We start from the raw sequence: 57,671 nt of genomic DNA, 5'->3' as shown, positions 1-57,671 counted from the left end.
GCGCTTGTTCGCGCTCGGCCATGCGGCCAAGCGGCGCCAGCAGCTTTGGTGCAATCAGCAGCATGAAGGCGGCAAACACGACGCCGCCGACGATGGCCATGATCGCAACACCTGCGCCCGCTCCGAAACTCGCTAGCACGATCGCCAGCACGCACCAGGCGGCCGCGTCATCGATCGCCCCGGCCGACAGCGACAACGTGCCCAGGGATGTGTGACTGAGTCCGCGCTCATGAATGATTCGAGCGAGCATCGGAAACGCCGTGATCGCAATGGCGGCACCCATGAACAACGTGGCATCGAAGCGTGTCGCGTTCTCGGCGAACAAGCCCGGCACGGTCAGCAGCCAGGGCGTGCCGATGATGGCGATCAGGAAGGGGGCTGCCATGCCGGAGATCGAGACCGCTGCGGCCTTGCGAAGATTGTGGCGGAAGTGATCGCTTCGGAAACCGAGCCCGACCAGGAACATGTAAAGGCCCACACCGAGCTGTGCGCCGACGTACAACACGCCCTTGGTCTCAGCGGGAAAGACCGCCTTCTGGATCTCGGGCAGGAACAGCCCGAACAGCGACGGGCCGAGGATGACGCCAGCGATCATCTCGCCGACCACCTGCGGTTGTTTCAGGTAGCGGCGGCCGATCCAGCCGACCACGCGACAGGTCGCCAGGATGACGAACATCTGTAAAAAGAAGGCAATCGACAGCTTTGCGACCGACATGAGAGTCCCGTCATCGTTTTGATGGGCGCCTGAGCCAGACGCGGCGTCCCTGTTCGGTCGGGGTTATATAGAGCGCTGCCGTGGCGCTCAATCGAGGGTCGATTAATTCTCGCTATGGCAGCGCAGGTCAACCGATCTGGCCGGCCAGGAACTGCTCGTGCGTCGGCAAATGCTCGACCATGCCGGCGATGGCGGCCTTCGCCGTGCGTAGGGTCGCTTCGATGTGTGCGTAGTCGATGTTGTCGACGCGGGGCGAGTAGGCGCGCGGGCGAATGCCCATGCCTTCGAACACGGACTGCCAGCTCGATGCACGAAACAGCTCATCCGTGCCGTCGCGCATGGCGCCCTGACTCTTGAACAGCTCGATGCGCTCGCGCAGGGAATCTGGCAAGGGCAGCTGCTGGCACGCCTGCCAGAACGATGAGTCCTCGCGGCTGGTTGCGCTGTAATGAAGCACGATGAAGTCGCGCACTTCCTCGTAGTCAGCCGTCATCCGACGGTTGTACTCGCGCGCCAGGGCTGGATCGCATGCCCGATTGGGGAAGTAGCGCAGGAAGAAATCGATGCCACGCGCCATCAGGTGAATGGCGGTGGCTTCCAGCGGCTCGATGAACCCACCGGCAAGACCAATCGACAGGCAGTTGTGCTTCCAGAACTCGCGACGATGGCCGGTCGTGAAAGGAATGACTCGCGGCTCATCCACGCAGGCGCTGTCCAGATGTCGCAAGAGCGTTGATCTTGCGTCCGCGTCGCTGCAGAACTGGCTGGAATACACATAGCCCTGACCGACGCGCGATTGCAGTGGAATGCGCCACATCCATCCCGACTTCTGCGCGGTGGCGCGGGTATACGGAACGAGCGAGCCGCTGTTTTCCGTTCTGACCGCGACGGCGCGATCGCACAACAAATACTGCGACCAGTCGATCGACTCGACGCCCAGCGCCTTGCCCATCAGCAGTGCGCGCGAGCCGGAGCAGTCGATGAAGAAATCACCGTGGATCGTCGTGCCATCGGCGAGCACGATGTGATCGATGAAGCCATCGTCTCGTCGGCGAACGTCAGTGACGAGGCCCTCGGTGCGCTTGACGCCGCGCTCTTCGCTGTAGCGGCGCAGATATTGGGCGGCCAGGTTCGCATCGACATGAAACGCGTAGTTCGCACCGCCAATCGGGGTATTGCGCGCTCGGGAAGGTGGAAAGAAACGGCCGCTTCCTGCCATGACGTTGCAGGGTGAGAAATCCTGCAGGGCGGAGCTGTCGCCCTGGGTTCGCGCCTTCAGCCAGCATTGGTAGAAGTCGTGCGTGCCGATCGGTTTGCCGATGACGCCGAAGGGATGGAAGTAGGTGTCGGTGCGCTGCTGCCAGCCGACGAATTGAATGCCGAGCTTGTAGGTGGCGTCGGTGGCGCGAATGAACGCCTGCTCATCGATGCCCAAGCGTTGAATCAAGCCGACGAACGGCGGCACGGTGGATTCGCCGACGCCGATCGTGCCGATGTCTTCGGATTCGATCAGCTGGATCTCGCACAGCTCGCGCTTGAGGTGATGACGAAGCATGGCCGCAGCCAGCCAGCCCGACGTGCCGCCTCCCACCACGACGATTTTGGACAACGGTTGCATCCGTCTACCAGTCCCGGTTTTCGATCATGACGCCGGGCGTCGCCGGCTCGCGGGCCGTATTGTAATTCCAATAAGCGGCGCTGCTGGCCTGAATTGCCCTTCGGAGCACGTCGATGGCCTTGTGCCGGGGGTAGCTCACCCGCCAGGCCAGCACCAGCGTGCGCTTGGGCGCCGGTTCTGTAAAAGGCTTCGTCACCAATATATCGGGCGAGTAGAGCGGGGCATGCGCGGCCGCCTGCGGCAGGATGGTCACGCCCAGGCCGGAAGCCACCATGTGGCGCAATGTTTCAAACGTGCTGCCCCTCATCGAACCGCGCAGGTTGGGCTCGGCATCCGTGGGGCGAAGCTGTGGAAATGCCGCCAGCACCTGTTCGCGGAAGCTGTGTCCTTCATCCAGGAGCAACACTTCGGCGGGATCCAGATCGCTTACGTCGATGCTTGCCTTGCTGGCCAGGCGATGCCGAGCCGGCAGCAGCACGTTGAGCGGCTCGTCGAACAGCGGTTGCGTGACGATGTCCGGTTCGCTGAATGGCCCGGTGATCAACAACACATCCAGATCGCCGTTGCGCAGCTTTACCGCCAATGTTTGCTGGGCGGCCTCTTCGACGAACAGCGGCATGCCGGCCGCCATTTCTCGCAGCAACGGAATGAACTGCGGCAGCAGATAGGGCCCGACGGTGGGGAGTGTTCCAAGGGCGAGGGCGCCTTGCAGCTGATTGGCATCGCCGGCCGCGACGTCCTTGATCTCCGCCGTCCGCTCCAGCACGGCACTTGCCATCGCGATGATCCGTGCACCCAGCGGAGTGACCAGGACGCCTTGCTTGGCGCGCTCAAACAAACTCACCCCGAGCTCGTCCTCGAGCTTTTTCACCGCGATGCTCAGGGTCGGCTGACTGACATTGCAGCGCTCGGCCGCGCGGCCAAAGTGCTGTTCCTGCCCCAGGGCGACGATGTAACGCAGTTCGGTGAGCGTCATGGTTGAGGCGAGTGTAGGCGAGCCGCGTGTCTACGGGAATCTCTCTATCCTGCTTCGACTTTGCAGGCGACAAGATCGTGTCCTGCGCGAGGACATTCATAACTCGGCAATGTCAGGACCGACAGCGACATCTTCTTGGACTTCAGGCTAAGGGGCTCTCGTCATGATCAAAGTTGTGTTTGCAGTGCTCATGCTGTGGGCGACAACTGCATCAGCGGATGTCGATGCGCATTTCTCTACCGGCGTGCTGGGAGCAAGATGGGGAACTACCCTGGACCAGGTGCAGGTAATGTACCCCGGAGGCGCCAGCTGGCCGAACGGCGGGGAACGCGGCGGTGAAATTGTGTATTCGGTGCCCGGCGACTTCAGAGTGCTGGCGCTGGATATCCCAGTACCGCTAGTGCATTTCATTTTCTCCAAGGAGAACGCACTCACTCGGGCCGTACTCCACTTCAGATACTCGGATCGTGAAGAGGTGCTTTATGGTACGGCCCTGGTATTGGGTCAGGACTATTCAATCCGCGACGAGGCGAGCGCCAGAGTATTTCAATGGAAGCCTGGGAAGGCTTCATATGTGGGCATTGAAATCGGAAGCGGGCCGCAGTTTCCTTGGGCTTTCCTCGGCGTACGCGCCATCGAGCAGAAGGCGGGTGTTCGAAGATAGAGGTGCCGTACCCTTGGTTTCTGGGGTACTGCCAGGTTGTGGCGTTTGGTGGACTTGCCTGGACCTCCTTGGATCAGGAGGTGGCTCCCCGGGCCTGATTCGAACAGGCGACCAACGGATTAACAGTCCGTCGCTCTACCACTGAGCTACCGGGGAACAGGTGGGTCAAATCGAAGGCCGCGAATTTTGCTAATGCGCCGCGGCCCTGTCAAGGAATCGAAGCGATTTGGGTCGCAACTTTTTGAGTTGACTTTCTTTTCGGTTGTGCCGCGGTGCGTTTGAGTGGGGTGGTCTTTGGCTGACAGAGCCTTACGGAGCCGCCGCACGGGCCGAGCGCCGCGGGGTTGGGCGTTCGCCCAGATCGAAGTCGCCGGGCCGGCGATCATCGGCCAGCCACTTCAGGTAGTAGGCCTGCTTGCGCTCGACGAAGCGCAGCGCGGCCTGAAGCTCGGCGATATGCGCCGCCGTGCGGGCATGGTGCGCTTCGAGCAGTTCCAGTCGTTGGCGAATGGTCTTCTTGCCCTGGGCCGCGAGGCTCGCGTAGCGACGCATATCGCGCACTGTCATCCCGGCGTAACGCAGGCGATCGAGGAACAGCAACCAGCCGATGTGCTGCGTGATGTAGACGCGCCGGCCGCCGGGATCGCGCGTCACGCCCGGCATCAAGCCCTGCTTCTCGTACCAGCGAATCGTGTGCACGCTGCGGCCGGTCTCGCGAGCGAGCCGGCCGATGTGAAAGCGCGCGCGGCTTGGGCTCATGCGCTTTGGGTCCGGACGGGCGGCTGAAGCGCAGAGGTCACCAGTTCGGTGTCGAGATACTCGGTCAGCTCCACCAGTTTGCCGTCACGCATGCGGATGACCATGCAGTAGGTATTGCAGTAGGGCTTGCCGGTCTTGGTCGTCACGTCGCCGCGACTTTCCACCATGACGAACTCGCCATCGGAGAGGATGCGCTTGGGCGTGTTCGTGTATCGGCTACCAAACTGGGTGAACAACGGCACGATCAGTCGCTGCCGCACCTCGGCTTTGCCAACGAAGGTGCCCGACCACGCGGTTGTACCGATCATGTGCCAGGTGAAGTCATCCGCCATGGCATCGGCGAAGGGCTGGCGCTCACCGCGCGATAGCGCCTCCATGATGCCGGTGACGATGGCTCGATTGCTCTCTGTAACGCTCGTCATGGGTCGCCTCCTTAGGTTGCGACCTCGTTCTAACGGCTAGAGCGCGCTCTAGATCAAGCGGCTTGCGCGGCCCGGAGCGTCTTCTCCATGCGCTTGAGCGACTCTTCGAGGTTCTTCATGCTGGTCGCGAACGACAGGCGCATGTGATTGGGCGCGCCGAAGCCGCTGCCTGGCACGACGGCCACGCCGCCATGGACGAGCAGGTGCTCGGCGAACGAGTTGTCGTCCTTCGCACCGACGATCTGCATCGCTTTTTCCACGTGAGCGAACGCGTAGAACGTGCCGGCGCCTTCGAGGCAAGTGACGCCGGGCAGTTTGTTCAAGCCGGCGACGACGAAGTCGTGGCGCTGCTTGAAGGACTTGTTCATCTCGCGCACGCAGTTCTGATCGCCGTTCAGTGCGGTGATCGCCGCCTTCTGCGCGATCGACGAAGGATTCGAGGTGCTCTGGCTCTGAATCGTCGACATGGCGGTGACCAATTCGATCGGACCGCCGCAATAGCCGATGCGCCAGCCCGTCATCGCGTACGCCTTCGACACGCCGTTGGTCGTCACGACGCGGTCGTACAGCTCGGGGCACACCTGCGCGAGGCTGACGAACGGCTCCTTGCCCCAGTAGATGTGCTCGTACATGTCATCGGTGCAGATGATGACCTGCGGATGTTTGACGAGCACATCGCCCAACGCGCGCAGCTCGGCCGCGGAGTACGCAGCGCCGGTCGGATTGCTCGGGCTGTTGAGGATGAATAGACGCGTCTTCGGCGTGATCGCAGCTTCGAGCTGCGCCGCGGTGAGCTTGTAGCCCTGCTCGGGCCCGGCATAGGGCATGACCGGAATGCCATCGGCGAGCAGCACCATGTCCGGATAAGACACCCAGTAGGGCGCCGGCACGACCACTTCATCACCCGGATCGACGACCGCGAGGATCAGATTGAAGATGGTCTGCTTCGCGCCGTTGGAAACCAGGATCTGATTGCGCTTGTACTCGAGCCCGTTCTCGCGCTTGAACTTCGCGATGATCGCGTCTTTCAGCTCGGCGACGCCTTCGACTGGCGTGTAGCGCGTGAAGCCCTTGCGGATGGCCTCGACGCCCGCGTCGGCGATGTGCAGCGGCGTGTCGAAATCCGGCTCGCCGACGCCCAGGCTGATGATGTCCTTGCCTTCGGCCTTCAGCTGCGCGACCCGCCCGGTGAGGGCCACGGTCGGGGAGGGCTTCACACGTTGGACGCGCTTGGAAACTGGTAGACTCACGGCGACACCGAGTGACCTGAAAAAACGGAAAATCCCTGACAACCGTCGGGACGTTTTCGTGCGATTGTAGAGTGATTCGCCCCCCGGCTCTATACGAAAGGCCCGTTCCCGTACTGGAAATGCGCCATTCGAGCCCTACGTCTGCTCATCTCTATGCCAGTTGCACCTCGCTCGCTGCAAACCATGACCGACAAGCCCGCTCAGACCCCGTTTCAGCTGAAGGGCGGCTTCAAGCCCTCGGGCGATCAGCCCACGGCGATCGCCAAGCTGATCGAAGGCATCGAGGCGGGTCTGGCGCACCAGACGCTGCTCGGCGTCACCGGCTCGGGCAAGACCTTCACGATCGCGAACGTGATCCAGCAGATCCAGCGGCCTACCTTGGTGCTGGCGCATAACAAGACGCTCGCGGCGCAGCTGTACGGGGAGTTCAAGGAATTCTTCCCCGACAATGCGGTGGAGTATTTCGTCTCGTATTACGACTACTTCCAGCCCGAAGCGTATGTGCCGTCCTCCGATACGTATATCGAGAAGGATTCGTCCATCAACGAGCACATCGAGCAGATGCGTCTGTCGGCGACCAAGGCAATTTTGGAGCGGCGCGATGCGATCATCGTCGCGACGGTCTCGGCGATCTACGGCCTGGGTGCCCCTGAGACCTATTTGTCGATGGTGTTGCACCTGTCTCGTGGCGAGCACATCGATCAGCGCGCGATCCTGCGTCGCTTGACCGACATGCAATACAAGCGCAACGAGCTCGATCTGACGCAAGGTACCTATCGTGTGCGCGGCGATGTGATCGACATCTTCCCGGCCGAATCCGAGCGCGAGGCGGTGCGCGTCGAATTGTTCGACGATGAGATCGACTCGCTGCAGGTGTTCGATCCGCTGACGGGCGAGATCAAGCGCCAGATCCCGCGCTACACCGTGTTCCCGGGCACGCACTACGTGACGCCGCGTGAGCGCCTGGTGCAGGCGGTGGATCACATTCGCGATGAGCTGCACGATCGACTCATCCACCTGAAGGACGCCGGCAAGCTGCTCGAAGCTCAGCGTTTGGAGCAGCGCACGCGCTTCGATATCGAGATGATCCGCGAGCTCGGCTACTGCAACGGCATCGAAAACTATTCGCGCTTCCTCTCCGGTCGCGAGCCCGGCGAGCCACCGCCATGCTTGTTCGACTATTTGCCGCAGGATGCGCTGCTGGTCGTCGACGAAAGTCACCAAACCATTCCTCAGCTCGGGGCGATGTTCAAGGGCGACCGCTCGCGCAAGGAAACGCTGGTGGAATACGGCTTTCGCTTGCCCTCGGCGCTCGACAATCGACCGCTGCGATTCGAGGAGTGGGAGGGGCTGTCGCCGCAGGCCATCTTCGTCTCGGCGACGCCGGGTCGATATGAGCTCGAGCATTCCGGCGGTGAGGTCGTCGAGCAGTTGGTGCGTCCGACCGGGCTCGTCGATCCAGAAGTCGAAATCCGCCCGGTGCGCACGCAGGTCGACGATGTGTTGTCGGAGATCAAGCTGCGCACCGCCAACGACGAGCGCACGTTGATCACGACGCTGACCAAGCGCATGGCCGAAGATCTCACCGAGTATCTCGATGAGCACGGTGTGAAGGTGCGCTATCTGCACTCGGACATCGACACGGTCGAGCGCATGGAGATCATCCGCGATCTGCGCTTAGGCAAGTTCGACGTGCTGGTCGGCATCAACCTGCTGCGCGAAGGTCTCGACATGCCCGAGGTGTCGCTCGTCGCCATTCTCGATGCGGACAAGGAAGGGTTCCTGCGCTCGGAGAACTCGCTCATTCAGACCATCGGTCGCGCGGCGCGCCATCTGAACGGCAAAGCGATCCTGTACGCCGACAGGATCACTGGCTCGATGAAGAAGGCGCTGGATGAGACCACCCGCCGCCGCAACAAGCAGCTGGAGTACAACGCTGCGCACGGCATTACGCCTCGTGGCATCAAGAAGGCCGTGGCCGACATTCTGGAAGGCGCGTATTCGGAGGCGAATCGCGGCCCGGTGCGCAAGATCGCGGAGACGACGCCCGATTACTCGAACCTCACGCCCGATCAGGTCATGCGCCGGATCAAGAAGCTGGAAGCGGAGATGCTCAAGCACGCGCGCAACTTGGAGTTCGAGGAGGCGGCGAAGCTGCGCGACCAGATCACGAATCTGCGCAAGTCGAGCTTGGGGCTGGCGACTTCGAAGGCGGGCTGAAAAAAATCGACGCGGTGTTGCTTGCCACCATCACAACTCGCCGCTATCCTTCCGGCCCCTTTCGATCCGCCCGGATGCGCGCGTAGCTCAGCGGTAGAGCACTACCTTGACATGGTAGGGGTCACAGGTTCGATCCCTGTCGCGCGCACCAACTTTCTCCCGCTTCTTCAATGACTTGCGACTTCACCCGCACTTCCAGTGCAAGGTCGCCAGCAACCTGCTGATCGCTGCTGCCTCCCCGGCGACTGTGCCGGGTAGAGAGGACCACGCGCGACACGCGCTCCGGGCGCGCGACGGTGCTTTGACGCAAGTCGCTCCGATCATCAGGCGCAGCTGGCCTCACTCCCGTGCCCTGCCGCCTCCCAGAACGTGGTTGAACTCCTCGCGAACCAAGATTTGTTCGTCGCGAAAGGCGGGCTTCGTTGCCGGCGACGTTGCGAATGGCGCTGCCCCCCATTCCAGCGCGTCACTCAACTGCCGCCCGATATAAGCGCTGTGGTTCTGCGGCGTCTGCACGCGGCGACGCTGCCAGCATCGGTCCCAATGACGACCGAACACGAGCGCCGGCACCGAATAGTGTCGCGCTTCTTGGGCGCCGAGGAAGTCGCGTCTGGCTTGCACATGATCCTCACCGAAGAAGATCTGTTGGCAATCGCGAGTCTCGCAGGCGGTGAAGTCTAGCCAATCCCCGGGGGCCAGCTCCGCGCGTCCAGTGAGATACAGCAGTGAGTGTCGATCGCGTACCGTCGCCGCCGCCAGCGTCAAGTGCGCAAAGACCTCAGGGCCAGTAATTTCCATTCTCGGCCAAGGTAAGTGCGCTGTACGAGGCTTCTGCTGTGAGTGGCACCCCATTTTGTTAGCGGCGTTTCGCAGCCAGGCTCGGATCTCCGGACCATCGAAGGTCGCTCCAGGATTGAGCAATGGGATCTCTCGGGCTTTGAGATTGGCGCCGACGAGTAAAAGACGCCAGGCAGGGCACTTCTCGATCAGAGCAGTATGGTTCCCGAAGAGGGACTCGGGCGCCTCGATCTGCAGAGCAAGATCCAGCATTGCACCCATCGTGAGCGGCACCCAATCGGGCAAAGCCCCGGAGAAGAGGTGCTCCTGGGAGTAGCGTCTGCCACTCACGTGATTGATGCAGTGGAGGCAGTAGACGAGCGCCGAGCGATAGGTGACTGGCATGCGCATCCGTGCGCTAAACGTCCATGCGGAGTCGTGTTCACGCATGCTCATCAGTTCACTGATCACGGCGACGCCTTCGAGCACACTTCGAGACGAGAGCAGCATCGGCGATTCGGATCCCGGAACATCGTGGACCTGAATTTTCGGAAGGATGGGCACCGAGCAGGAAGGCTCTTCCAATGCATTGCAGATCTGTGGCGCGATCAACGAGTAATGGTGCTCGCTCATGAAGCAAAACGTTTCCAGGGGGCGGTCCGGGCTGCCGATCTCACAGAACTGATGGCAGGCTGGTGTGGGCTCAGATGCGTGCGAGCCATTCGCAACGCTGATCAGGTCTCCGTATGCGCGCAGCAGGGCCTTCCACTCACAATCCGGCGCGTATCCCACCAGGAACTGATTGAGTGCATCCAGCTCGCGATAGCGCGCGGCCGCCACCCCCACCTTGAGCTTCGGATGCGGTGACAACGCATTAGGAAACATCCGGCCCCGCGAGTCCACGATGGGGACCGTCACCTTTTCGATGAGGCGCGATCGGTGGACTTCCCAAAGTATGCACTGCGCCAACTTCAGCTGAAGATCCAGGATGCTGCGATGAACTTTCGCCAGGTCCGAGCCCAGGAAAGACACCAAATGCGCGCGCTCGTGCGCGATCTGACGCAGGAGCCCGAATCTTTTGGAGTCTCGGCACGCGTGCTTACTATACAGATTGGCTTGCAAGAGCTCCTCGAGCGTGAGGTCGATCTGTAAAGCGAGCGAAACGAGATCCAAATGGACCATTACGACTGTCTGTCACGGTCCTCGGTTCGATTGTCCTGCAATCCCTTCACCAGAATGATGACGAGCGCCGCACCTGCGAGCGTCCGTGTTGGCGGAAGTTCGAGGTACTGCAGTAGATCGGACACGATTCGATCGATCGCCATCCCCGCCACGGTCGCCTCGGACCACGTCCAATGCTGGACATCCTTCAGCCGCCCGATGGCGCGCAGTATCTGTGGAGCGTATGCACGTACCCATGCGGGTGTGAATTCATCGAACCCAAGATGAGTGGTGCTTTCCGGAAACCGACCGTGGATTGCTCCGGTGAGCCCTGAGTCCTGCTGTATGAGGGACACGAGCGTCTGCCACGGCATCGACATCAGTTCGGCCGTCTGAAACATACTGGTTTGCAAACCTTGGGCGTTGAACGAGACGTCGGCTCGTTGGGTCGGCAGATCTCACATCGTATCGCTGTGAGCGCGGTTGAGTCCTGAGCGATCGATGTCACACATCGGGTGTCGAGTCGAATCTGGGTGTGGTGTTGTTAATGCATTTTTTGACATCTGTGGTGCACGCGGTCGAATGTCTGCGGAGAGCCATCCCTGGCCATGCACGTGATCCCTCAGCCCCTATGCCAGATTTCGCGAGCATTCGGGGACAAAAAAATTTCCGAAGACTACCTCAATGACGTGCTCTTGCCTTACCACTAGGCGATTCATCGTGGCGGCCCGGTCTATCGACGGAAGACAGCGCTAGTCGAGGGTATCAATGGTCGATGGATCCAACACGACGAGAACAAGATTTTCGCGCCCGGAGCTGGCCAGGCTCGCCCGAGAGCAATATTGGACGGCTCTTTACGCGCACATTTCTCATCGGGTCGAGAGTCGGCACGATGTGGAGGACCTCAGACAGTCCACCGTGGTGAGAGTTCTCGAAGGAAATAGCGAAATTGTGATCACTGACAATCCACGGCGTTTTCTGTTGAACGTGGCGAATGGCGAAATCGTGGACTTCTATAAACGGCGCGCCAAGGATCGAACCCACATCGTGTTGACCGACGACATCGAGCAGTTGATGGATGACACGGAGGTTGCCAACAGTGAACTATGGCCCGCCGAGGACATAGCAGAGCGCCATCAGCACTCGGACAGCTTGCGACGTACCGAAATCGCGATGAGCCGATTACCGCCACTATTCTCCGTTCCGCTGCTGCTGTTTGCGCACGAAGGACTGAGTTACGCAGCTATTGGCGCGGCGCTGAAGATATCCGAGGAAGGCGTCAAGAAGCGCATACAGCGCGCTCGAGCTCTATTGAGGAGTTACTTGTTCTCGGAGGAACGTTGATGACTACGGATGAGTCCAAGCTGTGTACCGGGTCGGCGGCCGAGCAGGCGGCTTACTGGTTCCGAGTCTTGGAGGACCAGCAGACCCCGCAGCGCCTTGCCGCGTTCACACGGTGGATTGAAGCGTCGCCTCGCAACATCAAGGAGTTTTGCCTCGCGCAAGAGGTCGACAATTGTCTTCAGGAGTTTCTCGGGACGTGCGCCATCGATATCGATCAGTTGATGGAGCAAGCCAGGCAGGACGAACGAGCGAAGCGCCGACGCATCTGGGGGGCGAGCTTTGCCGCGAGTATCGTGTTGCTGAGTGTTGCGTCACTCGCACTCATCGACCGGCAGCGCGTCGAGACAACCTATACGGCTACGTATGAGCCGAGATTCATCAAACTCGATGACAAATCTGAAGTCGATCTCAATGCTCAGTCTGTCATGCGGGTCGCATTCTCTCGGGGGAGTCGTGACGTCTACCTGGAGGAGGGCGAGGGCATCTTTGACGTCCGCCATGATCCGCGCCGGCCGTTTCGAGTGCATGCGCGGAAGATGATTTTCGAAGCGCTCGGCACACAGTTCGATGTGCGTATGGAGCAGGATCAGACCGTCATGAGCGTCATCAACGGCGTCGTGCAGGCAAAGCCACGCTTCGTCTTGGTAAAAGCGCTCAGCGATCCAGCGGGCTTCAAGTCGATACCCAAGGTCACCGCCGGTTTCTCGCTCGTACTGGACCAAAGCGGCCGGGCTGCGCCGCTGAAGCGCTTCGATGTAGCAGCCGCGACCGAGTGGCGTCCGCGCTTGGTGTTCAACTATCAGTCGCTTGCCGCGATCGCGGAGGAGTTCAATCGACACAACATGGCGATGAAATTGAGAATTGAAGGCCAGACACTGCGCGAGCGTCGCTTCTCGATCTCCTTCAGAGATAGCGACCCACAGTCATTGATCAACTATCTGGCCCGCGATGAAAGCCTGGAGTTCGTCTACGACGCCAATGAAATCATCATCCGCGAGCGCAATCAGTAAGCAAATCGCCAGATCATGGCTGGCCTTCGTTGCGCTGGGGGTGCTGTTGGCGGCGGCCTCGCCGGCGGCTTCGGATGCGTTACTGAAGAGATCATTCTACTTGCCGTCCCAGCCTCTCGCGGAGGCGATCGCTGCATGGGCGGTGCAGTCCGGATTGCAATACGTATGGGCGATCGAGCCCATGACACTGGGGCGAGCCCCCGAAGTGATCGGGGAATTCACACCCACGGAGGCGTTGGGGCGCGTGTTGGAGGGGTCGAGGTTGACGTACTCGTTCGTGGATGCGCGGACAGTGGCGATCGAATCGAAGAGCGAGCGGAAGCGTCCGAAGTCCTCGCGTGAAGGGCCTCTCAGAAGACCGCTGCTGGTTGGAAGGGGAAACGGCAAGAATGAGTTCGTGGAACGGATTACCGTGACGGGAACGCACATCCGGGGTGCGTCTCCAATAGGCCCGAGCCCGAGGACAATGGATGAGGTTGAAATCCGCCAAAGCGGATACACGACGACCGAGCAGATCCTGCAGGCACTTCCGCAGCTTGCGCGAGGCGCGGGCGGGGAGTCCGCGGATGTCAGAATGAGCGGGGCCGCCGGCGCGTCCAACAACATCACGTTTGGTACCGGCGCCAACGTGCGAGGATTAGGGGCTCGGGCGACGTTGACGCTGGTCAATGGCCATCGCGTGGCACCCTCTGGCAAAGGCGCCATCACCGATATGTCACTCATCCCCCTCGATACGATCGAGCGCGTCGAGGTGTTCGCCGATGGCGCCTCGGCACTATATGGGGCCGATGCGATCGCGGGCGTCGTGAATTTCATTTTGAAACAGGATTTCAAGGGGAGCGAGTCCCATCTGCGATACGGATTCACTGCACCCTCGGGACGAGCGGAGCTGAGTGGCTCGCATACGTTCGGCACAAAATGGGAGCGTGGTAGCCTCCTGGCCATCGCGAGCTATCTGAATCAATCCCGACTGAGTGCCGATGAGCGCTCGCGCACGAGTAACGTGACATCACCAGAGACGATTTATCCAAGCAATGAACATCTGGCGCTTCATCTTGCGGGCCGACACCAGGTTGAAGAGTCGGTGACGATCAAGGCCGACATCCAGCAGGCGCATGTAGAGCGGTTTGCGGTGGGTTCCTTGATGCCGGGACGCTTGGAGTTTCCGTTGCGGATCGACCGGACGGATGCTTCCGCGGGTGTTCACTACGAGGGCATTCAGGGGTGGGACATTGCGCTCAATGGGCATCTGAGCCGCGAGGACACCGACTTCAGCTTCTTCTACTTTCCGCCCGGGGCGTCAACAGAAGATATCGGCCGGTCTGAAGTGCAGCACTTGAGGCAAGCCCAGTGGAGCACGGGCGCCTCTGCGACCGGAACCGTGGGAAGCTTGCCTGCAGGCGCGATTCGGCTCGCGTTGGGAGCCGAGCATCGTTCGGAATCCTACATCCGTGCGTTACGGAAGCCGTTAGCTGCACGTCAAGATGTGGCGCGCTCTGTCGATTCCGCGTATCTGGACCTGCGTCTGCCGTTGATCGGCACGACCAACCGGATTGGCGGCGGCGACGTCAGTGTGTCATTGGCGGGCCGGTATGACGCGTATTCGGACGTTGGCTCCAACTTCAATCCCAAATTTGGGGTGTCATGGATGCCGACCTCGGGGCTTGAAGTCCGCGGGTCGTACAGTCATTCGTTTCGACCCCCGACAACCGGTTTCGAGCTCATGAGCACCGCTCGGGACACAGATGCATTGGTCTCGATCTACTCGTTCAAGAGCGTTGACGGACGAGAGAATGTCCCGGTCGCCTTCCTGACCGGCCCGAGGGCGCTTCGACCAGAGAGGGCGCGTCACTGGACCGCCGGCATGACGCTTCGTCCCGTAAGCATGCAAGGGTGGAGGTTCGATGCCACGTACTATGCAATCGCATATACCAAACGCATCGTGAGACCTCCCTTGGATGCGAATGCGCTGTCAAATCCAGACTTGCAGAGTTTCATCAAACGATACGCCAGCGCGGCCGAACTGCAGACGTCACTAACTCGCGAAACCGGTGGACGGCTGGTGTACGTCGATAAAACCGGACCCGGGCCCAAGTTCGAGGGCGGGGCATTCGGGCTGAATCCGCAGGATCTTGCCCAATACCTATTCGACGCCCGACTGGCGAATAGCGCGGTCGTTCACACCAGTGGCATCGATATTGGCGTGCACTATTTCAAAGAAGTGGGGGCGGGCGAGATCGACCTGATGCTGGAGGCCAACTACATCCACGCATTGAAAATGGTCCTCGCACCCGGCGCCCGATCGATGGACTTGGTCGGAACCACAGGAAATCCCGCAGGGCCGAAGCTGAGAGCCAGCGGCGCGTACAATGGCGAGCGCTGGAGTGCCGTGCTTGCGATGAACTTCATCGATGAGTACACCAACACCTACGCAGGGGTGGACTCACGCGTGGATCCATATGCCACGGTCGATGCACAAATAAGCTATACGTTTGCCAAGGCTGGGGGGCGAGCGGTCGATGACGTGACGGTGAGCCTGTCGATCACGAATCTTTTCAACGAGCCGCCGCCCTATCTTGCTGGCTCTACCGCGACGCGCGGTGCCAACTACGACACCGCGAATGCAGATGCACTTGGTCGGCTGATTGCCATCGACGTCGTCAAACGCTGGTAAGCGAAGGCTCATTCGCCGAGGGGGTTAAAGTCGGGCGCCTGCCCGGGCCCACCGTCGTAGCCAGATCTCCATATAGATCTGTCTGATCAACTCCGCCATGCCAACACGCGTCCGGCTCACTTCTTTCGATAGCAGGCTCTGGATCTTGCTTCGATCCAGAACGCCCTGTTGGACCAGCAAGCCTTCCAGGAGCAAGTCGCCAAGGACGGTCGCGTTGTGATCAAGCAAGCTTCGAGCCCACGCGGCTGGCGTGCCCTTGCCAGTTCCCCGGTTCAGTACCTGCGGGGACAGGTCAGCGCGGAAGGCAGCACGAGCCACCGCACCGTTTTCTGCCCCCGAAAAGTGTGTATGGCTTGGTATTCGCAGTGCCGCTTCGAGCAAGGGCTGGCTCGCGAGCGGAGTCATCATGGGTACTCCGTCCGTTTCGCAGAACGGGGAATGAGTCATCGATGAGGTGATCTTGATGATGCTGTAGATCAGCATTGCCTTGCCGAGCGGCATTCGCTCAGCTGCCTTGAACCATGGGTGCGTGTATCGAGGAATCATGGCTTCGTACGCGCGGAGGGCTTCTTGAGAGGCGAGCGAGTCCTCGTGGGATTGCCCCACGAGGTTTCGATGTCGATACACGCTCCAGACGCCGATGCGACGCGACCATTTCAGGGATCGATACGCCAGTTGCATGGCACGCCAGACGGAAATGCGGGTGAGCTCCGCATAATCCATTGCGGCTGAGAAGAATCGGAGCATTTGGGCGGAGTGCTGGAGAAGCTCCGAGAGCGCCTCCGGCGCGGGTGCGTGGCCAAACACGTCGTCACCAGTCTCTCCGGTAAGGATGGCCGTCGCGTTGTGCCTGCGGGCCATTCTCTGCATGGTCGGCTCCACATCGAAGGCGGTAAAGTTCAGCACCGGGCTCGGCGTTAACGAACAATGCAGGAAGTCTCGCAGGTCGATGCTGAGCTGACTCGGAATCTCCTGCAGTTCGGTGCTCGTTCTCTCCGCCATGCTGCGCGCAAACCGGCGTTCATCACCGGCCCCTTCGGAATAAAAATTAACGGCGATTACTCGCGTACGAGTCGACGCGGTACGCAGGCATGACAGGACAATGGAGGAGTCCAAGCCCCCGGACAACAAAAGCAAGACCGATTCGTGCAACGATGCCCAAGCGCTTACGCATCGTCGCGTCTCGCGGCGCAATAGGGCAGCGGCGTCAGCAAGATCGGGAACGGGATCGGTGCAGAGGGTGCAGGGATTCCAATAAGAATGATGAGTGACCTTCCCATCATGAATAGCCAAGCACTCTCCACTCAAGACGGCCGCGACTTCGCGCAGTCCCGTCTCGTGCGTCAAGTAGTCGCCGGCCGCGGCTTGCGCTCGTATGGAATCCCAGTTGATTGATAACGAATCCGGACACAGCCAGAGCAGATCGGCCGTATGAGAGACGAGGACGACACATCGGTGGTACGTGAGGTAATAGCAGGGGAGGGTTCCGGCGGGGCCCCGAAGTACCCGAATCGTGTGTTCCTCAGGGCACCGAAGAAACAGCAGGTAAGAACCCCAGTCCGTCTGGAGGAGGGAACGACCGTTGGTGCGAAGGATGTCCATCGTCTGCCGCGCTTCGATCATCCATCGACGTTCAGAGTCGGACACGTCTGTGGATCGCTTGAATAGGGTGCCGAGGATGACGCCCGCGTTTTGATAAAGAGCGATGGACTGCCGTGAGGAATCGCATGTCCGGTGAACATAGACGGTCAGGCCGCCATGATCGGTCAGGGCCTCCCAAGCGGCAGCATCCTTCATCCGTTGATGGAGGCTCGACGCCCATTGCATGCTTTGCTGGTAAAGATGGTTCGCTACGATGGCCAGGAACCGAACCATCGAAGCTCAGATCGCCAGGATCGGGGTAAGCGTCTGGGCGTGCTCGAGAGAGTCGTTCAGAACGCACGTGTCCATTTGCACCCACGCATGGGCCAGGAAGGGTTTCGTTCGCACACCGAAAACCAAGGTGACCGCATGACCCTGTTCGATGAGCAACTCGGCAAGGATCGCCGAGTCGAGCAGACAGGCATTCTTGGGGGTATAGCAGAGCACGGACAGTCGACGCACGACATGCACCAGTGCCACGACGTCTTGCGCCTCGGTGATGCCAGAGGTCGACAGTCGAGCCTTCAGCGCCCTCACATGGGCAGTCAACCTCGAGAGTTGACCCCGACGAATCATGATCGATGCACGCGTGAGTGCAATCACGAACCGCATCGCCTGCGCCATGCTGATGCGAGTCTCGCGTCGTCCCGTGCCGAAGGGGAGTGCGTGAGTCAAGCGTACGCACGGGCGAGAGAATGGTCGCCCCAGAGAGGCGGAGTCGGTGATCAGACCCCTGCGCACGAGCGCTGCCAGTGCAATCGGCAGATCAGCCGTCGAGCTCTTGGTAGATCTGTCAGCGCTCTCATCCAGTCCCACCAGGGACGTCCTCAGCGCGTCCCTGGTTGCAGCATCGATGCCCAGATAGGCATTGCCAGAAAGATCGAGAAAGATTGCACCATCGTCGACGAGGGACATGTGAACGCCGTCTCGGAGATACGTGCCCATGGCTCGTCCCGCTGACCTCGGGAAATGCGCGCGCCTCGCCGCTGCGCCCTACGCAAGATTCACGGCTGCTCGTCGAAGAAAAAATCAATGTGTCCGTAGAACTTTTTGGTTTCCTCAGTGGCCTTGCCCAGCTCGATGATCATGGGGGTCTCCTCGCTGTGTTGCGGTTCCTCGGGTGGCTGCGGATGCAGCGTGAGCCTGTGAGTTGTCGCTGTCAAAGCGGTGGAGAGAGCAATCGGAGGGGATGGCTGGAGATGATGCACGGCGGTTAGAGAATGTCTGTAGCTCAGACTTCTGGCGCCGAACGAGCAGCCGAGTCCGTCGCGGAGCTTATTTCAAACAGCGATTGCCCCGTCCTTACAGAACGAGATGAAAGGAGCATCGCCGGGGCACAAACTCAGCAAAGCAGGCAACCCGTAGTGACGGAGATGGATTATTGCGACGGGCCAAGGCGCTTCGCGCAATGCAGTCCGGCCCGGCTCCGCGACATCGACCAAAAAGTCCGTGACCCTCGAGTTTGCGCTTGGTCAGCAACGGTTCTCATCCAGTCTATTCACCAGGAAGGGGCGCCGCGATCACCACACGCGGATGTGACTTGGGTAACTTGGGGAAGCGGGACAGAAAATTAGCAATGAAATGCTTTCCTACACCTCGAGGTTGGAACCGTCTCCCCTGTCGATTTGGCTGGAGCAGGTCACGCCCTGTCCCGGAGGACTCGCGTGGTGTCATACCGCCGATGTATATACGCTCCACCAAATCATCCGCCGCGGCGAACTGTACTCGAGCGTCCCGTGTGCCGTCTTCGGTGAGCGCCTCTCCTATTTCTTTTACGGTCGACCGGTTTACAAGAAAGCATTGCAAGACGGCGATGAGGACGACGGCCCGAGCACCCGTGGTCATCCTCATGTCCTCGGAGATCTTCGAATGGCGTAAGCGAGTTTTTTCTCGACAGTGGCGCCTTCGTCCATGGCCGGTACAGCCCGTGGGTGCATGAATCGATGGAACTACACGAGTTTGATATCACGCGCTTGCCTGACTTCCCGTGACGATTTGTGCCGTCGTTCTAACAGCTCCATCACACACACCATCGAGAACCCATGCAACAGATACAGCGCATAGCTGTAGCGTCCGAAGAACTGGAGCGCTGAGCGGGCGATTGCCGTGCTGGACCACCCAATGAATCACGCCGGCGAAGGTGAGCGACAAGGCGCTGAAGCCGATCGTTTGCATCAACGGTGATCCAATAGGCGGTGACAGCGACGGCGCCGACATAGAGGAAATAGAGCGGAAAGATTCGCACGGCCCAGCGAGCCACGAACGTGCGCTAGTACGAGGGCGATCGCTTGGTATCCAGCAGGATGCCGGTGATCAAAAAGCCGGACGAGGCGAAGAATAGATCGACGCCCACCCAGCCCGGGCCCGCCGCCTTGGTCGCCAGGTAGTCGATGAGCGTCCAGGGCTCGTTTCGACGAGTTGAGATGCGCTGAAAGCGCGCGGGCGGTTGCCAATGCCACTGATCGAATACCGAACTCATCGTTTACTATCCTCGGGTTGGCCTCGCAGATCCCCTAGGAGTCCGCGCTAACCACTTGAATCTTCAGGCGCTCGCCCGGCTAATCGCCGCTACGGGTGCTACCAATGCTCAGCTTCCCGGCTCGCCGCCGGCGCGGTTGCCTGCCCCACCGCCTCCGGGCATACTGCGCGTCCTTTTTTCTGCCGCTAACGGCTTGAATTCTCTCGCCTCATGCCTGTAATCACCCTGCCGGATGGCAGCCAGCGCACTTACGCAGAACCGGTTTCGGTCGAGAAAGTCGCCGCCGATATCGGCGCCGGTCTCGCCAAAGCGGCGTTGGCGGGTAAGGTCGACGGCCGTCTCGTCGATACCTCCTACCTTATTGATAAGGACGCGCAGCTTGCGATCGTCACGAGCCGTGACGCCGAGGGCGTGGACGTCATTCGGCATTCGACCGCGCACTTGCTCGCGCAGGCCGTAAAGCAGCTGTTCCCCGAGGCGCAGGTCACGATCGGACCGGTGATCGAGGACGGCTTCTATTATGACTTCGCCTACAAGCGCCCCTTTACGACCGAAGACTTGAGCGCGATCGAAGCGCGCATGCACGAGCTCTCCGAGGCGGACCAGAAAGTCAGCCGCCGCGTGATGAGCCGCAATGACGCGGTGAAGTTCTTCCAGGATCAAGGCGAAATCTATAAAGCCGAGATCATCGCCAGCATTCCTGAGAAGGAAGACATCAGCCTGTACGGGCAGGGCGACTGGGTCGACCTGTGTCGCGGCCCGCACGTGCCGAGCACCGGCAAGCTGAAGGCGTTCAAGTTGATGAAGGTCGCCGGCGCCTATTGGCGGGGCGACTCGCGCAACGAGATGCTTCAACGCATCTACGGCACGGCCTGGGCCGATGAGAAGTCGCTGAAGGCGTATCTCACGCGCTTGGAAGAGGCCGAGAAGCGCGATCACCGCAAGATTGGCAAGGAACAGGACCTGTTCCATTTCCAGGAAGAGGCGCCGGGCGCCGTGTTCTGGCATCCGAAGGGCTGGACGCTGTTCCAGACGCTGATTGCCTACATGCGTCAGTACCAGGGTCGCGCCGGCTGGCAGGAAGTCAGCGGTCCTGAAGTCATGGATGTGAAGCTGTGGGATGCGTCGGGTCACCTCGCCACGTTCTCCGAGAACATGTTCTTCACGGAGCTGCCCGACAAGCGCAAGTTCTGCTTGAAGCCCATGAACTGCCCGGGCCACGTGCAGATCTTCAACCAGGGTTTGCGCAGCTACCGCGATCTGCCGCTGCGTTTTGCCGAATTCGGCAAGGTGCATCGCTATGAGCCCTCGGGCGCGTTGCACGGCCTGATGCGCGTTCGTGCGTTCACGCAGGACGACGGTCACAGCTTCGTCGCGCTCCATCAGTTGTTCGATGAGGCGGTCAACCTGACCAAGCTGATCCTCGGCATCTATGCCGACTTCGGCTTCACCGACGTGCGCATCAAGTTCTCCGATCGTCCGCCCAAGCGCGTGGGTGCCGATGAGGTGTGGGACAAGTCGGAAGCCGCGCTGAAACAGGCGGTTACCGCCGCTGGCCTGGAATACACGTTGAATCCGGGCGAGGGCGCCTTCTATGGGCCGAAGCTTGAATTCGTGCTCCGCGACGCCATTGGTCGGGACTGGCAGTGCGGCACCCTGCAGGTCGACTTGAACATGCCCGGGCGGCTGGGCGCGCACTACATCGGTGAAGACGGCCAAAAGCACACCCCGGTCATGCTGCATCGGGCGATGTTCGGCTCGCTGGAGCGCTTCACCGGCATTTTGATCGAGCATTTCGCGGGCAAGTTGCCGACTTGGCTTGCACCGGTGCAGGCCGTGGTGATGAACATCACGGACGGCCAGGCCGAGTACGTGCATAGCGTCACTGAAGTCCTGAAAAATCAGGGGCTTCGCGTGACTTCAGACTTGCGCAATGAAAAAGTCGGCTTTAAGATTCGCGAACACACCCTGCAGCGGGTGCCCTACCTATTGGTGGCCGGCGACCGCGAAGCAGGTTCAAATTCTCTGGCCGTGCGCACGCGTAGTGGCAAAGATCTCGGGACCATGCCTGTTGAGGTATTGGCCGCGAAGCTTGCCGAAGAAGTCGCGAGCCGCGGCCGGACTTGTTTGGAGGTATAACGCATCGCTGCTCCCATAGGAAAACGCATCCGTCGCAACGAAGAGATCAACTCGCCTCAGTTGCGGGTGATCGATGCGAACGGCGAACAGATGGGCGTCATGAGCCGCTTCGATGCGTTGAAGATGGCACAAGACGCCGAGCTCGACCTGGTTGAGGTATCGCCGACGGCGGAGCCGCCGGTATGCCGAATCATGGACTTTGGCAAATACTTGTTCGAACAGAACAAGAAGGCGCATGCAGCGAAGCGCAAGCAGAAGCAGATACAGATCAAGGAAGTGAAGTTTCGCCCCGGCACCGAGGAAGGCGATTACCAGGTCAAGCTGCGTAATCTGATCCGCTTCCTGGAAGAGGGCGACAAGGCCAAGGTAACCATGCGGTTCCGTGGCCGGGAAATGGCTCATCAGGAAGTCGGCCGTGAATTGCTTGGGCGAGTGCAGAACGATCTGGCGCCGTACGCCACGGTCGAGCAGAACCCGCTCATGGAAGGACGGCAGATGGTGATGATGTTCGGGCCCAAGAAGAAGTAGGCCGTCGAACAATCAAGTGCCCCCAGTTCGTTAGAACAGAGGGGCACAACAAGCGAACAGCAATGACTTACTAAAAGTCGGCGCTGTCCCGCCTGACAGGGCTAGGCCTCGCGGCCGAAGTTCCTCAAAGGCTAACAACGTTAGAGAAATGCAATGCCTAAGTTGAAGACCAACCGGGCAGCGGCGAAGCGTTTTCGCCAGACTGCCAAAGGGTTCAAGCGAGCCCAATCGCATCGTCGTCACATCCTCACCAAGAAGCCGAGCAAGCGTAAGCGTCAGCTGCGCGCACCTTCGATGGTTGCGAAGCAGGATCTGGTCCGTATGGAGCAGTTGCTCCCGAACGCGAAGTGAGGAATTAAGACATGGCACGCGTTAAAAGAGGCGTCATTGCGGGCGCCCGTCACAAGAAGATCCTCAAGAAGGCGAAGGGTTACTACAACGCCCGTCGCAAAGTTTTCCGCGCCGCTAAGCAGGCCGTCATCAAGGCCGGCCAGTATGCGTATCGCGATCGCAAGACCAACAAGCGCAACTTCCGCGCTCTGTGGATCACGCGCATCAACGCCGAAGCTCGCGTTCACGGCTTGTCTTACAGCAAGCTGATCGCTGGCTTGAACCTCGCGGGTCTGTCCATCGACCGCAAGGTGCTGGCCGACATCGCGATGAACGATCCGGCGGCGTTTGCAGTCATCGCGCAAAAAGCTCGGGACAGCCTGCTGAAGCAAGCAGCTTGATCCTCGGGCGCTACGCTCGATAAGTGTTGATTGAATCGGGCGTCCATAGTGACGCCCGATTCGTCTCAAGAGCCCGAAAATGTCTCCATTTGTAGTCGGGCCGGATACGAGCGAATCCGTTCAGAAGCCTGTATGGTTGGGTTGGCGCGCACGCGCCTCGATAGCGAACATCGTAAAGCCATGACTCTGACAGTTACCTACGAAAATCTGGACGCGGTCGTCGCGGCCTCGCTCGGCGAGATCGCGCAAAGTCCAACCGTTCAAGCGCTCGAGGAAACGCGAGTGGGCTTGCTCGGCAAAAAGGGCTCCGTCACCGAGTTGCTCAAGTCGCTCGGCGCGATGGATCCAGAGACTCGGCGCGTCGCTGGTGCCAAGATCAACCAGGCGAAACAAACGTTGATGACGGCGCTCGAGGAGCGTCGTGCGGCGTTGGAAGCTGAAAAGCTCGCCGCGCAGCTGGCAAGCGATGCGGTCGATGTGACCTTGCCGGGTCGCGGACAGGCGATCGGTGGATTGCATCCGGTCACGCGCACGCGTCGTCGCATCGAGCAGATCTTCCGTAACGCGGGCTTCACCATCGTCGATGGCCCCGAGATCGAAGATGACTGGCACAACTTCGGCGCGCTCAACATTCCGGAGAATCATCCGGCGCGTGCCATGCACGATACGTTCTATTTCCCGGATGGCCGGCTGCTGCGTACTCACACCTCGCCCGTGCAAGTGCGCTCGATGGAAAAACAGAAGCCGCCGATTCGCGTGATCGCGCCCGGGCGCGTGTATCGCAACGACTCGGATATGACGCATACCCCGATGTTCCATCAGGTTGAAGGCCTGGTGGTGGATGAGGGCATTACGTTCGCGAACATGAAGGCGGTGTTGCACAACTTCATGCGCGAGCTGTTCGAGAAGGACGTGAAGATGCGTCTGCGTCCGTCGTACTTTCCGTTCACGGAGCCCTCAGCCGAGGTCGATATTTCCTGTGTCTCCTGCGGCGGTTCGGGCTGCCGTGTGTGCAAACAAACCGGCTGGGTGGAAGTGTCCGGCTGCGGTGTCGTGCATCCCAATGTCTTGAAGGCCGTGAACATCGATCCTGAGCGTTACACCGGCTATGCGTTCGGCATGGGCATCGATCGCCTGACCATGCTGCGCTACAACGTGAACGACATCCGCCTGTACTTCGAGAACGACCTGCGGTTCTTGAAGCAGTTCGCGTGATTGCCGCCTCGACCCTAGTTCTTGAAGCACTGGAACGCCTTCGATGAAGATCAGCCTCAACTGGTTGCGTGATTGGGTAGACACGGGCGATGACGTCCCGGCGCTCGCGCACGCGTTGACGATGGCCGGCCTCGAGATCGAGGGCATAGCCGCTGCGGGTCCGCAGCTGCCGGGCGTGGTGGTCGGTGAAGTGACCTCGGTGACCAAACATCCCGATGCCGAGAAGTTGAACGTCTGCGTCGTCTCTACCGGCACCGAAGAGTTTCAGATCGTGTGTGGCGCGCCGAACGTTCGCGTCGGCATGAAGGCGCCGCTTGCGACCATTGGCGCGAAGCTGCCCAATGGCATAGAGATCAAGCGTGCGAAGCTGCGGGGCGTCGAATCCTCCGGCATGTTGTGCTCGGCGAAGGAGCTGGGCATCAATGAAGAGGCCTCAGGTCTCTACGATCTGCCGGCGGAGTTGCAGGCAGGGCAGGCGCTCGTCAGCGCACTTACGCTCGATGACACCATCTTCGAAGTGAACCTCACGCCGAATCGCGGTGATGCGATGAGCGTGCAGGGCGTGGCGCGTGAAGTCGCCGCTGCCCGTGGCAAGCCGTTGCATCCGCCGGTGGTCGAGCCGGTCGCGGCGACGATCACGGATACGTTCCCGGTGCACATCGAGACGGCGAAGACCGCAGATGCGCCCGTGGGTTGTTACAAATTCGTCGGTCGCGTGATTCGCGGCATCCGTGCGAACGCCGCGTCGCCGTTTTGGATGCAGGAGCGCCTGCGTCGCGCGGGTCTGCGTCCCATCAGCGCAGTCGTGGACATCACCAACTACGTGATGCTCGAACTCGGTGCGCCGATGCATGCGTACGATCTGGGCAAGTTGAGCGGCGGCATCAGCGTTCGATTCGCGAAGACCGGTGAGAAGCTGACGCTGCTGGACGGCCGCGAAATCGTTCTCACGCCCGATGTGCTCGTCATCGCGGATGAACGCTCCATCCTTGGACTTGCGGGCGTCATGGGCGGAGAAGACTCCGGCATCAACGACGGCACCGTCGATGTGTTCTTCGAGTGCGCGTTCTTCGATCCCAATGACGTTGCCGGTCGCGGCCGTCGCTATGGGTTGATTACTGATGCATCGCAGCGCTTCGAGCGCGGCGTCGATCCTGAGTTGCAGGAGCGTGCGATCGAACGCGCCACCCAACTGCTGCTCGACAGCGCCGGCGGCAGCGCCGGTCCGCTCGTGGTGACCCGCGCATCGCGCAACTATCCGGCGCCTGCGCCGATTCGCCTGCGACATCAGCGGGTCGAGCACGTGCTGGGCGCGAAGATCGACGCATCCACGGTGCAAGCGCTGCTCGAGCGCCTGGGCATGATGGTTCGCGGCAGCGCAGGGCAGTGGCAAGTGACGCCGCCGACCTGGCGCTTCGACATTCGCATCGAGGAAGACCTGATCGAAGAGGTCGCGCGTCTCTACGGCTTCGAGAACATTCCGGAAGCCGCGGAGATCGGCGTGCACGTGCCATCGCCTTGGACCGAGGCGCACATTCGTAACGAGCGCGCGAGCGATCTGCTGGTGGATCGTGGCTATCAAGAGGCCATCAACTACGCGTTTACGGATCAGGCGTATCAAGCGGCGCTGTGCCCGGAGCCTGCTGTCGCGCTGAGCAACGCCATTTCCGCGGAGCTTGCGGTGATGCGCGTGTCGTTGTGGCCAGGCTTGCTTCAGGCGCTCGGCAGCAATCAGCGTCGCCAACAGCCGCGCGTTCGCCTGTTCGAAGTCGGCCGTCGCTACGCTGCGGACCGCGAGACCGAAGTCATCGCAGGTGTCGCAACCGGCGCCGTGTTGCCGGAGCAGTGGGGCGCCGAGCCACGCAAAGTCGACTTCTTCGACGTGAAGTCCGATGTCGAAGCGCTGATCGCCCTCACTGGCGCGGCCGAAGAATTTCGCTTCGTGGCGGAGACCCATCCGGCGCTGCACCCGGGCCAGTCCGCCCGGATCTATCGGGGCGAGCGTCCCGTCGGTTGGTTAGGCGCAGTTCACCCGGAGCATTCGCGTCGCCTGGATTTGACATATCCGGTGTTCGTCTTCGAGCTCGAGACCGCCACAGGGCTTGCTGCAGTGGTGCCTGAGTTCGAGGAGATTTCCCGATACCCGGCCATCCGGCGCGATATTGCATCGATCGTCGACGAAGCACTTCCGGTGGAGGCGGTGCGGGCCGTGGTGCAGCAGAGTGCCGGCAGCCTGCTCAAGCGTCTGACCGTGCTCTCGGTCTACCAGGGGCAGCAGTTGCAGAAAGGCAAGAAAAGCATAGCCTTAGGCCTGCATTTGCAGGATACTTCCCGCACGCTGACGGACAACGAAGCCGATGCCCTCGTGGCGCAGGTCGTCGAACAACTGGGTCGTCAACTGAACGCCACCCTCCGGGACCAATGAGCGGGACACAGCAGCATGGCACTGACCAAAGCGGAGATCGCAGAAGCATTGTTCGACCAACTCGGTCTCAACAAGCGCGAGGCTCGCGAGCTGGTGGACCTGTTTTTCGAGGAGCTGCGCGCGTCGCTGTCGACGGGCGAGCAGGTGAAGCTCTCCGGATTCGGCAACTTCGATTTGCGTGATAAAAACCAGCGCCCCGGGCGCAACCCCAAGACCGGCGAGGAGATTCCCATCAGCGCCCGTCGCGTGGTCACGTTCCGTCCCGGCCAAAAACTGAAAGCTCGAGTCGAAGCGTATGCTGGAAGCAGGCAATAACAGCGAACTGCCGGCGATCCCCGGCAAACGCTACTTCACCATCGGCGAAGTCAGTGAGCTGTGCGGCGTGAAGCCGCACGTGCTGCGCTACTGGGAGCAGGAATTTCCCCAGTTGAAGCCCGTGAAGCGGCGGGGCAATCGTCGTTATTACCAGCGCCAGGACGTGCTCGTCATTCGACAGATCCGCTCTCTTCTATATGAGCAGGGCTTCACCATCGGTGGTGCCCGCAATCGACTGCAAGGCGATGAGGCGAGGGACGACCTCACTCAGGCCCAGCAGATCGTGCGGCAGCTCCGCACCGAGCTCGAAGAAGTCTTGAGAATTTTGCGACGCTAACTGTCTTTGGTTAGCTCGTCCGCTTGCGCCACTCGCTGCGGTGGCGCTTCGATGGGCCGGATCCCGGCCCGTCCACGACACTCATCCGTGTCCCATCTCCGCCGTCTGTAGTCTTCGCGCCAGCGCGCTAACGCTTGCGTTACCCCTCGTTGACTGCTCATTAGTCGCTATCTTCGAGCTCGCTTCCATGAGGCGCGCCGCCCGACCGTGCGGGCGTTGCAATTGGCCTCCTTTAATTTGACTATTATTCATTTTACGAGGTATATATCTGAACAAAGTTCATTTGGCGGCGATGCAGGAAAAGGGGGACAGCTGCAATGAAACTCAGCCTTGTGAGCGTCCGTGCGCCCGTCGCCGTCGCAGCAGCACCGCAGACGAAGCGGTCCTTCACTTCAACTTGGGAGGCCGCGGTGCGCCGCTGGCTATGGGGCCGTCCCTCGTCTCAAACCGTGGATCTCGAAGACGTGGCACAGGAGGTGTTCGTCCGTTTCTCGGGGTATAGCGATGCCACCTTGATGAAGTGTCCGCAGACGTTCGTGCTGAAGGTTGCGGCGAACGTGGTGGATGAGTGGTGTGGGGTGCCGCGGAATGAGTGGCTGGAGGAAGAGGAGGCGGAGGGGACTGCTGAGAAAGAAAAGAATCAGGGGGCGTTAGTTGTTGGCAAGACGTTGGCGAAGCAGATGCAGGCGGCGGTGGATCAGTTGCCGTTGAGGCAGCGGCAGGTGTTGTTGATGCATGTGAATGAGGGGCTGACGTACGAGGAGATTGCGAAGCGGGTAAGGATGACGCCGGGGATTGTGAGGAGGGAGTTGGTGAGGGCGTATGCTCAGGTAAGGTGTCGGTTGGATGGAATGGGGGTGGGTGGGATCTCGAAGAAATAATAGGGCGGGGTGGCACCTGTGTTTGGGTTATACAAAAGAATCGAACGCTTCTATGTGATGGGCCGCCGATGTCGGTCATCAGCCGTCCTGCGCTATCCTGCCCATAAGTCAAAAGGGCCTTCTCGGTCGGTGTGGGTAAGGTTGTTCTCGAGCATCTTCTGAAGATAACCAATTTGGCATGCGATTTTGTGTTTGCCGGTATCTTCCATGCCCGCGGAGTCATGACGAATGTACTTATCTTCGATAACAGGGAAGCGATCAAAAAACCTTTATCGCGCGAACGCCCATCGTGCGCTCAAGAAGAAGCCGCTAAGGTTTCGGCGACATTCAGGAATTCATCGGCTGCCACAACCCGAAAAATCGTCACAAGCGTAGCGGGGGCATGGGATGTAGGCGAGAGATCTGGTGGCCGATGGCGCAAGCTCAAGCACGAAGAATTGATCGCTCGCGGGCAGACGAGCCTCGATGCGCTCGCCGAGGAGATCATTGAGAATCTAGAAGGTGAGCTGAATAGCTTTCGCGAGATGATCTCAACTCTAGCGGGGACAATCGTCTGAAGAGCATAGGTCACCGCGGCCGACCGCTAGAGAGTAGATTGGATGAATGATCAAAGCCGAGGGCGGGTGATTCGATCGCGCTACGATGCTGCCTCATACCCAAATTCTGTAGTCCGCATTCCACAACGCAGCAAGCGATTCAGCGCATTCATGGGCCGCATTGAGCTCGGTCTCTGTATGCCGGGAATACGATTGACGCCGCCGCGCCGAACACTGATAGCCAGGGACATGCGATCGAGGTTGCGCTCCGGTTCCAAAGGAACTTTCGTGCCGTAAAGGGGGGGGGGCGTCATGCCGTAGCGCTTGATATCGCTGGGGAGCATCTACACGAGCAGTGCTCTGCTATGCCCAAGTTTCGAATGATGGAGTCACGGTGGATTCGTTCAAAACAAGACTACGCGCGTGTGATTGTATGCACGATCACGTGTCATTAAAAGTTGCGGCGCTTCTCGAAGAAGGAAAGTAGAACCACTCCCATTCAGGGATATGGCTGAGGTCGTCTCGTGCGTTCATGAGAAGTTAACATCGATTCATAATCATGTCATATCGTCAGTCGGGGCGTCACGTATGTTACTTGCTGCGGTCCACATGGCGGCATCAACGTCAGGTTGTCAACTCGCCATGCATCCGAGTGCCTAACCTCTCAGGTCGTTGTGATCTAATGCAGTGTACGGCTGGCTGTTACGGCGAGTGTCGAGGAAGGGAACTGAGATCATTCACTGATGCGAGCACAGCGGGAAGGAGATTGAGTACCGTATGGTACCCGCAGCAGTGTGAAACCAAGGATGCCGACATGAAGAAAAGACACATCGTTTTCATAAGTATGCCTTATACATCCCATCTGCCCGCGGCGCTTCCTATAATTTCCGTTCTGGTTCGTCGAGGGCATTTAGTTACTTGCGCGATATCTGAACAGTTCTCGCAGAAAGTCATTCATGCTGGCGCAAGATATCTGCCTATCCCGGCGCTCGATTCATCGGGAACGAAGGACAGGCTGCGCAATCTTGCTAGACGTACACTGACTGACACGGCCGCTCTTTTCGAGGAAGAGAGGCCTGATCTGATAATATATGATTTAGCAAATATGGCTGGACGCATTCTGGCTCATCGATGGGGAGTCCCGGCAATTCAGATAAGTCCAAATTTTGCATTTTCCAAGGAATTTCTCGCAGTACAGTTCGAGAATCCAGCTGCACAAGCGGGGGCTTTAAGGTTCAGTGAAGATGCGGATGATTTCTTAAGGGACTGTGGGGTTCCATCTTCGGGCTATCTGTTCAATCGAGAGAGGCTCAATATCTATCTATTCCCAACGGATCTTGATCCTGTCGGACGGGCAGCTGACGAGAGTTGTGTTTACGCGGGCCGCTGTGCCGGAGAGCAGCCGTACTTAGGAGACTGGCGGCCTCCGGCGAGAGATGGCTTGCCGACCGTGCTGATTATCACATCAACCACCTATATTCTTGGCTCAGACTACTTCAGAGTGTGCATTGAAGCGCTCTCGGGCATGCCTTTCAATGTGGTTCTGTTCCCGGGGGATGACTCGAAACTGGCCGAATTGCAGCCTCTGCCAAAGAACTTCCAGCATGTGAAGGGAACTTCGGCTGTCAAGGCTCTTGCATCAGCGACGCTGCTGATCTGCACGGGCGGAGCTACGACGGTCAGCGAGGCCATGTATCACGGCGTTCCGCTGGTGATGACTTCAAAGGATATAGAGCTAGAAGAGTTGTGTGAGAGATGGGCTCGTCTGGGTCTTGGCATACACCTGAAGCAAGAGGAAGTTAATGCTGAGAGCCTGAGAAAAGCAGTAACCGAAGTTACAACAAGTCAACAAATTCTCCGAAGAGTGCGTCTGATGCAGCGAACTGTTCAGCACGAGCCCGGCGGAGAGGAGGTGGCGAATCGTGTTGAAGAGTTTATGGAGCGTCACTGCGTGTAGCTTGATGGCCGAAAGGCCTCAATCATTGTCTGATGAGCTCAAATTACATGTGCATAAAACTTCGCGGCGAGATCGTCTCGAGAAGCTTTCGAGGTGAACCCTTCGCTGTTGAGGCGTGCGGCCGAGATGCGTGGGGAATTGTCGCCTCAGATTACGTGTGGGAATATCTGCTTCCTCAGGAGCCGGAGACATTCGGGCCGCTTTGAAGTTGGAATTGGCATTCGCATTCGCAATGACCGAGTGGCGATCTGCTCAGGTGACAATCTATCTGGAGAAACACTTGAGAATATTGATGTGACTGGACGAGCGAGCTCAAACGCTGGGCGGCGCGCCATAAGAGCGAGCTGGTTCTGGAAATAATTCGAGGCAAGACCACGGTCGCTGAAGCGAGTCGAGCCCTCGATCTTCCGCCTTCGGAGATCAAAAAGTGGATGGATCGACAGTGTGGCATGGAGAGCATTTTGCGAGCTTGTCCGCAGGATCTTCGCGGACAGTACAAGAAGCAATTGAAGGATCTGCAGGAGGCCTACGGCGAGGCGACGCAGGATCCGAGTGCCCGTGGAAATTGCAGTCCCTGCCGGGCGAGGGATCCATCGGGGATTCTGCTTTGCCATACCTGCTCCTTCCCCGTAGGGATAGTGTATGGCTCTACACACAAAAAATCAGACACTCCCCCCCTTTTTGATCGACCCCAGCTACACGGCGCTCGTGCGCAGCTATGGACTGCGCCAGGAGTGCGTATTTCACTCATGCCGGTCATCGATTTCGCGTGATGCCGGTCGCTGGGTTCACCGCATGCCGGTCGGTCGGCGAGGCGGGATGGTGGCGAACGTGGACAGTGTAGCGATGCTGGTCAGTCGGCCGCTACATTGGAGGCATTCATGCCCTTCCGCTTGCGCATGGATCCGCCTTTGAGAGTGATTCGATGGCTGTTGTGGACGAGCCCGGTCCAGGATGGCATCGGCAAGTGTGGGCTCGTCGATGTACGCGTGCCACTGATCGACCGGAAGCTGACTGGTGATGAGCGCGGATTTCTTGTACTAGCGATCCTCGAGGATCTCCAGCGGATCCCACTTTGATTGGTCAGCCAGTGGCGCGAGTCCGAAGTCATCGATTTAGAGCAGATCGACCTTCGCAAGTTGTTTCAGGAACGCCGAGCGATTGGCCTGAGCATGATGACGAGGCAGCTCTTCGATAAGTCGCGCCAAGCGATATGAACGCACCGAGTGGTCGGCGCGACAGGCGGCGTGCGCAAACGCGCTGGCGATGAAGCTCTTGCCGACGGCGCAAGGTCCAGTGATCAGCACGTTGAGCTTCTCTTTGATCCAGGTAAAGGCAGCGAGCATCGCGATCAGCTTCGGATCGACGCCGCGCGGAGTGCATGTGTCGAGGTCTTCGAGCGCCGCATTCTGCGGCAGCTTCGCCCAACGTAGCCGTTGCGCGAGTCGCTTCGAGTCGCGGTCCGTGATCTCGTGCTGGATCATCACGCTAAGGCGTTCCTCGAAGCTCAGCGCTTGAAGTTGGGCGCTACGTAGCAAGTGCTCAAGGCATCAGGATCTCCGTTGTCAATGGAAGTACTCGGGCCCGCGCACGTTGTCGTTGTGTCGTTGCACGAGCGATAACTGGCGAGCATCGCCAGGTTCGGAGGGCGGCGTGAGGATGAGCACACGTACGCTGCGGTAGTTGCAGGCTTTGAGCAGAAGTGCGCGCTCGCAAGCGGCAGCGAGCCGCGCCGGACTGAAGTCCTGAGCGAGCCGCTGGGTGCCTGGCCTTGTACTCCTGCCAGAGCAACATTCGCGTCACGCCGGGGCGTGATAACTCGCGCTGAACATCAGCGAAGTCGGGCAGCGCCACCGCATCCTCGCGGGGCTTGCGCGGATACAGCAGCGCCTCCATTCGCTCATCGTCGAGCTCATTCGGCAATGGCCAGCTCAGCTGGGCTTGCGCGGCACGACGCAGACACTCTTGGATCGTTGACAGCGCGGCGCCAGCGCTGGCGGCGATCTGCCGCGGATTCAGTCCGGTGAACCTGAGCCGCTAAATCTCCCGAATCTTCCGCATGGACAACTCTCTTGCGCCACCTTCGATCCTCTGTCATCGGCAAAAGGCATCGACGATAGCTGTGGTTGTCCCGCCTCACTCCATGATCGTCGGGTCAGCCCTCCAGGGCAACCGGCATCACGTGAAATGGCCGACCGGCCTGGCGCGAAATCGGTGACCGGCATGCTGTGAAACCGGCGACCGGCATGGCGTGAAATACGCAGCCAGGAGTTCGTCACGCCGCACTCACTGGAGGAGCGGCATGGTGGAACGCGTCATCCGCACGCTGAGCAGCCAATGCGTGTACCGTCATCGCTCTGAGATCTGGTGCCACGCCAGTCGAGGCACCGGCGATGAGATCAACTTCTACAGCAACGGCAGATCTCATCAGTCACTAGGGATAAGAACACTCGCTGAGGTATTCAAAGTAGCAGCATGACCTGAGTAGGCATTACGATCAAACGCTGGTACTGGGGTGATGACGGTCGCTCAAGCCAGCTGGGCTCACGACCTGCCACCCTCAGAGATTGAGACGTGGATCAAAGATGGCAAACCAAGCGTACAGTACAGGACTCTAGAACGAACTGCTACCCAAGGCACGTGGGTATCGTCAAGGTCCTCAGTGCAGTCTGCCAAAGTTAACTGAGTATGAATCCGATCCTGCAGAAAGCCATCCAAAGCCTGTTTAACGTTCGTTGCCTAGCTCAGCACGATTCTCAAGCACCAATACCAAGTCGCCGGAGACCGGGGGGCGGTCCGGTCGATACGCGCTCAGCAGGATATACTTACGCTTGCCGAAGTCATCCCAGCCGACCGGCCAGTCTTGAGGGACGTCTGGAATGCCCGGACCTGCGAGTTCGCCACGATAAATTCCGCGTGCATCGTAGATCTTTCTCTCGAGACGTTCGTCCTTTACAAGCGTTGGGCTCCTGCGTAACTCGAAGTTCGAGAAGCTCTGGGTCGTTGCCGGGGCTTCATGCATGAGACCGACAGCGCCACTGTCGATCATTGATACAGTTTCGATGGCTGTAGAGTATGTCTGGTCTCCATCGAAGACTGAAGCAGCGACTACCGTATCTCGTATCTCGGCCATGAGGCGCACGGTTGGCGCGGTTGTTTTAATCTGGGTTCGTGGACGGGGCGGGCCGTCTCGGCCGTTTTTGCGCTCGGCAATATAGATCGCTCTCTCGATGGGCGAATAGACCGCGGCTACGTAGTTATCGGGATTCTGATAACGTAGGAGTAGCGCCGCATCGGAGTCCGTGTGCACGTCCACGGAAGCCACTAAGTCGGTCTCATTAACATCCTTCAACAGGAAGGCTGAGCGTCCCTCGACGATCAATTGACCATCGAAACGAGCGGAAGACAATTCGGTTGCGAGCCATGCGTCACTGCTTGTTTTACTGAATTTGTCCTTTCGAATCAGGTGGCCTGGTCCAGGTTTTGCCACAGTGCCTAAGTCGAACTTAATTCCAAGGGAAGGCTCCCAATAGTAGGCATGATACGTGACGCCATCCTCTAATCCGAGGATGGTCGGCGGCCTCGTGCTCACGAAGTTTAGCAATCCATAGTATGGGATATAAGTGATGCGAAGTTTGCGAGGGATCCCTGCAGCATAAGGCAACAGAAAGTTCCCGCCTTTCCTCTTCCATTCCCCTTTCGGGTAGTCCCATTCGGCGATGGGTAGTGAAGTCTCCGCTGAGTCTCTGGCCAAAAATGGCTCGGGTGGACCTAGATCCATGTCATGCCTACCCTCATGGGGCTCGAGTAGCGTAGTCCCACGTGGGATAATCCATTCCGGATGCGGCTCAATCTGCCACCACGGATATTTCATAAGCAGCTTTGCGCCGATCCCTACTTGATACGAGCCAGGGAAGTTCATCGCCTCCTCCCAGGTATAGAACGAGTATCGTGTGCGATGGAGAGGCTTATCTAAGCTTGTGGCCATCGCAATCTCGCTCGTGCCGTAGCTGTAGCCCGCAGCGCCGTTGAGCATTGCGGTCCAGAAAGCAGTTCGCTGAAAATCCTGCAAGTGTGTGCCTCCCATGCCTTCATACCCAATTTCGCCCACGACGATTGGCTTTTTAAGCCGCGTGCTGGACGATCGCGTATTCAACTGGGCAATCTGAATCCCGATGGCTGACCAGCCAAAGTGACTGGGCTGAGTGAGATCAAAGCTAGTCAGCGATTCCTCTTGAAGCGCGACATCGTGCGGAATAACTCCCTCATGTGCTGTCAGCGGATGTTTGTATGGATCGATTTCGCGAACGTACCGAGCAACTTGAGTCCACCAGCCTGCAGAGGAGGGAAGGCTCTTTTCTTCACTGGAGCGGTTTATGGGGGGGTCGCTGATCTCCCCGCCGAGAATCCAGATCACGGGATACGCTCCGTAACGGGCGATGAGATACCTCCAATGCTTCTGCATCTTCGCCACGCCCATCACTTTGATCTCGGTACCCCAGGCGCCGATGATAGCTGGCACGATCTGGGAATCGACGAGAAATCTGATCCTGCGATCGGCGTAGTCAAAATATTGCGGGTTGATCCGCTTGAAGTCCGGATCCCATACTGGTCCACCCTCGTTGCGGAAGCCAGGATCGATCGGCGCACGCTCCTCGTTCGATACTGTCAATCCCGCGGCGACCTCGGCCACTGTGAATCCCTTGGCCCTCCGGTCCAGGGTCAATTTTTGAAAATCATCCCATCCAATTCGATCCGAAAGAGCGGTGTAGAGTCCCTCGCCTAACCAGTAGAATGGCGTCCCATCCGCGTGCTGAAGATACCGCTTGTTGGCGCTCACTTTCAGAGGGCCACGCTTCAGTAGCGTGTTTGTACCGCTGTACCCAGTGAGGACCATTTGCCCTTTATGCCCGTTGAGATCGGGGTTGCTTCTGTCCGTGCTTTCGAGACGAAAGCTGTAACTGCCTGCTAGTGGTGCCGAGAACCTTACTCCCCAGCTGTTCCCGCCCCGCCAGAAAGTTGGGACTCGCCAAGTCCTCCCGTTGCCGGAAAATATTACATCCACGTCGATGTCATTGAATGGATCGGCGTATTCCTTGTTAGACGAGAACGTTGCCTCAAAGACATCGGTGGACACATGTCGATCATTGCGTGAGGCTAGCGCGGGGGGGCTCAGAAGAGAATAGAAGAGTAAAACTACGAGAAATCGATTCACGCTGCACTCCGACAAAGGCGATCTCTACGACGTACTGCCAACCGAAGATCGGATACGCGCTGTTTCACATGGCCCGTTCCGGACGTTTCAGCTTCGTGGCGTGATCCGCGGTGTCGTGCCTACTGATGAAACAGGTGAGCACCACGCCACGTGCCGTGGACCGGTTGACGCCGTTTAGAGGCCCCGCCTAGGAGTCCTGGATAACCGTAGATCGATCGAGTTGCAGTTGTTGGAGTCTGGCGTTCTACTTTTGGAGGAAGTTCGAAGTATCGCGTCCTGCTGTACCTCCAAGTGGTGCGTGCGCGCGGCATCAGTGCGGTCGAAGCGAAGTGTCGAATTGGCGACGTCGGCGAAAGCCAGCGCGCAAGTGGTGCCAGACTGTGTGCGAGAAAAAAACAGCTCAAACGCTTTCGACACGCGACATCGTAGTCGTTGTGGGATGAGTACTCTGAACATTACGGTTCGGAAGTGCGATGGGCACAGGTGACTATGCGTATGCCAAAGCGATGCGCACGCAGTCGCTGCGGCACTGGCCTAGCCGCGCGCTTGGTGTGTCACTGGATCCTCGTGCGACGCCCCTTGGCGCTTATTCAATCTAGACGACTTGAATCAATCTATCCGGCCGCGGATCTCTAAGCCCAACGAGATATCGTTTCAATGTAATGACCCCAGGGGTGACGCTACGAGATCAAGCGCTGGTCGGCACGCTGCGAGTCCAGTCCGCAGGACTATCGCGAGCAGTACGAGAATCAGCTGCTGTCGAAAGCAGTGCCAAACCAGCGCCATTACAAAGGAGGTACAGGGCTATCCAGGGGCGCCCCTTGCTGCGTACCCGGTCTCACCTCGGGATAGTAGCTAGTGGCAGTGGAGAGGTTGATGCATGGCTATCTCGGGAATGAGCTCCTGCATGTGGGGCGGCCTCTTCCTAGTTGCGATTACGGCCAGTGCTGCGGCGCAACCTGAGCTGCAGGAGCTCGTCAGCATCAGGGTCTCAGACAGTAAGCAGCAATACTGGGTAGAACAAGTCGTAGGTGGCTTGAGCTATCCAACCTCCATCGCGTGGCTGCCCAATGGGGATGTGTTAATCGCTGAGAGACAGGGCGCATTGCGCATAGTTCGAGATGGACGCCTTGATCCGAAGGCCATTTCTGGCGTGCCAACGAGCTACCAAGGCCTCTTTGACGGTATGAGAGACATTGCTGTCGATTCGAAGTATCCGTCGACGCACAGGATTTATCTATACATATCCGAGGGGACGTTTGAACTGCGTTATGCAGCCGTGTACAGCGCTCGGCTATCGGGGGGGGCGCTCCAGGATGTCAGAAGAATTTTCCGCTCTAAAGAGGGAGTCGGCGGCGGGGCAATCGGCATCACTTCGCGGATGATCTTGATGTCAGATGGAACGCTGTTGTTGGCGGTGGCCGAGGGCAGAGAACTAAATCGGGCGCAGCAGCTTGATTCCCATTTTGGAAAGATCCTCAGAATCAACTCTGACGGGTCTGTTCCCCCTAACAACCCCTTCATCAACGTGGAAGGCGCGCTTCCGGAAATATATTCTCTAGGGCATAGAGTGCCTCTTGGGCTATTTGAGGACACGTCCAGTGCTCTCTTATGGGAGACCGAGGCCGGCCCACGCGGGGGCGATGAACTCAACCTAATCAAACCAGCATCTAACTACGGATGGCCAAAGGCAAGCTGGGGGTTCTCGTACCTCAACACAGGAGCGGTGGCTCCCGCCCAGACAGCGCCAGATGTCGTGGCGCCGATAGTAGTATGGACCCCATCCGTGACGCCGTCCGCCATTACCAGGTTCCGGGGGGCTACCTACCCATCATGGGACGGTGACTACTTTGTCGGAAACCTTGGCGGCGAGGCATTGATGCGCCTGCGTATCGACCCCGCTCAACGACTTGTACTTCAAGAACGAATGCTGCTGGATCTCGAAGTGCGCATTCGTGACGTAAAAATTGGGCCTGACAACCACTTGTACTTGTTGACCGATCACCAGAGCGGGAGCTTGTTAAGGATAATGCCCGGTCGACCATCCTCGCAGCAACTAAGCAGTGTTGCCAAAAAAATCGAGCAACCATTCAAATTTGGCAATGACAAGCCTTCTCTGAGTCAGGCGGAGATCGATAGTCTCTCGCAAGATGATGTCGCCGCAGGTCATCGCGCCTTCATGGAACGCTGCTCGGGGTGCCATAGCATCGGGAAGGCAGTGGCGGGTGGTGGGATAGGACCCAATTTAGACGGAGTCTACAACAATTTCATGGGCAGGAAGGCTGGCTTTGACTATTCATCAAACATGGTTGGAGGAATGATTCAATGGAATCCTGATATGCTGAACAAGTTCCTGGAGAACCCCGCTGGTCTGGTGCCAGGGACAAAAATGGCCTCACCTCCGGTGACGGACGGAGATACCCGCAGGAAAATCATAGGCTTCTTAAGTCGGCCTTCTCAGTAATAGCCTGAGAGGAATCAAGCGTTTTGAATTTTCATCGCTGCGTGCCAGAGAACACTCCATTCTTCATGTGTGAGGCTAACGCCATTAGCGAGGCAATTTTCTATGATGTGATTGGGGTTGCTGGCGCCAAGAATTGGAATAATGTGTGCTGGATGTCTTAGCAACCAAGCCAGCATGATCGCGGAAGGATTTGCCTTGTGATGTTGCGAGATTTCCTGTAGCAACTGAGCAACCTGTTTGACCTCAGGGGGCGAATCAGGAGATGGATTTAGAAGGGTTGGCGAGTTTAATACGCTTCCTCCTTTAAGCGGGGAATACGCTTGAATGGATATATTGTTAATTCTGCAATGGTCGATGAGCCCACCCAGGCTTGCACTCTCTGCAAGCAACTTGCAATTGGCCAGCCCGAGCCAATTTTGACTTACCACGAGTGGCTGGCGAACATGCTTCTTTAATAGCGCAATCTGCATCGCAGAGTAGTTGCTGACTCCAAAGTATCTGACCTTTCCGCTGTCCTTAAGATTGTCAAAGGCCTCGGCTACCTCTTCGGGTTGGGTCAGTGGATGACAAATATGCAGTAAAAGAATGTCCAATCGATCCGTGCCCAGGCGTTTCAGGCTGCCCTCGACAGCTAGAACAATTCTCTTCCGATCAAGCTCTGGCCCGAAGCTGCTTCCGCGGCTGTCCAGCTTTATCTGATCGCCCGGGGATACTCTGATATAGTCTCCTCCGCACTTCGTTTGTATGACAACCCGGTTTCGAAGGCCGGGCGTTTCTGAAAGAAACCGTCCGAGAGCCATTTCCGCTAGCCCACCTGCGTAAACATCGGCAGTATCAAAAAACGTAATTCCATTCTCATACGCAGTTCGAACAGCCCGCACGGACGCAGGAACGTAGTCCGCGCTGTTCCATCCTTTTCCCCATAGCGAAACTCCATAAGCCAGACGCGAAACAGTGAGTTCCGTATTAGGAATTTGGTAGTGGCCATGGTCAGGAGCTCCGATGGCTCGATCGCTGGGGGGCGCATCACCTGACTTTGTTCGCTCGGAGGCGACAACGCCTGCGACGGCGGACTGAACCAGAAACTCTCGACGAGTTGGCATGAAATAATCCTTTCAGGTTGCATCCTCGGCTGGCTAGGTACAGCCGTTCGCTTGGATCATCCTCTACGTGCGGAGTGCATGGCATGTCTCACATACGACCGGGTAGCCATCAAGCTTCACAACTAGGACTCGTACTCATACAAGAAAAGGAGGGCCGCGCAACGAATTTTTGCGAACTATTGAATCCATGAGTTGTATAGAAGCGAGTTCGTTGGCGGAGTTGCCAGCCGATTGACGTACGTAACGATTGGTCGTCAATGAATAAGTGAACTACCGAATTGCAGAGTTTTGCCAGCTAGACACGGACAGGCTGCGTAGTTGTTGATAACTACGGATGGGCTCGCGAAGCGACATTCTTCGTGGTCCTGGTGGGGATGGTGTCGTTCCAGACATCTCGCAGGTTTTTATAGGGAGGACTCCGCGGTCGTGCATTAAATTGAGCGCATGTAGTAACGATTGTACGTTGTAGCAAGAACACAGGCTCGATGGACGAAATAGGCGTGAGATCGGTGGGCGGCGTCGGTGGAATGAACCAAGGAGACTGAAGATATTTAGATCTCCTCGATGCAGGCAGGGTCCGAATCCGCCTCTTGAGGAGTCCTATCAACATTGCTTGAGTGGAGCTCCGCGGGAATCAAGTAAGGCGGGACATTTCTGTTGGAAAGGAAGCAATGCAATGAGGGCCAAGGGCACTGGCATTCGGGTTGTAGTTGGTGGCTTTCTTGATGGAATTCTCACGGGTCGAGGGGATCTTCATAGATGGTGATGGCTAGGTCTGTAGCGCAATGGATTCGCGCTCAAGCAGCTCTCGGAAATAGCGTCGACGAGAACTATATACATCGCGAGAGGCAGCTGGCTGGCTGTGCTCCGCTGTTTCGAGAGCCTGCATACGGACAACCATTCTTGAATGGTGGACGCGGTCATGACTAACCGCCGGGAGTTTTTGCTTCGATCTACGGCTGGAGCCTTCGCCCTTCATCAGCGACGAGTTGCATATTCGGCTCAGATTGTAGCCGAAGCTCCTCTTCGAGTGCTCATTCTAGGTGGCACTGGATTCATCGGGCGGCACTTCGTGAGGGCGGCGCGGGATCGCGGGCATTTGGTGTCGGTTTTTAGTCGCGGCAAGACTGATCCAGAGATCTCGACTGATGTCGAGATGTTAATAGGTGACAGAAACAATGACCTGTCACCGATCATGAGCAGAGATTGGGATGCTGTACTCGATCTGGCCGTGTATGTGCCGAAGTGGGTAAGGAGTTTGGGCGAGGCGCTCCGGGGGCGTGTTAAGCATTACACCTTCATATCCACAGTCATGGTGTATCACTCTCTCGGTGGAGCTAGTGAGGAAAGCGAGTTGGAAGCGTATGCGGGCGCGGAAAGTCCATTCTCCCTCGAGGCGCCAGGCACCCAGTACGGTTCGCTAAAGGTGCTCTGCGAACGTGAGGCAGAGGCGCAGTTTCCTGGTAGGTCATTGGTGGTACGTCCGGGTACTATCGTTGGACCCGGTGAGCGGCTCGGCGCCTTCACTTATTGGGTTGGTAGACTGGAGAAGGGCGGGGAGGTTCTTGCCGCTGGTGAACCTCTTGCTCCAATACAGTTGATCGACGTCCGCGATTTGGCCGAATGGACAGTGCGCTTAGCGGAGCGCAAACAAACGGGCTCGTTTACTGCTGTTGGCCCGGCGGCGAGGTTTACGTGGGGAGAGTTTTTGGGCGGGATTCGTGCCGCCTTTTCGGTTCCAACTAGTCTGACTTGGATTCCGTTGAGTTGGCTCATGGAGCGGAGCCTTCGGCCGTTCAACTCTTTACTATTCTGGCCGGCGCAGGTGGGAATTCCCGGAAGCATGGAACTTAAGGTAGATAAGGCTGTGAGGCATGGTCTTAGCTTTCGGCCCCTCAACGCTACAATTGTTGACACTATTAATTGGTACAGGAACCTACCCGCAGATCGGCAGAGAGACAGCCTTATCGGATTTGATGAGAAGAACAAATCGCTGGAGGATTCGATGGCGCGCGAGCGGGAGTTGCTCGCGGCGTGGCACGTAGTGCAGAGGTAAAACCAGGCTCATTTGCATGTAGGTTGCGCAGCCAAGAATCGACGAGGATCTGCGCTCGGCCAATCTTCCATGGCGTTGGTGGCTTGGCCAGAATGGTCGGATACGCTTGTCGCCTGCGCGATGCTAAGAAACGCATCAATGGCTCGTTGGTTTGCAGAGTGCCTGGCCGCGCGCTACCGCTCACGTTCACGCCTAGGCAATGAGGGGAAAATTTAGGTATTCATGGTATTCATGGTATTCATGGTATTCATGGTATTCATGGTATTCATGGTATTCATGGTATTCATGGTATTCATGGTCTTACGTGACGGGCGCTCGCGTGTATGCCTCTTCTCGAGAGAAGCGCCGTCCGTTAATCTGGTTAATCGATGCTCGTATCGTCCGTGACTTCCGGCTCGTGTCGTGCGTCATCGGTGCTAAACCACCTTAACTGTGAATGAAGCTATGTCGGTCGGCTATGCTGCCGAGTGCGGCTAGGGTTCTGGAATGGCAAATGAGATAATCATTGAACCGGATTCAGCCTTTCTGTGTCCTTCCACCTCAACGCTTGGTCGGCCGCCGCCTGCGGCGATAACGACGAACTGACGCCCATTCGCGCGATATGTAGCAGGTGTTGCGTTCCCAGCTGCCGGTAGAGTTGTCTCCCACAGTAGATTCCCTGTCCGCTTATCGTACGCGCGAAATTTTTTATTTTTNATCAATGTGACGTCGCGCCGATGAATAGCAAACCGCCCGCAGTGACGATGGGCCCTCCGTAGCTTTCACTGCCAGTGTTATTAAATCCCTGGGCCGCCAACTCCGGATATTCACCAAACGGAATTCGCCACTCATACTGGCCGGTGTCAATGTTGATTGCATTCAGAGTGCCCCATGGCGGTGACACCGCTGGATAGCCATCTGGGTCCGCGAATTTCGAGAGCTCCGCAATAACGTACTGTGCTTGTTTTTTAGGGGAATCCGGCGTCGGCAACTTCACAGACAGATCGGTGCCATTCTCAAGAAACGTGACCAGAGCGCTCATCGCTGCTGGATCTGCCGCTAGCATTGGAAATGCTGGCATTCCGGCGCCGCCAGCGGAGATTTTTGCGGCTAGTTGAGCCGGCGTAAGCCTTTCTCCAATCCTGACTAGAGGCGGAACATCTGGCGGACTTCCCTCTCGTTTCTCCCCATGACAGCCGGCGCAACTATCGAGGTACAGTGTGCTGGCACTCCCTCCACCGCTTTTTTGCCGAAGCTTAACGATGAATGGCATTTCTATAGCGTTAACGTAGAGTACTGAACTCGCGGGGTCGAAGGCGCCGCCGCCCCACTCGGCACCCCCGCTTGTTCCTGGAAAAATGACGGTGCCTTGTTCGCTCGGGGGGTCCCAAAGACCTCGACTGCGCAGTGTCGCGAACTGCCTCGCCACAGCCTGAGCCGCTTCGGGGGTACGCTTAGTCAGCGTTTCGGCAGTGATGCGCCGACGCACAAAGGGCAGCGGTAGTGTTGGCTCAGTTTGCGTCATTGCGGTTCTGACGCCTGGAATGTCCGAAGGGAGCGCCTTCTGTTCTGTCAATGGAAACAGAGATTGGCCAGTTACGCGATCCAGCACATAGACGAATCCAATTTTGCTCGTCTGAGCAAGCGCATCGATCGTCTTTCCGTTGCGCTTGACTCTAACCAAGGTTGGGGGGGCCGGTAAATCCCAGTCCCACACATCATGTCGTATGGTTTGGAAATGCCAAAGACGACGTCCAGTCCTAGCATCGAGGGCAAGCAGGCAGTTCGCAAATAGGTTGTCTCCATCACCTACACCGACAAAGTCTTGCGGAAATGCTAAGGGGACGAAAACTATTCCGCGTGCCTCATCCAGTGACATGCCTGCCCAGTTGTTGGCGCCAATAGCGCTCTTCCAAGCGTCCTTCGGCCACGTGTCATATCCGAACTCGCCTGGTCGGGGAATGGTATGAAATATCCAGCGTAGCTCGCCTGTGCGAACGTCAAATGCACGAATGTTGCTCTGTCCGCCGCCAATAATAATGAGGTTTTGATAGACGACGCCGGGCGAAGATACCCTAGTTCCCACATACACACGTCCGTGTGAGCCGAAATTCTTGATTGGATGACCAGTGTTGGCGTCGACTGCGTAAAGGTCATGGTCGAACGTAAAGAATATCGTCTCATCTCGGCCGTCAGTCCAGTATGAAACACCCCTTCGCCAGTGCTCGGAGCCACCTGGTTGCCGAACTCTCGGATTGAACGTCCAGCGTTCGCGACCCGTTGCGGCATCGAGACAGATCAACCGTCCCAATGGCGAGATGAAGAATAGGCGTCCACGGATAATCAAGGGATTTGATTCGATAGTGGAAGCCGGTCCGAGCGTGTCCTGTGTGTCGTAAACCCATGCAATTTTTAATTGTTGAACGTTATGAATATTAATGTCGCGTAGCGCTGAGTAGTGAGTTCCCGCAGGATTTCCGTGATAGTAGGGCCAATCATCCCCGGCTGCGTACTCTGTCGGAGTTGATCTAGGTCTTCCTTCGGAACCGCTGCATGCTGTAACGAAGATCGCAAGATGAACATGGAGCAGAGCAGATACCGCAACGCTAAGTACGTGAGGGGGAGTTGATGAGCTACGAATCACGAACGCTCTCCTCTTGCCGGCCGCGTGGTGGGCTTCTAATGTGGGCGTGTTTGGATGTATTCATCTCCGTATCCGGCCGCAACAAGGCCCTGTTGCAAGGCTGGTTCGCCCGATCTGATTGAGCGATGCAAAACCCTGTCACTTCAGCGATTCGCGCCCGTTGTAGAGCGGTTCATGGAACTGTTTCAGCCATGTGGTCGGAGCTTGTATGGTTGCAGTATCTAGTAGTGCTGGGTGCTTGCTGGGAGGATATCTAATCTGTTATAGCCGACGTTATACTGACCCGTCTGGTCGAAGTGGAAAGGATTCATTTGGCAGGGAAAAGTGCGGTTCACGTGAGTCGCGGGCCTGTAGGCTCGATCCGTACAGAAATTGTTTTCTAGAGTGCATCGAGGATGCTCGGTCATACTGGATTGTTTCGACTGCTCGTGCGACAAATTGGCTGCATGAGCTATTCGGGATCAGTCTGGTGGATGGGTATGTGCAAGTGTTCAAAGTTGTTCGCTGATCTTGCGGTCGAGATCGCGGCGGGGGAGGTGAGCTTCTCGACGGTCCGCTGCAATTGGAGTTAATGCTGGTATGTGGCGAGGATGGGTCCAGTCGCGCCATGTGCATGCACTTCACGCCTTCTGAGCAGTTCGTGGACCGGCGCGCTGGGTTGTTTCTGCCGTCGAATAGTTCGGTTGCGGTGCGCGGGAGGCACTCTTCGATAGCGCGAATGCGGTGACTATCGAGGGGCTGTCAGAAATTTTGTGTGCGAGCCGGTGAAGATTCATGCGCTCAACACAAATCGATCCTCAAACTGGATCGCCAACCTTGGCAGCATGCCAGGAGATCGGCGGGTTCTTCCAGTTCTCCGCGAGATTGCGTACCGCCAGCCAAATCAGCTTGGTCGCCACCTGATCGTTAGGGAAGTGTCCTTTGTTCGCACCGCTTTGCGTACGCACGCGTTCAGCGACTCGATGGCATTGGTGGTGTAGATGATCCTGCGCACCTCGGCAGGAAAGGCGAAGAAAGGAATCACCGCTTCCCAGTTGCGCCGCCAACTTTGGGCAATCGCAGTGTATTTGCGCCCCCCACTCGTCCTGATCAAAGAACTCCAGCGCCACCGCTGCGCCCTCGGCACTATTCGCGCAGTAGACGGGGCGCAGCGCGCGTGCGATCGACTGTAGTGACCCACTGAACTCCTGCTCAGGTGTTAATCTATCTGGAGAGACATTTGAGCACATTGATGGACGACGAGATCAAACGCTGTGCGTGTTCCGACGGGGTGTGACCACCGATTCCGAATTGCCATGACCGAGGTTTCCGATTTGGCGTGACCGGGATTCCGATTTCATCGTGACCGGTTTGTGCGCCGCGGAGGGCGAGTGCCGGGTCGAGTGGCTAGTCGTCGCTATTCTTGGCCGATTTGCGGCCAGGAGAAGCGATGCCCACGCGAGCACTCACCATGCGCAAGATCCGCGACCTGATCCGCCTGAAGTTCATCACGCGCCTGTCGCACGAGCAGATTGCTCGGGCGCTGTCGATCTCCAAAGGGGTCGTTGCGAAGTACGCTGCGCGCATCCAGCGCTGCGGTATCGAGCCACGTGAACTGCTGCGGCTGTCGGATGCGCAGGTACTCGAGCACGTCCAGCCGCGCCTGAAGCGCGAGGTGTATGGTGATCGCGCGCCCGTGGATTGCGCGCGGGTACACACGGAGCTCAAGCGACCGGGTGTCACGCTCACGCTGCTCTGGCAAGAGTACGCCGCGGCTAACGCTGGGCGTGCCGCTTACCGCTTTTCCCAGTTCGCGCTTCGATATCACACCTACGTCGCTTCTCTTCGCCGCTCGATGCGGCAGATCCATCGTGCCGGCGAGAAACTGTTCATCGATTACGCGGGTCAGAGCGTACCGTACGGCAGTGAGGGACAGCGCGCTCAGATCTTCGTCGCCGTGCTCGGTGCTTCCAATTACACATTCGCATGCGCCACCGCGCATCAGCGACTGGAAGACTGGATCGGCGCATTGGTTCGCGCGCTCACCTTCATCGGCGGCGTGCCACAACTCATCGTGCCGGACAACGCGCGTGCGATGATCGCCCATCCGGATCGCTACGAGCCGCGCGCCTCGCTGACGGTGCAGGATCTTGCGCACCACTACGATACCGCGGTGTTGCCGGCTCGCCCGCGCCGCCCGCAGGACAAGGCCAAAGTTGAAGTGGCCCTCCAGGTGGTGGAGCGCTGGATCCTCGCTCGTCTACGCGATCATCGCTTCCAAACACTCGAAGAGGTCGATGGCGCGATCGGCGATCTGCTCGACTCGATCAACACCCGAGCGTTCCGACGACTGCCAGGCTCTCGTAAAAGTGCCTATGAGTTGTTAGATCGATCGGCGCTGAGGCCGCTGCCTGCGAGCCCCTATGAGTTCGCCCGCTATTACAAGGCGCGCGTCAACATCGATTATCACGTATCGATCGACGAGCACTTCTACAGCGTCCCGCACGCCCTCGTGCATCAGGACGTCGAGGCGCGTGTGACGGCGACTGCAGTGGAAGTCTTGCACCGTGGACAGCGTGTGGCTGCACACCGCCGCTCGTCTCACCGCTTCGCGCATACGACGGTGCCGGAGCACATGCCAGCAGCGCATCGAGCACATCTAGAGTGGTCGCCGGCACGGTTGATCCGTTGGGGCGCTCAACATGGACCGGCTTGCGCACAGGTCATCGAGCGCATCCTGACCACGCGTAAACATCCCGAGCAAGGCTATCGCGCGTGCTTGGGGTTGCTGAAGCTCGAGAAACATTACGGCGCGCAGCGTCTAGAAGCCGCATGCGTTCGTGCACTTGCGCTCGGCAGTCCGGCGTATCAAACCGTCGCCTCGATCCTGAAGCGCCGTGTTGAGAGCCTTCCACTCGCCGATGAGCCCTCGTGGAGCTCGCCCGAGCACGCCCATCTGCGCGGCCCAAAGTATTACCAATGATCCAGCCAGTCCTCCATACCGAAGGAGATGCGAATGATCGTGCAGCAGACCTTGACTCAACTACGTGCCATGAAACTCGATGGCATGGCGGCGGTCCTCGAGGAACAGATAAATTTTCCCACCAGCGCCACGCTCTCGTTCGAAGATCGCATGGCGCTGCTCGTGCAAGGTGAATCGGCGTACCGAGATAACCGGCGCCTGACGCGGCTACTCGCCAAAGCGAAACTGAAGTACGCGCAGGCGTGCCTCGAAGATCTGGATACTCGTCACAATCGAGGACTCGACACGCGCCTCGTCGCAACGCTCAGTCAGGGGCAATGGATCAACCAAGCTCAGACGTTGCTCATCTGCGGCCCGACCGGCGTCGGCAAAACGTGGCTGGCCTGCGCGTTCGCGCAGAAGGCATGTCGGCTGGGAAAGAGCGTGCTCTACGCACGCGTGCCGCGCTTGCTCGAAGAACTGCGCATCGCCCGCGGCGATGGCAGCCATAAACGTAGGCTCATCGCACTCGCCAAGCTTGACGTTCTGCTACTCGATGACTGGGCACTGCAGCCGCTAGAAAAATACGGGCGCGACGATCTACTGGAAGTCCTGGATGATCGCGCTGAACGGCGTGCCACCATCATCACCGCGCAGTTGCCCACCGAACACTGGCACGCCTGGATCGGCGAGCCGACCATCGCCGACGCCATCCTGGATCGGCTTCACCATCGCGCCCACCGCGTCACGCTCAAAGGCGAGTCTCTGCGCCGTGCCCGCGGCTCGAAAAATGCGCCTTCCGATTTAACGTGACCGACTCTGCTATCCTTCCTCTCAAGCACTACCACCCGTGCTTCGCCGGTCACAATAAATCGGAATAACCGGTCACCATCGTCGGAATACGCACGCTGGACAGCGCGCCGTAAGAGCGCGCTGGTTCTGGAGATTATCCAAGGCAAGACGACGGTGGCCGAAGCTAGCCGAGCTCACGACTTACCGCCTTCCGAGATCGAGAAGTGGATGGATGATGGCAAGCGCGGCGTGGAGAACGCGTTGCGAGCCAACCCACAGGATTTGCGCGAGCAGTATGAGAAGCAGCTGAAGGATCTGCAGGAAGCCTACGGCGAGGCGATGTTGGAACTGCGTGCCCGAAAAAAATTGCAGTCCCTGCTGGGCGAGGACGAGAAGTGATCGAGACGATCCGCTAGGGACTTAACGATGATGGCTACACCGTTTCGATCAGCCAGCTGTGCCGCTGGTTCGGCATTCCTCGTCGCACCGTGTACTACAAGGCGACGAAGAAGCCGCCAGTGGTACAGGAGCGATTCGCGCGGCCGATCAAGCAGATGATCGAGGAGAACCCATCGTTCGGCTATCGCACGGTGGCGTATCTGCTGAAGTTCAACAAGAACACCGTCCAGCGTGTTTTCCAGCTGATGCAGTGGCAAGTGCGCAAGCGTCCGGTCGGCTTCCGACCCCGCGTTCGGGCGCTGCCGTCGGTCGCGAGCGCGCCGAACGAGCGCTGGGCTACGGACCTGTGCCGAGTCTGGAGCGGTCGCGATGGTTGGGCGGTTCTCGCTCTCGTCATCGACTGCTGCACCCGAGAACTGCTGGGATGGCATCTCTCGCGCAGCGGTCGATCGCGGACCGCCGAGGCGGCGCTCGAGCAAGCATTGATCGCGCGCTTCGGCACGCTAGGACGCGTACCGGCACCATTCCTGCTTCGCTCGGACAACGGCCTGGTCTTCACCAGTCGCAGCTACACGGCACTGGTGCGAGGTTATGGACTTCGACAGGAGTTCATCACGCCGCATTCACCGGAGCAGAACGGCATGGTCGAGCGCGTGCTCCGCACGTTGAAGGACCAATGTGTGCATCGCCATCGCTTCGAGACGCTACAGCACGCAAGTCGGGTCATCAGCGACTGGATCAGCTTCTACAACAACCAGCGGCCACACCAGGCGCTGGCCATGAGAACACCCGCTGAGGCGTTCAAATTAGCAGCATGACCTGAGCAGGAATCGCTGGGTCATTACACGACTTGCGTTCTTTCCACGAGGGGAACTGCATTGAGTAACGAATCAGGTGCACGATGCAGGTCTGCACCACAGCGTTGGGAAATACCGCCGTGATTGCTTCGGGAAAGTCTTTTAAGCCGTCCCACCGCGATCAGGACGTCCTGAGTGCCTCGCGTTTTGATTTCGTTCATCACGCGCAGCCAGAACTTTGCGCCTTCCGTTTGCTCGATCCACAGCCCGAGCGCCTGCTTATGGCCCGATGGACGCACTCCGATCGCAAGATAGACGGCCTTGTTTTTGACCAGCCCTTCGTCGCGAATCTTCACGCGTAGCGCATCGAAAAACACGATGCGCATAGTTCGATTCCAACGGTCGAGCCTGCCAGGCGGTGACTTCATCGATGAGCGAATCGGTGGCGGTTGAGACCAGATCAGGCGAGATATCGATCGCGTAGATCTCGCGCATATGGCGCTGGATGCCACGGGTACTCATGCCACGGGCATAGCGGCGATGATCTTGTCATCGAACCCGGTCACGTCCATCTCCGCGTTGAGCATCCGTTCGGCCAGTGCCTTCTTCAGATCGCCGATGAGGCCGTCGGAATCTAGTGCAGTGCGGCGAATCGCGGCCTTCTAGCAGCTGATCCAATAGCTCGTTTGGGATCTCGCGTGTGTTCTTCTTTGCCATACTTGCTCCTTCCCCGCAGGGATAGTGTATGGCTCTACAGAAAAAACCAGACACTCCTATTGTCGAGCGTGATGACTCGGGTCCGCATGATTTCTCGACGGCCGGTCAAACGAACGAGCCAGTCCGAAAAAGGATCGGCAACCACGCCGCAGCGTGAGCTATGAAGGCTTCCGCTCGCGTCTGCGTATCAACTGCAACCTGGGCGAGAACAGTCGCGTTTCGCGCAAACGACGCTGCCCTCCATTGAGCATCAGCCCTTAGACTGATGCGCGCTCCATGCAGCTAAGATAGTGCGCTCACGTTGCATTGTTGCCTCTAAGTTAGATCCACCAAGTAGCTGCGCATGGCGAGCGACAGGCTGGTTCTTAAACCAAGTAAGCGTGTCGGCTCCGGTTTCGCAAACTGAGCGAAACGTCAGGCCCTTCGCGCGTGACTTGTCATTGCTCATTCGCATCAAGCCTGGGTACCCGAATTCCGTCGGGAACAGTGTAATTATGTCGATCCGAGGTTTCAGGTTCTGCTCTTGAAGCCACGAGAGAGGAATCCACGTAAGCTTTACCGCCGACAAGGTGGCGCCCCTCAGCGCGCCCAGCATCTCAGCCCAGCCCAGGGGCAGATCGGGGCCAACTGCGTTGAAAATGCCCGTCGCGCCGGTCTCCACCATTTGAATGGTCCATTCAGCTAGGTCGCGCACGTCGATTATCTGCACCTGCATGAGCGGATCACCGGCGGCAAGTATCTCGCCACCAGCCTCCATCCGTACGGCTAGATAGGTAAAGCCGCCAACGGTGTCGCCGGGGCCAGCGATCACGCCTGGGCGAATAATCAAGGTTCTTCCGTGGAATTGCTGTTCCGCTTCGCGTTCGCACAGTACTTTGAGCGGGGCGTACTGCTCGCTGAGCGTGGTAATCGAAAAGGGATCCGCCGCTTCTTTGTACTCCACGAGTTTGCTTTTCTCGTCGGTACTGCTGCGATTGCCACCTATGTTTTGGTAGACCGCCACCGTGGAAATGAACGTATAGTGCTTCACGCGGTCTTTGAGTGCTTCGCCCAGCGTGCGGACCCAGGCCGGGCCGTATGTAGCCAGATCTAGCACCGCGTCCCACTCGCGACTCTTGATTGCCTCAAGATCCCGGTTTCGATCGCCAGTAAGTTGCTCCACGCCTGTGGGGACTTCTGTCGAACTCCTACCGCGAGTGAACACCGAGACCGTGTGTCCTCGTTCTAGAGCTGCACGCACATGGTACGGTCCGATGAACCCGGTGCCGCCGAGGATTAGCATGCGCAGCGGTTGTGGTGACCGGACGGGATCTTGTGGCTGTGGCGGAGTGGGAGAGGCGACTTCACTGCCCGTGAGTCCTTGTGAACCTGCTAGGCCGAGAGTGCTGTTGCCCAAGGCGGCAGCCGCAGTTCGCGCAAGGAATTCGCGCCGATTCGGCATTGTGCTCTCCGGCTAATGGAGCGGGAAGAGGAGCGATGGATGCCTCAACTCAACTTTCCGCGGGTGGGTGATGACAACAAGACGCGCAATCTTGTAACGCGATTCTACAATTGCATAGAAGTTAGGCAAGGTTGAAGTTCTCCTGCGCGGTGTGAAGTCAACGAGGGTAGCATGCATTGTAACTACGGCCGTGTTCCTCGCAGTAAAGAGTGGTCGGTGTATGAGCTCGGCCTCCATACGCCGAGAAACCTGGGTGAAGCTCGGGACAGAAACGATGAGACTTGGGTCTCAATTGGTTGGTGGTAACTGAGGGGCGAGGCATGCGACACATTGAGTGAGCTTACTCCGAGCATGACTGTAGTCGGATAAGTTCTCTACAATGAGGTGGTCCAAGTGGATCCCATTGGTTGGGACTGCGGGCTGTTCGCGATAGCGCCCGTACTGCTGCTTTAGCGACTGTGCGGTCTGCATAGCCGGTGAACAGTGCAACATTTTTCGCGTGGCCCGGTCTATCGGCTAATGAGAAGCGGTCTACACCGTAGATGATCGACAGTGTCGATAGATCCAAGACAGGACGAATCACACTAGCGCGCATAGCGCTGGTTCGTCGAGTGCGACGACACCGCTTGGCGGCAATGGGGCTTATGAATGAGAGCTCATATTGGCCGTAAGACGTGCTTACGCGGATTGCAGAACTCAGGGGCGAATTCTCGCATGAGAATAGAAACAGTCTTGGCTATCACCCTGCTGTTGTTGTCTTCTGGATCCGCCTGTGGTGTGAGCGAATCTGCCAGGGGAGGTTCGGCGCTCGTGCGTGCGTCTGAAGCGGGGGCGAAGCTCGACTCCGATCTGATGAATGGAGGCGGAACTGACGATACGGTGGTTCTGCAGCGCGTGCTTGATCGTGCCAAGGGAGGTCGCGGACTACACCTAATCGTGGATGGCCCCGCATTGGTAAGTGGCCTGGACATCTATAGCAACAGCACGATCGAGTGCGTCGGAGGCGGTGGGCTCTACCTCAAAGATCGTTCCGGCCGCGCAATCGTTCGAAATGGGCACCGTTCGAAGGGAGAGGTGATTGATCGATGGATCAGCATTCGCAATTGCTTTTTGAACGGTAACGGCGATGGTCAGCCGATCCTCGGTCCCCCCCTCTCTACGTTTCGGGCGGCACAGGAACCGGATGGGACCTTCATGTCCGGATTACAGTTCTTCGGCGTGCACCGTTTGTTCGTGGAAAATGTGACCCTGTGGAACGTTCGATCCTTTGGCATCGGGGTGGCGAATGCGAAGTTTATCCAGGTCCGGAATGTTACTGTCGATATTGGCGCGCCACCGTTTCCAGAGGGTGAGGGGCTCAAGGCCGCCCAAGCATGGATAAAACGATACGCAGGAAATCGAGATGGGTTGAACTTCGCCGGGCCAATTCAGTACTTGACCATTGACGGTATCTTGCTCCGCACTTGGGATGATGGACTGTCTTTTCATACTGATATTGCTACCGCCAAAGAGAACGTTTTGGGTCCCTATTTAGGGGCGGGACCGATCACAGACGTGACTGTCAACAACGTAGTTCTCGCAGGGGCGTCTCACGGTGTTCGCTTAGAATCGTCATCCGAGCGCATGGATCGAATTGTCATCTCGAATATATCCGGAACGGCGCGTGAGCGAATGGCGGTGGTCAGTCCGATGTTCTTTCGGCAGAACGGCAATTTTGGCGCGATCATATTCAGCGATGTGACGGTCGACCTGATTCATTCTTATCCACGCTCAGAGCTATACGAACGGATCTTTAGGGATATCTCTCCGGAAGCCATTGCCGCGACAAAGCAATGGCATTCGAGCCCGGAATTTGATGTTGGCGAAGAGGTTGATCTGCCTTTTTTCTCGCTCAATGGCAGGATCGAAAGCTTGCAAATCCGTCATGTATCGACCAAAGGGACGGCTGGGCGACCACTGATCCGTGTCGGAAAGAACGCTTTGATCGAGTCTCTGAATGTGGATCTTAGCGTCTACGATCCACAATCTCTGGCGATGCCGATGAAGCTGATGGGGCGAGTTAAGCGTCTTACATTCTCTCTCGAGTGGGACGGTAAGGTCGCCATCTGGAATGAGGGAGGATCGATCGAACAGTTAAGGTGGGGGAGGAGAGAGTTTGAATGAAGCCCTCTGCGCGCGCGAGTCCTTTCATTGTAGGCTCCCGCACTGCTCGTGCGGGTTTTAGCGCGTTCTGCATGTTGAATTTTCGATCATCTGTCCAATTCTCGATCTGATGGCGGAAGGTCGTGGGCTCGACTGGTTTCCGCGACCGTGATCTTGCCGAGAATGTTCAAAGACGATTGGCTTTGTTTCGTTCCATGGGGCTGCGTGCGATTCCCCCGGTGGAGTTACTTCGAGCCTAAATGCTGATACTTGAGCGGTCGTTATCGCCGTCGGTACATTGTTGCTGTTCGTGAAGGTGGAGGTGCCGTGTCGGGGCGCGTGAGGATTGGCGTGTGAACTTACCGTTCAACGTGGAATGTGTAGGAGCCTGATCCGACCTCGAAAACCGCTTCATTGTGGGTGCGACTGATCGGGCGCAGATCCCGCCGACCTGCACCCTTGCCACGGCCTTCTTGTATCCGATTCTTCAATGACGCGGGCAGATGAATGCGTGCAGTAGTATTAGCGGGTATACGTACGTCTAGCGAAAAGCTGCCATCGGAATTTTGTGACCAATCGGTTGAGATGCGGCCCATGATTGAGTCGTAGTCGCCCCCTCCGGTCTTGACACGAGGATCGAGCACGGGACGAATGACGATCGTTTCGAACCCGGGTGTCCCCGCATCGATACCCGCGATGCTACGGAAAAAGAATCCCGATAGATTTGCAAAGTCAGAGTGATTCTTTTCGAAGTGGAGGACTTTGACACTCCCATCGGAAGTCGACTCATATGTACCATCCCAATTTTCCCACATCGTGGTGGCACCTTGGCGTACCATGTACCCCCACGAGGGAAACTCGGTCCTGAGCAGCAGCCCATACGCGAGGTCAGCAAAGCCTGTCTCGGTGAGGACCTCCAGAATGAACCGTGCTCCCAGCATTCCTGTCGTGAGCGAAACGCCACGGTGGCGCACGTCGCTCGCCAGGCGCTCCGCGGCGCGTTGTCGGACGCCATCAGAGAGTAGATTAAACTTCAGAGCGAGCACATGGCTCGTCTGGCTGCCACTGCCGACTGTCCCATCAGCGTGGACGAATGCCTCCTGGAAGGCGCGACAGACCCGATCGAAGAGAGCGCGCAGGCGCTCCGCGTCTGTGATGCGCCCGATTGCGCGCGCCATTTGCGACAGCAGATCGACCGAGTAGGCCCAGTAGGCCGTTGCGATCAAGTCCGTAGGCGTGGCCGGCAGCGCCTTGAACGCGAGCTTCATCATGCCGAGCGAGAACATATCTCCGAAGTCCCAGCTACGCCCGTTTCTCCAGAGATGGTCCGGATTGTGGTCCAGAATGAATTGGACGTGGCGATTCATTAGTGTCCAGTGACGCTCGATCACGTCGAGGTCTCCATATCGTTGCCAAGCGGTCCAGGGCAGGATGATGCCTGCCTCGCACCACCCAGGGGCGCTTCCCGGAAGATGGCTCTCAGCGCCGTTGCTCTGTGGAGTCGGAGCCATGAGGGAGAAGGCGCCACTGTCAGTCTGCTCATCGAGAATGTTCTCCATGATCCGGGATGTGAGTGCACACACGTCCATGTTGAAGGCAGCATCATCCCAGCAGAGTGCAGTGCACCCGGTATAAGGCCGCTGTTCGCGACGAGTCGCATCCGTGGGAACCGCTACAAAGGTTGAGCGACGCGTCCACACGTGGTTGCGCCAGATTTGCTCTATGAGGGGCGACGCGGTGCGGAGTCGGCCAGTCATCTTGAGATCCGTGTGGAGGACGACACCTTCAAGCTCATCAAGCGTCGGTGCGGCCGACAGTCCCTTCACCTGAACATAGCGAATCCCTCGATAGGTAAAATGCGGTTCGAAGATTTCCCCGGCCGCTTCGCCTTTCAGAATGAAAACGTCTTGTTTGCGGACCCCACTGTCGGAATAGGTTTGTTGGACTTCGCCTGAGGCTGCCAGCCATTCCGCTGATTGGAGCTCGATGCGTGTTCCACGGTCTCCTTTCACCTTAATTCGACACCATCCCGCAAAGTTCTGCCCGAACTCGAACACGTACACGCCAGGTGTGGGTTGGGTAATCGTTTTCGGCTTGAGCGTCTCCGTCACTCGGATCGGCGGGCTCACCTGGGCCACCAATCGGCCGGGCGGAGCCTCTGCCATGCGGGCCTTGTGCCACTGTGAAGCGTCGAATGAGAGGGTGTCCCAGCCTGGCTGCTCTCGACGTGCATCGTAGAGCTCGCCGCTCTGCATCTGCGACTCCAGAATTGCGCTTTCCGCAATCCGCCACTCCGGGTCGGTTGCGAAGATCCGCCGTGACCCGTCCCCAAAGATTATTTCCAACTGCGCCAGAACGCGCCGGGGCGGAAGTCCCCATGCGTAGCGATCGTCGAAGCTGGCATACCAGCCGTCCCCCACCGTCAACCCGAGCACGTTCGTGCCCGGCAGCAGGAGTTCTGTGACGTCATAGACCTGATACAGCACACGCTTAGCGTACTGCGAGATCTCCGGCGTCAGAAGGGCGTTGCCTACCCGGCTGCCGTTCAGTCGAGCTTCGTACGCTCCCAGTGCGGTGGCATAGAGGCGCGCCGTGCGCACCGGCTGATTCAGCGCAAAGGTTCGACGCAAGTGCATCGCGGGTTGTGCCGGCCAGGGCTGGTGCCCAATCGGCATCGTCTGGGCGAGCTCCCACGTCGTGTCGTCATACCCTGGTTGGTACCATTCGTCGGCCTGCGCGAGACGCGTTTTCCAGTTCGTCCGGCTGCCGATCCGGAGTGTCTCGCCATTCTCCAGATTGAAACGCATGAATACGGCTAGCCCATGCACCAAGTTGCTTTTGGTCATGGGCGTGACCCTGAGAGGCGTCGTTACATTTAAATCAGCTGTATGTACCTCCACCGCGATCAGATGCTCTCCGGCGCGCAGCGATTTGAACTCGCGCAATACCGTATCGGACTCCTTGATGCCGACCTCGTCGATATTGTCACTCCAGGCGCCTCGCCCGGCGATGCGCTCGCCATCGAGCCAGACCCGTCCAATCTGCGTGAACAGGACTATATCGTTTGTGATGGCAAAGAAATCGCTGGATTGCGATGCAGCTGGCAATTGAAACTTAAAGCGAAACTGGCGTGTCGTCTTATCCTGCGTTCTCGTACCCCAGATCCAGTGCAATCCCTCTTCCCTATCAGCCCGGTCGACCGCATTCTCAACGGCCAGCCATTGGGCGGTCCAATCCTGCGGATCGAGTAGCCCCATTTCCCACCAGGAGGGAGCGCTCGGGGGCGATGCCTCGCCGTGCTCATCCCAAACTTGCACGCTCCACCAGCAACGCTGGCGAGAAGCGAGCTCACGACCCTGATATGGAATCCCAAAGGACCTTCTCGAATTGACTTTGCCGCTGTCCCAAAGATCGCAGTGCCCTGCCCGGAGCGCCTCCTCGCTGCTGGCCACTAAAACGCGATACGCATTCTGCCGGACATTGCGGGCGTCTGATTCCAGTTGCCAAGAAAGCCGAGGATTGGGAGTCTCTAAGCCCAAAGGGCGATCTATGTATTCCGTTCTCAACTTAGCTACGCGTACACGAATACTTGATCCGAGCAATGGACGCCCTGGTACGCTTATGAGAGCGGACATTGCGCCGCCAGCAGTCAGGAACTCGCGCCGGTCGATCTTGGCAGGCATGGATTTCTCTACACCAAGGCAGCTGACTGGAATGCATAGGGATCTTGTTAGATTGGTTCTTGGGCGCGAGTGACCTCATGCCAAGAATTGGCCGGCTGGTGATTCCCAAGCTCCGCTCGAACGTCCGGGAAAAGCAGCGGTTCATCGAGCGGTCAATGCCGTGCATTGCCAGCAGGCTCTGCTTGCCGTCGGCTGCGTACTGGATGGGAATGTCAGATTTATGTGCTCAAAGGTCATAACTCGCGTGAGGAGGAAGCGGTCTCCTATCGAACAGCGAACTGATTCGTCGTCAGTACCTTGCAGTCGTTTATACTGAGACAGTCGGGCAGGAGCAATTCAATCGCCGCGTCATCGCGGGAAGTGACCGCGGCTCTAGATAATGTTTCTTAGTTGCATGTGCAGGCTCCATAGCGTCCGTAGTCTGCACGATAAGCTACGCATGCCGATGATCCCTGTCGACGCGCTGTCCGAGTACGGTGCGCCAATTCAGGGCAAACAGTGCCGGGAGCACGAGGAGGTGGGTA

General features: G+C 58.4%; 40 protein-coding genes, 2 tRNA genes and 4 pseudogenes (1 of these 46 only partly in view). 25 read left to right on the top strand and 21 right to left on the bottom strand.

The window, feature by feature from the left end; genetic code table 11:
• From D0550_RS19965 to D0550_RS19955, 3 genes are all read right to left on the bottom strand, one after another.
• Positions 1–715: the 5' portion of a cation:proton antiporter gene (locus D0550_RS19965; RefSeq protein WP_116810946.1), read on the bottom strand. 572 nt of this gene lie to the left of the window's left edge; 715 of the gene's 1,287 nt are visible here — the first part of the coding sequence; the start codon lies at positions 713–715; its stop codon lies off the left edge, out of view.
• 127 nt (positions 716–842) lie between these two features.
• Positions 843–2,333 carry a tryptophan halogenase family protein gene (locus tag D0550_RS19960; RefSeq protein ID WP_116810945.1) on the bottom strand — a complete coding sequence of 497 codons (1,491 nt, stop codon included), beginning with the start codon at positions 2,331–2,333 and terminating at the stop codon, positions 843–845.
• 4 nt (positions 2,334–2,337) lie between these two features.
• The gene (locus tag D0550_RS19955; protein ID WP_116810944.1) at positions 2,338–3,309 is read right to left on the bottom strand and encodes a hydrogen peroxide-inducible genes activator; all 972 of its coding nucleotides are present in this window, start codon (positions 3,307–3,309) and stop codon (positions 2,338–2,340) included.
• A 163-nt stretch (positions 3,310–3,472) separates the two neighbouring features.
• Between D0550_RS19955 and D0550_RS19950 the strand changes: the two genes are divergently transcribed.
• Entirely contained in the window at positions 3,473–3,973 is a 501-nt protein-coding gene (locus tag D0550_RS19950; protein WP_116810943.1) for a hypothetical protein, read from the top strand.
• Positions 3,974–4,054: 81 nt separating this feature from the next.
• Here D0550_RS19950 and D0550_RS19945 read toward each other — a convergent pair.
• The 4 genes from D0550_RS19945 to D0550_RS19930 form a co-directional block, all read right to left on the bottom strand.
• A tRNA-Asn gene (locus D0550_RS19945) sits at positions 4,055–4,129 on the bottom strand.
• Positions 4,130–4,282: 153 nt separating this feature from the next.
• Positions 4,283–4,732, bottom strand: a complete 450-nt coding sequence (locus D0550_RS19940) for a MerR family transcriptional regulator (RefSeq protein WP_116810942.1) — start codon at positions 4,730–4,732, stop codon at positions 4,283–4,285.
• Positions 4,729–5,154, bottom strand: coding sequence for a nuclear transport factor 2 family protein (locus D0550_RS19935; protein WP_116810941.1), 426 nt, complete (start codon positions 5,152–5,154; stop codon positions 4,729–4,731). The genes D0550_RS19940 and D0550_RS19935 overlap by 4 nt, the downstream gene beginning before the upstream one ends.
• Positions 5,155–5,207: 53 nt before the next feature.
• Positions 5,208–6,404 carry a pyridoxal phosphate-dependent aminotransferase gene (locus D0550_RS19930; protein ID WP_116810940.1) on the bottom strand — a complete coding sequence of 399 codons (1,197 nt, stop codon included), beginning with the start codon at positions 6,402–6,404 and terminating at the stop codon, positions 5,208–5,210.
• Between the two features lie 183 nt (positions 6,405–6,587).
• On the opposite strand from D0550_RS19930, the gene uvrB reads away from it, so the two are divergent.
• Positions 6,588–8,624: an excinuclease ABC subunit UvrB gene (gene uvrB / locus D0550_RS19925; protein ID WP_116810987.1), complete on the top strand. Its 2,037-nt coding sequence runs from the start codon at positions 6,588–6,590 to the stop codon at positions 8,622–8,624.
• Positions 8,625–8,700: 76 nt separating this feature from the next.
• A tRNA-Val gene (locus tag D0550_RS19920) sits at positions 8,701–8,775 on the top strand.
• 188 nt (positions 8,776–8,963) lie between these two features.
• Here the strand turns inward: D0550_RS19920 and D0550_RS19915 are convergent.
• Both D0550_RS19915 and D0550_RS19910 read right to left on the bottom strand, forming a co-directional pair.
• A complete protein-coding gene (locus tag D0550_RS19915; protein ID WP_153067239.1) occupies positions 8,964–10,523 on the bottom strand; it encodes a hypothetical protein in 1,560 nt (519 codons plus the stop codon).
• 59 nt (positions 10,524–10,582) lie between these two features.
• Positions 10,583–10,963 carry a hypothetical protein gene (locus tag D0550_RS19910; protein WP_116810938.1) on the bottom strand — a complete coding sequence of 127 codons (381 nt, stop codon included), beginning with the start codon at positions 10,961–10,963 and terminating at the stop codon, positions 10,583–10,585.
• 367 nt (positions 10,964–11,330) lie between these two features.
• Here D0550_RS19910 and D0550_RS19905 point away from each other — a divergent pair, with 367 nt between their 5' ends.
• The 3 genes from D0550_RS19905 to D0550_RS19895 are packed head-to-tail and all read left to right on the top strand — an operon-like array spanning position 11,331 to position 15,590.
• Positions 11,331–11,906, top strand: a complete 576-nt coding sequence (locus D0550_RS19905; protein ID WP_116810937.1) for an RNA polymerase sigma factor — start codon at positions 11,331–11,333, stop codon at positions 11,904–11,906.
• The gene (locus D0550_RS19900) at positions 11,906–12,916 is read left to right on the top strand and encodes a FecR family protein (protein ID WP_116810936.1); all 1,011 of its coding nucleotides are present in this window, start codon (positions 11,906–11,908) and stop codon (positions 12,914–12,916) included. The genes D0550_RS19905 and D0550_RS19900 overlap by 1 nt, the downstream gene beginning before the upstream one ends.
• Positions 12,855–15,590 carry a TonB-dependent receptor gene (locus D0550_RS19895; RefSeq protein ID WP_116810935.1) on the top strand — a complete coding sequence of 912 codons (2,736 nt, stop codon included), beginning with the start codon at positions 12,855–12,857 and terminating at the stop codon, positions 15,588–15,590. Before D0550_RS19900 ends, D0550_RS19895 begins: the two co-directional genes overlap by 62 nt.
• 24 nt (positions 15,591–15,614) lie before the next feature.
• On the opposite strand, the gene D0550_RS19890 is transcribed toward D0550_RS19895, so the two are convergent.
• The 3 genes from D0550_RS19890 to D0550_RS37165 form a co-directional block, all read right to left on the bottom strand.
• On the bottom strand, positions 15,615–17,465 hold the full coding sequence (locus D0550_RS19890; protein WP_116810934.1) for an asparagine synthase-related protein: 1,851 nt from the start codon (positions 17,463–17,465) through the stop codon (positions 15,615–15,617).
• Between the two features lie 6 nt (positions 17,466–17,471).
• Positions 17,472–18,146, bottom strand: coding sequence for a lasso peptide biosynthesis B2 protein (locus tag D0550_RS19885; protein WP_161965942.1), 675 nt, complete (start codon positions 18,144–18,146; stop codon positions 17,472–17,474).
• Positions 18,147–19,500: 1,354 nt separating this feature from the next.
• Positions 19,501–19,710: a hypothetical protein gene (locus D0550_RS37165; protein ID WP_116810931.1), complete on the bottom strand. Its 210-nt coding sequence runs from the start codon at positions 19,708–19,710 to the stop codon at positions 19,501–19,503.
• 210 nt (positions 19,711–19,920) lie between these two features.
• On the opposite strand from D0550_RS37165, the gene thrS reads away from it, so the two are divergent.
• The 12 genes and pseudogenes from thrS to D0550_RS36900 all read left to right on the top strand — a co-directional run.
• On the top strand, positions 19,921–21,849 hold the full coding sequence (gene thrS, locus D0550_RS19870) for a threonine--tRNA ligase (protein ID WP_174842507.1): 1,929 nt from the start codon (positions 19,921–19,923) through the stop codon (positions 21,847–21,849).
• Positions 21,850–21,852: 3 nt separating this feature from the next.
• The gene (gene infC, locus D0550_RS35295; RefSeq protein WP_194074846.1) at positions 21,853–22,377 is read left to right on the top strand and encodes a translation initiation factor IF-3; all 525 of its coding nucleotides are present in this window, start codon (positions 21,853–21,855) and stop codon (positions 22,375–22,377) included.
• A gap of 153 nt (positions 22,378–22,530) precedes the next feature.
• On the top strand, positions 22,531–22,728 hold the full coding sequence (gene rpmI, locus D0550_RS19865; protein ID WP_116810930.1) for a 50S ribosomal protein L35: 198 nt from the start codon (positions 22,531–22,533) through the stop codon (positions 22,726–22,728).
• Positions 22,729–22,739: 11 nt separating this feature from the next.
• Entirely contained in the window at positions 22,740–23,108 is a 369-nt protein-coding gene (rplT, locus tag D0550_RS19860; protein ID WP_116810929.1) for a 50S ribosomal protein L20, read from the top strand.
• 180 nt (positions 23,109–23,288) lie between these two features.
• Positions 23,289–24,323 carry a phenylalanine--tRNA ligase subunit alpha gene (gene pheS / locus D0550_RS19855; protein ID WP_116810986.1) on the top strand — a complete coding sequence of 345 codons (1,035 nt, stop codon included), beginning with the start codon at positions 23,289–23,291 and terminating at the stop codon, positions 24,321–24,323.
• Positions 24,324–24,366: 43 nt separating this feature from the next.
• Positions 24,367–26,748 (top strand): phenylalanine--tRNA ligase subunit beta, encoded by a 2,382-nt coding sequence (gene pheT, locus D0550_RS19850; protein ID WP_116810928.1) that lies wholly within the window; start codon positions 24,367–24,369, stop codon positions 26,746–26,748.
• Between the two features lie 15 nt (positions 26,749–26,763).
• Positions 26,764–27,063, top strand: coding sequence for an integration host factor subunit alpha (gene ihfA, locus D0550_RS19845; protein WP_066919939.1), 300 nt, complete (start codon positions 26,764–26,766; stop codon positions 27,061–27,063).
• Positions 27,044–27,400 (top strand): MerR family transcriptional regulator, encoded by a 357-nt coding sequence (locus D0550_RS19840; protein WP_116810927.1) that lies wholly within the window; start codon positions 27,044–27,046, stop codon positions 27,398–27,400. Before ihfA ends, D0550_RS19840 begins: the two co-directional genes overlap by 20 nt.
• Positions 27,401–27,717: 317 nt before the next feature.
• Positions 27,718–28,281, top strand: coding sequence for an RNA polymerase sigma factor (locus D0550_RS19835; protein ID WP_116810926.1), 564 nt, complete (start codon positions 27,718–27,720; stop codon positions 28,279–28,281).
• Between the two features lie 131 nt (positions 28,282–28,412).
• A complete protein-coding gene (locus D0550_RS19830; RefSeq protein WP_116810925.1) occupies positions 28,413–28,838 on the top strand; it encodes a hypothetical protein in 426 nt (141 codons plus the stop codon).
• Between the two features lie 793 nt (positions 28,839–29,631).
• A complete protein-coding gene (locus tag D0550_RS19825) occupies positions 29,632–30,774 on the top strand; it encodes a nucleotide disphospho-sugar-binding domain-containing protein (RefSeq protein WP_161965941.1) in 1,143 nt (380 codons plus the stop codon).
• A 344-nt stretch (positions 30,775–31,118) separates the two neighbouring features.
• A pseudogene (locus D0550_RS36900) lies at positions 31,119–31,360 on the top strand (DUF1153 domain-containing protein); the annotation flags it as partial.
• A 202-nt stretch (positions 31,361–31,562) separates the two neighbouring features.
• Here the strand turns inward: D0550_RS36900 and D0550_RS36025 are convergent.
• Positions 31,563–32,312, bottom strand: a pseudogene (locus D0550_RS36025) (ATP-binding protein).
• A gap of 1,187 nt (positions 32,313–33,499) precedes the next feature.
• Entirely contained in the window at positions 33,500–35,911 is a 2,412-nt protein-coding gene (locus tag D0550_RS19805) for a DUF5060 domain-containing protein (RefSeq protein WP_161965940.1), read from the bottom strand.
• A 958-nt stretch (positions 35,912–36,869) separates the two neighbouring features.
• Between D0550_RS19805 and D0550_RS19800 the strand changes: the two genes are divergently transcribed.
• Positions 36,870–38,453, top strand: coding sequence for a PQQ-dependent sugar dehydrogenase (locus D0550_RS19800; RefSeq protein ID WP_116810921.1), 1,584 nt, complete (start codon positions 36,870–36,872; stop codon positions 38,451–38,453).
• Positions 38,454–38,467: 14 nt separating this feature from the next.
• On the opposite strand, the gene D0550_RS19795 is transcribed toward D0550_RS19800, so the two are convergent.
• Positions 38,468–39,556 carry an aldo/keto reductase gene (locus D0550_RS19795; RefSeq protein WP_116810920.1) on the bottom strand — a complete coding sequence of 363 codons (1,089 nt, stop codon included), beginning with the start codon at positions 39,554–39,556 and terminating at the stop codon, positions 38,468–38,470.
• Positions 39,557–40,463: 907 nt separating this feature from the next.
• Here D0550_RS19795 and D0550_RS19790 point away from each other — a divergent pair.
• Positions 40,464–41,612, top strand: coding sequence for an NAD-dependent epimerase/dehydratase family protein (locus tag D0550_RS19790; protein WP_116810919.1), 1,149 nt, complete (start codon positions 40,464–40,466; stop codon positions 41,610–41,612).
• A gap of 473 nt (positions 41,613–42,085) precedes the next feature.
• On the opposite strand, the gene D0550_RS36895 is transcribed toward D0550_RS19790, so the two are convergent.
• The 3 genes and pseudogenes from D0550_RS36895 to D0550_RS36020 all read right to left on the bottom strand — a co-directional run.
• The gene (locus D0550_RS36895; RefSeq protein ID WP_161965939.1) at positions 42,086–42,313 is read right to left on the bottom strand and encodes a PQQ-binding-like beta-propeller repeat protein; all 228 of its coding nucleotides are present in this window, start codon (positions 42,311–42,313) and stop codon (positions 42,086–42,088) included.
• On the bottom strand, positions 42,310–44,235 hold the full coding sequence (locus D0550_RS19780) for an outer membrane protein assembly factor BamB family protein (protein WP_161965938.1): 1,926 nt from the start codon (positions 44,233–44,235) through the stop codon (positions 42,310–42,312). Before D0550_RS19780 ends, D0550_RS36895 begins: the two co-directional genes overlap by 4 nt.
• Before the next feature lie 772 nt (positions 44,236–45,007).
• Positions 45,008–45,398, bottom strand: a pseudogene (locus D0550_RS36020) (transposase); the annotation flags it as partial.
• Between the two features lie 266 nt (positions 45,399–45,664).
• On the opposite strand from D0550_RS36020, the gene istA reads away from it, so the two are divergent.
• Genes istA through D0550_RS19755 form a run of 4 tightly spaced genes read left to right on the top strand, consistent with a single transcriptional unit; the run spans position 45,665 to position 49,185 of the window.
• Complete coding sequence (gene istA / locus D0550_RS19770; RefSeq protein WP_116810915.1) at positions 45,665–47,197, top strand: IS21 family transposase; 1,533 nt, start codon at positions 45,665–45,667, stop codon at positions 47,195–47,197.
• Between the two features lie 33 nt (positions 47,198–47,230).
• Positions 47,231–47,989 (top strand): IS21-like element helper ATPase IstB, encoded by a 759-nt coding sequence (istB, locus tag D0550_RS19765; protein WP_116810914.1) that lies wholly within the window; start codon positions 47,231–47,233, stop codon positions 47,987–47,989.
• A gap of 54 nt (positions 47,990–48,043) precedes the next feature.
• On the top strand, positions 48,044–48,367 hold the full coding sequence (locus D0550_RS19760; RefSeq protein ID WP_116810913.1) for a DUF1153 domain-containing protein: 324 nt from the start codon (positions 48,044–48,046) through the stop codon (positions 48,365–48,367).
• A gap of 47 nt (positions 48,368–48,414) precedes the next feature.
• Positions 48,415–49,185, top strand: a complete 771-nt coding sequence (locus D0550_RS19755; protein ID WP_206606423.1) for an IS3 family transposase — start codon at positions 48,415–48,417, stop codon at positions 49,183–49,185.
• Between the two features lie 28 nt (positions 49,186–49,213).
• Here D0550_RS19755 and D0550_RS19750 read toward each other — a convergent pair.
• Both D0550_RS19750 and D0550_RS19745 read right to left on the bottom strand, forming a co-directional pair.
• Positions 49,214–49,881, bottom strand: a pseudogene (locus D0550_RS19750) (IS256 family transposase); the annotation flags it as partial.
• Positions 49,882–50,131: 250 nt separating this feature from the next.
• Complete coding sequence (locus D0550_RS19745; protein ID WP_161965936.1) at positions 50,132–51,163, bottom strand: NAD-dependent epimerase/dehydratase family protein; 1,032 nt, start codon at positions 51,161–51,163, stop codon at positions 50,132–50,134.
• An 891-nt stretch (positions 51,164–52,054) separates the two neighbouring features.
• Here D0550_RS19745 and D0550_RS19740 point away from each other — a divergent pair.
• Positions 52,055–53,485, top strand: a complete 1,431-nt coding sequence (locus tag D0550_RS19740; RefSeq protein WP_153067238.1) for a glycoside hydrolase family protein — start codon at positions 52,055–52,057, stop codon at positions 53,483–53,485.
• A 338-nt stretch (positions 53,486–53,823) separates the two neighbouring features.
• On the opposite strand, the gene D0550_RS19735 is transcribed toward D0550_RS19740, so the two are convergent.
• Positions 53,824–57,147 carry a family 78 glycoside hydrolase catalytic domain gene (locus D0550_RS19735; RefSeq protein ID WP_116810910.1) on the bottom strand — a complete coding sequence of 1,108 codons (3,324 nt, stop codon included), beginning with the start codon at positions 57,145–57,147 and terminating at the stop codon, positions 53,824–53,826.
• Positions 57,148–57,671: the final 524 nt, after the last annotated feature.

Source organism: Steroidobacter cummioxidans, assembly GCF_003104955.1.
Note: the sequence above shows the minus strand (reverse complement) of the source record. Positions and strands in the feature narration are given on the sequence as shown.

Excerpts from the sequence above, each read along its gene's own strand:
- D0550_RS19960 (WP_116810945.1), bottom strand. The coding sequence starts at position 2,333 with ATGCAACCGTTGTCCAAAATCGTCGTGGTGGGAGGCGGCACGTCGGGC.
- D0550_RS19955 (WP_116810944.1), bottom strand. The coding sequence starts at position 3,309 with ATGACGCTCACCGAACTGCGTTACATCGTCGCCCTGGGGCAGGAACAG.
- D0550_RS19950 (WP_116810943.1), top strand. The coding sequence starts at position 3,473 with ATGATCAAAGTTGTGTTTGCAGTGCTCATGCTGTGGGCGACAACTGCA.
- D0550_RS19940 (WP_116810942.1), bottom strand. The coding sequence starts at position 4,732 with ATGAGCCCAAGCCGCGCGCGCTTTCACATCGGCCGGCTCGCTCGCGAG.
- D0550_RS19935 (WP_116810941.1), bottom strand. The coding sequence starts at position 5,154 with ATGACGAGCGTTACAGAGAGCAATCGAGCCATCGTCACCGGCATCATG.
- uvrB (WP_116810987.1), top strand. The coding sequence starts at position 6,588 with ATGACCGACAAGCCCGCTCAGACCCCGTTTCAGCTGAAGGGCGGCTTC.
- D0550_RS19910 (WP_116810938.1), bottom strand. The coding sequence starts at position 10,963 with ATGTTTCAGACGGCCGAACTGATGTCGATGCCGTGGCAGACGCTCGTG.
- D0550_RS19905 (WP_116810937.1), top strand. The coding sequence starts at position 11,331 with ATGGTCGATGGATCCAACACGACGAGAACAAGATTTTCGCGCCCGGAG.
- D0550_RS19900 (WP_116810936.1), top strand. The coding sequence starts at position 11,906 with ATGACTACGGATGAGTCCAAGCTGTGTACCGGGTCGGCGGCCGAGCAG.
- D0550_RS19895 (WP_116810935.1), top strand. The coding sequence starts at position 12,855 with ATGAAAGCCTGGAGTTCGTCTACGACGCCAATGAAATCATCATCCGCG.
- D0550_RS19890 (WP_116810934.1), bottom strand. The coding sequence starts at position 17,465 with ATGGTTCGGTTCCTGGCCATCGTAGCGAACCATCTTTACCAGCAAAGC.
- D0550_RS19885 (WP_161965942.1), bottom strand. The coding sequence starts at position 18,146 with ATGTCCCTCGTCGACGATGGTGCAATCTTTCTCGATCTTTCTGGCAAT.
- D0550_RS37165 (WP_116810931.1), bottom strand. The coding sequence starts at position 19,710 with ATGAGTTCGGTATTCGATCAGTGGCATTGGCAACCGCCCGCGCGCTTT.
- thrS (WP_174842507.1), top strand. The coding sequence starts at position 19,921 with ATGCCTGTAATCACCCTGCCGGATGGCAGCCAGCGCACTTACGCAGAA.
- rpmI (WP_116810930.1), top strand. The coding sequence starts at position 22,531 with ATGCCTAAGTTGAAGACCAACCGGGCAGCGGCGAAGCGTTTTCGCCAG.
- rplT (WP_116810929.1), top strand. The coding sequence starts at position 22,740 with ATGGCACGCGTTAAAAGAGGCGTCATTGCGGGCGCCCGTCACAAGAAG.
- pheS (WP_116810986.1), top strand. The coding sequence starts at position 23,289 with ATGACTCTGACAGTTACCTACGAAAATCTGGACGCGGTCGTCGCGGCC.
- pheT (WP_116810928.1), top strand. The coding sequence starts at position 24,367 with ATGAAGATCAGCCTCAACTGGTTGCGTGATTGGGTAGACACGGGCGAT.
- ihfA (WP_066919939.1), top strand. The coding sequence starts at position 26,764 with ATGGCACTGACCAAAGCGGAGATCGCAGAAGCATTGTTCGACCAACTC.
- D0550_RS19840 (WP_116810927.1), top strand. The coding sequence starts at position 27,044 with ATGCTGGAAGCAGGCAATAACAGCGAACTGCCGGCGATCCCCGGCAAA.
- D0550_RS19835 (WP_116810926.1), top strand. The coding sequence starts at position 27,718 with ATGAAACTCAGCCTTGTGAGCGTCCGTGCGCCCGTCGCCGTCGCAGCA.
- D0550_RS19825 (WP_161965941.1), top strand. The coding sequence starts at position 29,632 with ATGAAGAAAAGACACATCGTTTTCATAAGTATGCCTTATACATCCCAT.
- D0550_RS19800 (WP_116810921.1), top strand. The coding sequence starts at position 36,870 with ATGGCTATCTCGGGAATGAGCTCCTGCATGTGGGGCGGCCTCTTCCTA.
- D0550_RS19795 (WP_116810920.1), bottom strand. The coding sequence starts at position 39,556 with ATGCCAACTCGTCGAGAGTTTCTGGTTCAGTCCGCCGTCGCAGGCGTT.
- D0550_RS19790 (WP_116810919.1), top strand. The coding sequence starts at position 40,464 with ATGGTGGACGCGGTCATGACTAACCGCCGGGAGTTTTTGCTTCGATCT.
- istA (WP_116810915.1), top strand. The coding sequence starts at position 45,665 with ATGCCCACGCGAGCACTCACCATGCGCAAGATCCGCGACCTGATCCGC.
- istB (WP_116810914.1), top strand. The coding sequence starts at position 47,231 with ATGATCGTGCAGCAGACCTTGACTCAACTACGTGCCATGAAACTCGAT.
- D0550_RS19745 (WP_161965936.1), bottom strand. The coding sequence starts at position 51,163 with ATGCTAATCCTCGGCGGCACCGGGTTCATCGGACCGTACCATGTGCGT.
- D0550_RS19735 (WP_116810910.1), bottom strand. The coding sequence starts at position 57,147 with ATGCCTGCCAAGATCGACCGGCGCGAGTTCCTGACTGCTGGCGGCGCA.